This is a genomic window from Gluconobacter sp. Dm-44 (assembly GCF_018256175.1).
Lineage (GTDB): Bacteria > Pseudomonadota > Alphaproteobacteria > Acetobacterales > Acetobacteraceae > Gluconobacter > Gluconobacter cadivus.
Genome location: NZ_JAERLZ010000016.1, coordinates 1 through 43584, shown reverse-complemented (window position 1 = coordinate 43584; position 43584 = coordinate 1). Strand labels below are relative to the sequence as shown.

At 59.6% G+C, this 43584-nt stretch carries 44 protein-coding genes, 1 tRNA gene, 1 pseudogene and 1 riboswitch; of the genes and pseudogenes, 18 read left to right on the top strand and 28 right to left on the bottom strand.

What is annotated here, in order from left to right:
• A partial coding sequence (locus tag JK213_RS13980; RefSeq protein WP_211571756.1) for a hypothetical protein occupies nt 1-257 on the bottom strand: 257 nt, incomplete at its 3' end.
• 100 nt (nt 258-357) lie between these two features.
• Nucleotides 358-1737, bottom strand: a complete 1380-nt coding sequence (locus JK213_RS13975; RefSeq protein WP_194262950.1) for a calcium-binding protein — start codon at nt 1735-1737, stop codon at nt 358-360.
• A 383-nt stretch (nt 1738-2120) separates the two neighbouring features.
• On the opposite strand from JK213_RS13975, the gene JK213_RS13970 reads away from it, so the two are divergent.
• On the top strand, nt 2121-4988 hold the full coding sequence (locus tag JK213_RS13970) for a glycosyltransferase (RefSeq protein WP_322783059.1): 2868 nt from the start codon (nt 2121-2123) through the stop codon (nt 4986-4988).
• Nucleotides 4989-5101: 113 nt separating this feature from the next.
• Here the strand turns inward: JK213_RS13970 and JK213_RS13965 are convergent, their stop codons facing one another.
• Both JK213_RS13965 and JK213_RS13960 read right to left on the bottom strand, forming a co-directional pair.
• The gene (locus JK213_RS13965; protein ID WP_062107043.1) at nt 5102-6493 is read right to left on the bottom strand and encodes an NAD-dependent succinate-semialdehyde dehydrogenase; all 1392 of its coding nucleotides are present in this window, start codon (nt 6491-6493) and stop codon (nt 5102-5104) included.
• A 93-nt stretch (nt 6494-6586) separates the two neighbouring features.
• On the bottom strand, nt 6587-8620 hold the full coding sequence (locus JK213_RS13960; RefSeq protein ID WP_194262953.1) for an NAD(+) synthase: 2034 nt from the start codon (nt 8618-8620) through the stop codon (nt 6587-6589).
• A 165-nt stretch (nt 8621-8785) separates the two neighbouring features.
• On the opposite strand from JK213_RS13960, the gene JK213_RS13955 reads away from it, so the two are divergent.
• A complete protein-coding gene (locus JK213_RS13955) occupies nt 8786-8956 on the top strand; it encodes a DUF1328 domain-containing protein (protein ID WP_198945444.1) in 171 nt (56 codons plus the stop codon).
• A 9-nt stretch (nt 8957-8965) separates the two neighbouring features.
• On the opposite strand, the gene JK213_RS13950 is transcribed toward JK213_RS13955, so the two are convergent.
• The 6 genes from JK213_RS13950 to mlaD are packed head-to-tail and all read right to left on the bottom strand — an operon-like array spanning nt 8966 to nt 13021.
• Nucleotides 8966-9475 (bottom strand): disulfide bond formation protein B, encoded by a 510-nt coding sequence (locus JK213_RS13950; protein ID WP_194262954.1) that lies wholly within the window; start codon nt 9473-9475, stop codon nt 8966-8968.
• A complete protein-coding gene (locus JK213_RS13945) occupies nt 9472-10815 on the bottom strand; it encodes a trehalose-6-phosphate synthase (RefSeq protein WP_194262955.1) in 1344 nt (447 codons plus the stop codon). Before JK213_RS13945 ends, JK213_RS13950 begins: the two co-directional genes overlap by 4 nt.
• A complete protein-coding gene (otsB, locus tag JK213_RS13940) occupies nt 10803-11525 on the bottom strand; it encodes a trehalose-phosphatase (RefSeq protein WP_211571754.1) in 723 nt (240 codons plus the stop codon). The genes JK213_RS13945 and otsB overlap by 13 nt, the downstream gene beginning before the upstream one ends.
• Nucleotides 11526-11573: 48 nt before the next feature.
• On the bottom strand, nt 11574-12254 hold the full coding sequence (locus JK213_RS13935; RefSeq protein WP_194262957.1) for a DUF2155 domain-containing protein: 681 nt from the start codon (nt 12252-12254) through the stop codon (nt 11574-11576).
• Nucleotides 12251-12493, bottom strand: coding sequence for a hypothetical protein (locus JK213_RS13930; RefSeq protein ID WP_194262958.1), 243 nt, complete (start codon nt 12491-12493; stop codon nt 12251-12253). The genes JK213_RS13935 and JK213_RS13930 overlap by 4 nt, the downstream gene beginning before the upstream one ends.
• 3 nt (nt 12494-12496) lie before the next feature.
• The gene (gene mlaD, locus JK213_RS13925; protein WP_062030554.1) at nt 12497-13021 is read right to left on the bottom strand and encodes an outer membrane lipid asymmetry maintenance protein MlaD; all 525 of its coding nucleotides are present in this window, start codon (nt 13019-13021) and stop codon (nt 12497-12499) included.
• Nucleotides 13022-13218: 197 nt separating this feature from the next.
• On the opposite strand from mlaD, the gene JK213_RS13920 reads away from it, so the two are divergent.
• From JK213_RS13920 to JK213_RS13885, 8 genes are all read left to right on the top strand, one after another.
• Nucleotides 13219-14742, top strand: a complete 1524-nt coding sequence (locus JK213_RS13920; protein ID WP_194262959.1) for a vitamin B12-dependent ribonucleotide reductase — start codon at nt 13219-13221, stop codon at nt 14740-14742.
• 143 nt (nt 14743-14885) lie between these two features.
• Nucleotides 14886-15254 carry an AtpZ/AtpI family protein gene (locus JK213_RS13915; protein ID WP_194262960.1) on the top strand — a complete coding sequence of 123 codons (369 nt, stop codon included), beginning with the start codon at nt 14886-14888 and terminating at the stop codon, nt 15252-15254.
• Nucleotides 15232-15981 carry a F0F1 ATP synthase subunit A gene (locus tag JK213_RS13910; RefSeq protein ID WP_099287307.1) on the top strand — a complete coding sequence of 250 codons (750 nt, stop codon included), beginning with the start codon at nt 15232-15234 and terminating at the stop codon, nt 15979-15981. Before JK213_RS13915 ends, JK213_RS13910 begins: the two co-directional genes overlap by 23 nt.
• Before the next feature lie 82 nt (nt 15982-16063).
• A complete protein-coding gene (locus JK213_RS13905) occupies nt 16064-16291 on the top strand; it encodes an ATP synthase subunit C family protein (RefSeq protein WP_024717170.1) in 228 nt (75 codons plus the stop codon).
• A gap of 8 nt (nt 16292-16299) precedes the next feature.
• Entirely contained in the window at nt 16300-16860 is a 561-nt protein-coding gene (locus JK213_RS13900; RefSeq protein ID WP_194262961.1) for a hypothetical protein, read from the top strand.
• Nucleotides 16861-16870: 10 nt separating this feature from the next.
• Entirely contained in the window at nt 16871-17371 is a 501-nt protein-coding gene (locus JK213_RS13895; protein ID WP_194263005.1) for a F0F1 ATP synthase subunit B, read from the top strand.
• 4 nt (nt 17372-17375) lie between these two features.
• Complete coding sequence (locus tag JK213_RS13890) at nt 17376-18143, top strand: glycosyltransferase family 2 protein (protein ID WP_194262962.1); 768 nt, start codon at nt 17376-17378, stop codon at nt 18141-18143.
• Nucleotides 18144-18216: 73 nt separating this feature from the next.
• Complete coding sequence (locus tag JK213_RS13885; protein WP_194262963.1) at nt 18217-19869, top strand: glycosyltransferase family 39 protein; 1653 nt, start codon at nt 18217-18219, stop codon at nt 19867-19869.
• Between the two features lie 288 nt (nt 19870-20157).
• On the opposite strand, the gene JK213_RS15950 is transcribed toward JK213_RS13885, so the two are convergent.
• The gene (locus JK213_RS15950; RefSeq protein ID WP_249200656.1) at nt 20158-20346 is read right to left on the bottom strand and encodes a hypothetical protein; all 189 of its coding nucleotides are present in this window, start codon (nt 20344-20346) and stop codon (nt 20158-20160) included.
• Between the two features lie 102 nt (nt 20347-20448).
• Between JK213_RS15950 and JK213_RS13880 the strand changes: the two genes are divergently transcribed.
• Nucleotides 20449-22716 (top strand): glycosyltransferase family 2 protein, encoded by a 2268-nt coding sequence (locus JK213_RS13880; RefSeq protein WP_228125579.1) that lies wholly within the window; start codon nt 20449-20451, stop codon nt 22714-22716.
• 166 nt (nt 22717-22882) lie between these two features.
• Here JK213_RS13880 and JK213_RS13875 read toward each other — a convergent pair.
• Nucleotides 22883-22958: transfer RNA gene (locus JK213_RS13875), tRNA-Ala, on the bottom strand.
• Nucleotides 22959-23102: 144 nt separating this feature from the next.
• On the opposite strand from JK213_RS13875, the gene JK213_RS13870 reads away from it, so the two are divergent.
• The gene (locus JK213_RS13870; protein WP_194262964.1) at nt 23103-23408 is read left to right on the top strand and encodes a YggT family protein; all 306 of its coding nucleotides are present in this window, start codon (nt 23103-23105) and stop codon (nt 23406-23408) included.
• Between the two features lie 6 nt (nt 23409-23414).
• Here the strand turns inward: JK213_RS13870 and JK213_RS13865 are convergent, their stop codons facing one another.
• The 4 genes from JK213_RS13865 to JK213_RS13850 all read right to left on the bottom strand — a co-directional run bounded on the left by JK213_RS13865 (nt 23415) and on the right by JK213_RS13850 (nt 27032).
• A complete protein-coding gene (locus JK213_RS13865; RefSeq protein ID WP_194262965.1) occupies nt 23415-23624 on the bottom strand; it encodes a hypothetical protein in 210 nt (69 codons plus the stop codon).
• 39 nt (nt 23625-23663) lie between these two features.
• Nucleotides 23664-25127: a metalloprotease TldD gene (tldD, locus tag JK213_RS13860; RefSeq protein WP_099285890.1), complete on the bottom strand. Its 1464-nt coding sequence runs from the start codon at nt 25125-25127 to the stop codon at nt 23664-23666.
• 41 nt (nt 25128-25168) lie between these two features.
• Nucleotides 25169-26332 (bottom strand): aminotransferase, encoded by a 1164-nt coding sequence (locus JK213_RS13855; RefSeq protein ID WP_194262966.1) that lies wholly within the window; start codon nt 26330-26332, stop codon nt 25169-25171.
• A gap of 73 nt (nt 26333-26405) precedes the next feature.
• Complete coding sequence (locus JK213_RS13850; RefSeq protein ID WP_211571752.1) at nt 26406-27032, bottom strand: HAAS signaling domain-containing protein; 627 nt, start codon at nt 27030-27032, stop codon at nt 26406-26408.
• Nucleotides 27033-27375: 343 nt separating this feature from the next.
• On the opposite strand from JK213_RS13850, the gene glnA reads away from it, so the two are divergent.
• On the top strand, nt 27376-28758 hold the full coding sequence (glnA, locus tag JK213_RS13845) for a type I glutamate--ammonia ligase (RefSeq protein WP_194263006.1): 1383 nt from the start codon (nt 27376-27378) through the stop codon (nt 28756-28758).
• An 85-nt stretch (nt 28759-28843) separates the two neighbouring features.
• Nucleotides 28844-29473, top strand: coding sequence for a trimeric intracellular cation channel family protein (locus JK213_RS13840; RefSeq protein ID WP_194262969.1), 630 nt, complete (start codon nt 28844-28846; stop codon nt 29471-29473).
• A gap of 23 nt (nt 29474-29496) precedes the next feature.
• Here the strand turns inward: JK213_RS13840 and JK213_RS13835 are convergent, their stop codons facing one another.
• From JK213_RS13835 to gcvT, 5 genes are all read right to left on the bottom strand, one after another.
• A complete protein-coding gene (locus JK213_RS13835) occupies nt 29497-29709 on the bottom strand; it encodes a heavy-metal-associated domain-containing protein (protein ID WP_077803642.1) in 213 nt (70 codons plus the stop codon).
• An 88-nt stretch (nt 29710-29797) separates the two neighbouring features.
• Nucleotides 29798-30109: a putative quinol monooxygenase gene (locus JK213_RS13830; protein ID WP_194262970.1), complete on the bottom strand. Its 312-nt coding sequence runs from the start codon at nt 30107-30109 to the stop codon at nt 29798-29800.
• A 198-nt stretch (nt 30110-30307) separates the two neighbouring features.
• On the bottom strand, nt 30308-33163 hold the full coding sequence (gene gcvP, locus JK213_RS13825; protein WP_194262971.1) for an aminomethyl-transferring glycine dehydrogenase: 2856 nt from the start codon (nt 33161-33163) through the stop codon (nt 30308-30310).
• Between the two features lie 76 nt (nt 33164-33239).
• Complete coding sequence (gcvH, locus tag JK213_RS13820) at nt 33240-33599, bottom strand: glycine cleavage system protein GcvH (RefSeq protein ID WP_194262972.1); 360 nt, start codon at nt 33597-33599, stop codon at nt 33240-33242.
• A gap of 36 nt (nt 33600-33635) precedes the next feature.
• Nucleotides 33636-34781 (bottom strand): glycine cleavage system aminomethyltransferase GcvT, encoded by a 1146-nt coding sequence (gene gcvT / locus JK213_RS13815; protein ID WP_194262973.1) that lies wholly within the window; start codon nt 34779-34781, stop codon nt 33636-33638.
• Nucleotides 34782-34939: 158 nt separating this feature from the next.
• Nucleotides 34940-35029: riboswitch (glycine riboswitch) on the bottom strand.
• Between the two features lie 91 nt (nt 35030-35120).
• Between gcvT and JK213_RS13810 the strand changes: the two genes are divergently transcribed.
• The 3 genes from JK213_RS13810 (at nt 35121) to JK213_RS13800 (ending at nt 36236) form a co-directional block, all read left to right on the top strand.
• Complete coding sequence (locus tag JK213_RS13810; RefSeq protein ID WP_194262974.1) at nt 35121-35423, top strand: putative quinol monooxygenase; 303 nt, start codon at nt 35121-35123, stop codon at nt 35421-35423.
• Between the two features lie 3 nt (nt 35424-35426).
• Nucleotides 35427-35708 carry a DUF333 domain-containing protein gene (locus tag JK213_RS13805; RefSeq protein ID WP_194262975.1) on the top strand — a complete coding sequence of 94 codons (282 nt, stop codon included), beginning with the start codon at nt 35427-35429 and terminating at the stop codon, nt 35706-35708.
• Nucleotides 35709-35807: 99 nt separating this feature from the next.
• Entirely contained in the window at nt 35808-36236 is a 429-nt protein-coding gene (locus JK213_RS13800) for a MarR family winged helix-turn-helix transcriptional regulator (protein ID WP_228125581.1), read from the top strand.
• 35 nt (nt 36237-36271) lie between these two features.
• On the opposite strand, the gene speE is transcribed toward JK213_RS13800, so the two are convergent.
• The 6 genes from speE to miaA all read right to left on the bottom strand — a co-directional run bounded on the left by speE (nt 36272) and on the right by miaA (nt 42394).
• Nucleotides 36272-37144 (bottom strand): polyamine aminopropyltransferase, encoded by an 873-nt coding sequence (gene speE, locus JK213_RS13795; RefSeq protein WP_194262977.1) that lies wholly within the window; start codon nt 37142-37144, stop codon nt 36272-36274.
• 65 nt (nt 37145-37209) lie between these two features.
• Nucleotides 37210-37689, bottom strand: coding sequence for an adenosylmethionine decarboxylase (gene speD, locus JK213_RS13790; protein ID WP_086647928.1), 480 nt, complete (start codon nt 37687-37689; stop codon nt 37210-37212).
• Nucleotides 37690-38031: 342 nt separating this feature from the next.
• Nucleotides 38032-39051, bottom strand: coding sequence for a ketol-acid reductoisomerase (ilvC, locus tag JK213_RS13785; RefSeq protein ID WP_086647929.1), 1020 nt, complete (start codon nt 39049-39051; stop codon nt 38032-38034).
• Complete coding sequence (gene ilvN, locus JK213_RS13780) at nt 39051-39578, bottom strand: acetolactate synthase small subunit (RefSeq protein ID WP_099285904.1); 528 nt, start codon at nt 39576-39578, stop codon at nt 39051-39053. Before ilvN ends, ilvC begins: the two co-directional genes overlap by 1 nt.
• Nucleotides 39578-41371: a biosynthetic-type acetolactate synthase large subunit gene (ilvB, locus tag JK213_RS13775; RefSeq protein ID WP_194262978.1), complete on the bottom strand. Its 1794-nt coding sequence runs from the start codon at nt 41369-41371 to the stop codon at nt 39578-39580. Before ilvB ends, ilvN begins: the two co-directional genes overlap by 1 nt.
• A gap of 30 nt (nt 41372-41401) precedes the next feature.
• Complete coding sequence (miaA, locus tag JK213_RS13770) at nt 41402-42394, bottom strand: tRNA (adenosine(37)-N6)-dimethylallyltransferase MiaA (RefSeq protein WP_194262979.1); 993 nt, start codon at nt 42392-42394, stop codon at nt 41402-41404.
• Nucleotides 42395-42435: 41 nt separating this feature from the next.
• Here miaA and serB point away from each other — a divergent pair, with 41 nt between their 5' ends.
• A complete protein-coding gene (serB, locus tag JK213_RS13765; RefSeq protein ID WP_194262980.1) occupies nt 42436-43329 on the top strand; it encodes a phosphoserine phosphatase SerB in 894 nt (297 codons plus the stop codon).
• 64 nt (nt 43330-43393) lie between these two features.
• On the opposite strand, the pseudogene JK213_RS13760 reads toward serB, so the two are convergent.
• Nucleotides 43394-43584, bottom strand: a pseudogene (locus tag JK213_RS13760) (hypothetical protein); the annotation flags it as partial.

Below are 43584 nucleotides of genomic sequence, written 5' to 3'. Positions count from 1 at the left end.
CACCCATCCCGCCCCCACAGACGCACAAACCGTCCCGGCAAATCCCGCACAGGCCTACCAGACAGCGATTTTCCCAACATCAGCGCACGAACAGCACGCAGAGGAAGCGTCACACGCCAAGACAGGGAGGCCTGAATCAAAGAAATCTGTCGAAGAAGCTGTTGATTTTCTCTTTGCAGCTCTTCTGCTCTCAACCCGTTCAGACGGGCCGCACTTCGATAGCTTTCAGTCAGTGAGTCGCGCGCGTCATCGCGCATTCCGTCAGGCTTTCAAAAAGGGCAGAAACACGAAAGGCCGGACCCTCGCGGACCCGGCCTTCCCGAACATTACAGCTCTGTCAGATGACAGAGACCGTAATCAGCTCAGGGTGAAGTCCGAAGCTTTCAGATCACTGATGCCCACGAACGTGATCTTGGAGTTGTCGGACAGTGCGATCGTGGAGTTACCACCAGCAACCGTAGCATTCGACAGGACGTTCGCCAGACCGTTGTTGTTCTGAAGGCCATACTGGTACAGAGCCATCAGGTTGCCGGCAGCGCTACCAAAGTCGGTGATCGTGTAATCACCACCGGCAGCACCCTTGTTCAGGGCGAACAGGTTTGCAGCACCCGAACCACCCGTGAGGGTCGCCGCGCCCGAACCACCAACCAGTGTGTCGGAAGCAGAACCACCGATGATGGTCTCGTTACCCTTGCCAGCGAAGGCGTGCAGCGTGCCATTGGAAGACGCGGCCGACACGGTCTCGTTGCCGTCACCACCAACAAACAGGTTGGTCGAGCTTGCAGAACCGCCAACCAGCAGCAGGTCGAGACCCGAAGCACCGAACAGTGTGGACGCACCGGCAGAAACGGTCGTTGCACCCGTGCCGTTCAGGAACGTGAGCGAGCCCGAAGCCGTGATGGAATTGGACGTACCACGGATCTGCCAGATGTCAGCAGAAGCCGAAATCGTGTCGTTCAGACCACCCGAAACGGTGCTGATAGCGCCGGTCGAGAAGTAGGTGCTGGAGCTGCCACCCGTGATGAAGCTGTTGTTGCCACCCGAAACGGTGTTGTGCGACGTCGTATCGTAAACCGTTGCGTTGGCGCCCAGCGTCACTACAGAGCTACCGCCGAGCAGCGTAACCGTATCCGTACCGGTCACGCCGTCGATGGTGTCCTGACCTTCGGAACGAACGACATTCGTCCCGCTGCCCAGAACGATTTTGTTGTTGCCCAAACCAGCGCTGATGGTGTTATTGCCGCTGGTGCCCGTAATGGTGTCGTTACCGTCACCCGTTGCAACGGTCCAGTTACCCGAAGAGCTTCCGCCATCGAACGTGTTGTTTCCAACACCGCCAACGAACGTACCGTTCTGGTTACCAGCCTTGAACGTGACACCGGCATAATCGCCAGCAAGAACACTGATATTGCTAGCCGTGCTACCCGAAACATCCAGGCTCACGGCAGAATTCAGCGTGTCCTGACCGGACTCGGAATAACTGCCAATGGAGATATACTGGGTGGTGCCACCAGAGACGGAGTAATTACCGCCCTGGCTGATCAGGCCATGGCCCGGATTGGTCCCCGTAGCCGAGTTACTACCGGCGACCAGGTCATAAGAATCAAGCCCGCCACTGGTGTGGAGGGTGGAAAGAGCAGTCTGGTACTGCTGCGCCAGCAGCTGGGTCTGCCCACCATTGACCGTGACCGCGAAGGTCTGGCCGGAGGCGCCAACGACTGTAGTAATGGTACCCATTACTGTGCACTCCTAAAAAAGGTTGCCTCGCACCGGCGGCCCTCGGACCACCCAAATGATCGAGCGACGAGTCTTGCACATACCAGAGCCGGATTGTCAAAAGCAATCAACTTTGCGCACGATACAAGGATTCATGATCCGACATTTACAGATTCGAAAGGCAGCGCCGACAAAGAGTTCTCCGTTTCCATTATATGAACACGGAAAAGAGTGGATCACCCAACTCTTCAATCAAATCCTTTTATATCGAAAAAGTTCCGTCAATGTTAATTTCATAAGAAATAAATATTAAGACACACGCTTCAATCCTTAGAAAAATGGCATGTCTCTATTTTCAAGACATACCACCTTCCGCAGAAAAACCGATCCTCACAGGCCTGCTCGTGAATTTTCCCAAACCGTCTTCTCCACCCCCTTCAACGACCGACCATTTTCTGGCGCGTCTGGCGCTTCTGCTGACATCAGAAAAGACTGATGATCCAATCTCTTCCAATCGACAGGATCTGATTGATCACATTCACTTGATCACTTGGTTGGTGATCATTCTAACCGAGGAAAAGGGTATCTCAGCTGCCCGGATCGACTATTCGCCATGCCTCTTCAGCCTGACGCAACAGAGTCTTCCTCTGTTTCTGGCAACATCGCTTCCGGCCAGCGATATCCGGATCGTGTCCCACGCACTTCAGAATGAGGCCCTCTCACCTCCCGTCCTGCTTCAGGTTACAGGAGAAACAGCAGGGAGCTCTTCTTCAGTTCCTGTCCTGCATTTCGGAGACCAACATTCCGAAGGATTCTTTGCGTTTACTCCAGAAAACGTCCTCACTCACGCAGGCGACTCCCCCTTTCTGGGCTTTCTTCTTTCCGACACTTCGGAAAGCAGGGATTACCGTCATGCCATCCAGCAGCTTCTTCGTAACAATCGTAAGACGCGTCTCCTGCGCGCTAAAATACACAGCGTGCAGCAGGATTCTCTGGAGAAAACACACCTCATTCAGGACCTGCGTGTTTCACTCCGGATGCTGTCCAACAAAAAGGCCGTGGCCCTTTCAGACACCCACTCGGAGGAAAAGAGCACCCCCCACCTCCCCGCTCCTTCCATTGAACCTTCCCCCGTCCCGGTCCCTCCTTTCTGGCTTCGGGTCTGCCGTCGCCTGAAACGCTCTCTTCTTCCACGGCCTGCCCCCATCGAGACTCCGAGTCAGGATTCCACAGCCGATGAAGACGTCATCGTCTCTCCTCCCACGTCTTTTTCTGTCTCCCGCATCCTGTTCATTGCGGGCGAGCCAAACACTCCCGGCGTTCTCTACCGCTGCGACCGAAATGCAGCAGCCGCCCGGGATGCAGGCTTCGACGCCAGAGTCCTGCCCTGTGCTTCAGTTGGCTATGACGACATCCACTGGGCGGACGTCATGGTGTTCTGGCGGGTTGAATATAGTGGTCATGTCAGTACGATTTTCGATCTCGCCAGATCTGAAAATGTCGTCACCATCTTTGACGCCGACGATATCGTCTTCGTACCGCATTATGCGCGCGTGGACCTGATTGATGGCATCCGCTCAATCGGCGCTACAGAAGAACAGATCGAGCGCTGCTTCTCGGACATGCGTCGCACTTTCCTGCGCTGCGATCAGGGCTCAACCACGACCGCGGAGCTGGTCTTTGCCATGCACAGTCTGCGCCCCGTCGTTCACCTGTTGCCCAATATTTATGATATGGCCTCGCTGAAACGGGCCCGGATAGCCCTGCGCATGCGTGGAGAGCCAGGACGCGTCAATGCCGGAGACGGACTGGTCCGCATCGGCTACGCCGCAGGCTCGCGGACACATCAGCGGGATTTCGCACCCATCTGTCCGCCCATCGCAGATATCCTGCATCAACGCCCACAAGCCCGGCTTGTGCTGTTTCGCGAACCCGAAACGCATCGCCCCATTCTGCTCGTAGAAGAATTTCCCAGCCTGATCCCCGTGCAGGACCAGATCGAATGGCGCGACATGGTGCCACTTGCAGAACTTCAGGACGAATTTGCGCGGTTCGACATCTCCATCGCACCGCTGGAAACAGGGAATGTCTTCTGCGAAGCCAAGAGCGAGATCAAGTTCTTCGAAGCCGCGCTGTCCGGTGCAGCAACAGTCGCATCCCCTACAGGCCCATTCCGGCGCGTTATCCATCACGGAGAAACCGGCTTTCTCGCCGATAGCCCGTCCGAATGGCACGACGCCCTGCTAGAACTGATCGACAACCCTGAACGGCGCGTCCGGATGGCGCGGGATGCCTATCATTCCATTCTCTGGCCCTTCGGTCCGCAGGCTCAGGCCCAGCGAATGAAACTCGCACTCACCTCCCTGAACGGGGACGACGCAGCGGCCCGCTCTGCCGAGACACATCTGGCCAGAGATCGCCTTGCCCCGCCAGACCTGCCCGTCATCCCCGCCAGCCAGACCATTTTCCATCACGACGCCTTGGGAGAAGCCCCGGTCACGGTCGTCATCACCTCCTATAATTACGAGGCACATCTTCTGGACGCACTGGTGTCCGTCGCGGCCCAGACGCTGCCCGTGCTGGATCTGATTGTCGTGGACGACGGATCTTCCGACGGTTCGCTCGCTCTGGCCACAACATGGATGGAACGACACCGCGAACGCTTCAATCGCCTGATCCTGCGCCAGTCTCTCACGAATGCCGGACTGGGCGGCGCACGAAATATCGGCATGGATGCAGCCGAAACGGTCCATGTCATGCAACTCGATGCCGACAACACCCTGCGTCCCGAAGCCTGTGAAACACTTCTGGAGTCCATGAATAACGGCACCGCCTATGCCTATCCGCTTATCGCCTGTTTCAACGAAAACGGTCCGGTCCTGATGGACATGACTGCTGACACCCACCACCAGCCCGGCACCCCGGAACTTCTGGGAGACCTACCCTTCAACCCGCTCTCCCTCGTTTCCGGAAACCGCATCGACGCGATGGCCATGGTCACGAAATGGGCCTGGGCCGCTGTCGGCGGCTACTATGTTTCACGTGAAGCAATGGGCTGGGAGGACTTCGATCTGTGGTGCTCCATGGCAGAGCGCGGACTGCCCGGCCATCACGTCCCACAAATTCTGGCTGACTACCGCCAGCATGAGACATCCATGACAAATGCCTCGACTGAAAAAGACGCTCACAAAGCCCGCGTCGTGGCCTTCGTTCAGGCACGCCATCCGTGGATCCGCCTCAGCGCCGAACAGGCAAAACCCCGGAAAAACTGAGGCTCTTCCAGACCGGTTACAAAAAAACCCGCTCCTGGAAAGCTCCGGAAGCGGGTTTTTCATAACCTGAAAGCTCGAGCCGGGCTCCCAGAAAGAAGCTCGATACGCCCCAATCAGAACGGTGCGTCGATATCCACAACGTCGATCAGCTTGTGATTGACGAATTCCTTGATGCCCAGACCGATCAGCTCGCGGCCATAACCCGAACGGGCCACGCCACCGAACGGCAGATCTGCCTTCACCATCGTCGGATGGTTGATATAGACCATGCCCGTATAGATCTGCTCGGCAACCTTCACGCCGCGCGCGGTATCCTTCGTGAAGACCGAACCACCCAGACCAAACGGCGAGTCATTGGCAATGCGAATGGCGTCCGCATCGTCCTTGGCACGATAGAGCTGCGTAACCGGACCAAAGAACTCCCACAGGCGAGCTTCATTGTTCTCATGCAGATTGGTCATCAGCAGCGGCTGGAAGAACGCACCCTTTTCCGGAACGGACGGGCCAATCGCCTCAACAACAGCGCCATGCTTCTTGGCTTCCTCAACCTGCGCCTTCAGATCGTCCGCAGCCTTCTGCGACGACAGCGGTGCCAGCGTGGTGGACGCATCCATCGGATCGCCAGCCTTCAGCTTAAGAACTTCTGCTTTGTACAGCTCAAGGAAACGATCATAGACGGCATCCGCCACGATCAGACGCTTGGCGGACACACAGACCTGTCCGGCATTCCAGTGACGACCGAAAGCGGCCCATTTCGCGGTCTTCTCCAGATCCGCATCGTCCAGAACGACGAAAGCATCGGAACCGCCCAGCTCCATCGTGGACTTCTTCAGGGCCTGTGCTGCAATCCCGGCAACAATAGCGCCTGCGCCTTCGGACCCCGTAAGCGCCACGCCACAGACGCGCGGATCCTTGAGGATCGTCTCGGTGTGATGACGGGCAGCATACAGATTGCGGAAACCACCCTTCGGCAGCCCGGCTTCCTTCATCAGATCATCGAACGCAGCCGCGCACTGCGGAACGTTGGATGCGTGCTTGAGAATGACCGTGTTACCAGCAGAGAGCTGCGGCGCGATAATGCGGGCGATCTGGTAGAACGGGAAGTTCCATGGCTCGATCGCAAAAACAATGCCCTGCGGCTGATGGATCAGAACGGCGTCGCCCGAGTTCGGGTCCGCAACCGGCAGCTTCTCGGACTTGAGAAGCTCTTCGGCATGCTTGGCATAATATTCGAAGATTTCAGCCGACAGGATCGTCTCGGCCTTCGCTTCGGCGTAAATTTTGCCCATTTCCAGCGTCAGAAGACGGGAATACTTATCGATATCACGACGAAGGATATTGGCGGCGGCGGTCATGATCTTCGCACGCTCGGCGAAGGACGTGTGGCGCCAGCTCTTGAACGCATCATAGGCTTCGGTCAGCGCGGTCTGGACTTCCTGATCGGTGGCATCCGGGAAAGTCTTGAGCGTCTCACCGGTATAAGGGTTGATCGTAGCATAAGCCATGATGAGTCATATTCCTGTAAGGTGACGTGTTTGAGACATATTGGCACGAATGCCAAAAGACAAAACCCCCTAACAATCATTCCTCCCAAAAGTTCACAGAGCTGTGTTCATTTCGGGGAGATTATCCCATAACTCCTCAAGCCAGGCCGTTGCGGTCCCATCAGAGGGCGCGCGCCAGTCTCCCCGTGGCGAGAGAGACCCTCCCGCTACAAGCTTCGGACCATTGGGCATGGCCGACCGCTTGAATTGGCTCGTCCCGAAAAACCGCCGCAGAAAAACTTCCAGCCAGTGCCTGATTTCCGCCAGATCGTATGAGATTTTTCGGTCTTCGGGATAATGCGCGGGCCAGTCTCCTCGAGAAACATCACCCCAGGCGACCTCTGCCAGAAACGCGATCCGTGACGGACGGAACCCATAACGCAGGATGTAAAAGAGCGTAAAATCCTGAATCGGGTACGGCCCGATCGTCTGTTCCGTACTCTGCACACCCTGCCCGGTATCGGGAACCAGTTCGGGGGTGATCTCCGCACTGACGATCCGCTCCAGAACCGGCCCAACCCCTTCGCCCAGTTTTCCCTCACGCGCCAGCCAGCGGATGACATGCTGGATCAGCGTCTTCGGCATCCCGGCATTGACATTGTAATGAGACATCTGGTCCCCCACGCCGTAAGTACACCACCCCAGCGCCAATTCCGACAGATCGCCGGTCCCGATCACAATTCCATTGCGGTAATTGGCGATCCGGAACAGGAAATCGGTCCGCAACCCCGCCTGCACGTTCTCGAACGTGATGTCATGAACCGGCTTCCCTTCCGCAAAGGGATGGCCGATTCCCGCCAGCATGGTCTGCGCCGTGGGCCGGATATCCAGCTCGTTCACTTCAACACCGAGCGCCTTCATGAGCGCATGAGCCAGAGAGCGGCTTTCACTTCCCGTCGCAAATCCGGGCATCGTGTAGGCCAGAACATGCGTCCGCGGCCAGCCAAGCTCATCCGCCGCCCGCACCGCCACAAGCAGCGCAAGCGTACTGTCCAGTCCGCCTGACACCCCAATCACAGCCCGCTGCACGCCACTGGCCTGCAATCGCCGCCGCAACGCACTGACCTGAATGGTCCAGCCCTCGTAACAGTCCCGCGCCAACGTACGCGCATCGGACGGCACAAACGGAAACCGCACAACGTCCCGTTTGAGCCCCAGATCCGTCATCGGAGGCTGGAGCATGAACCCGACAGTCCGGAACTCCTGCCCCGCCTGTCCGAACTGCCCCGTCCGCATCCGCTCCTGCCGCAACAGATCCAGATCCACATCCGCCACAACCAGCCGCTCGCCCTGCGGAAAACGGTCCGACTGCGCCAGAAGCCGCCCGCCCTCATGAAGTGAAACCTGACCGTCCCACGCCAGATCCGTCGTGGATTCTCCCTCGCCTGCCGCCGCATAAGCATAGGCCGTCAGCGTCCGCATGGATTGCGCCTGACACAGCAAAGACCGGTCATCCGTCCGCCCGATCGTCACGGGAGAGGCGGACGGATTGAGAATGACCGTCGCGCCCGCTTCCGCCAGCTTTCCACTCGGCGGAGACGCCACCCACAGATCTTCACAGATTTCCACGCCGAGCGTCAGCCCACGAACATCCTCCGCCTGAAACAGCAGATCCGCACCGAACGGCACATCCTCCCCAAACAGGCGAATGCTCCCCGTAGTCCGAAGCCCGGACGTGAAGTGCCGGGGCTCGTAGAACTCCCTATAGCGCGGCAGATGCGATTTCGGCACCACACCCAGAACCCGCCCCCGGTGCACAACCGCCGCACAATTATAGAGCAGACCGTCCCGCACCAGCGGCACCCCCACCACCGCAACGGACAACAAATCCCGCGATCCCGCGACAACACGCCGAAGCGCCTCAAGCGTTCCGTCCAGAACCACGTCCTGAAACCGCAGATCATCCAGCGTGTAGCCCGTCAGCCCCAGTTCAGGGAAAACCACCGCCGCCACACCCTGCCGGTCACAGTCCCGCAAAACGCCCAACGTCCGCTCCGCGTTTTTCAGCGGATCAGCAAGCGTCACCGGCAGCGTACAGGCTGCGATCCGTGCAAACCCCTGATGATACAAAGAGCGGAACAGGGTCATGGCGATCCTCCGGTGGCGGCTTTACGAACAACAGGAGTCCAGCACCCGGCTCCCACACAAAACGGATGTTGCGAAAATGAACCCATTCATCCCGCCGCCGTTCACCTTTTCAAACCCCGCTTCTCCGTCGGAGGGCGCGACTGACAAAGGAGACATCTCATGGACCTGCTACGCTGGACCATTGCCTTCCTGATCCTGGCCCTGTTTGCTGCGGTGCTGGGCTTTGGCGGAATTTCGGCAGACTTTGCCTATATCGGCAAGATCCTTTTCTTCATTTTCCTGGTGCTGCTGGTCATCAGCCTCATCTTCGGCCGCGGACGCGGCACACGCCTCTGAGCACAGCTCTCAGCGTCGGGAGCGTCCCATACGGACGCTCCCGATCAGGGCAATAACAAAAACCGCGACAGCATACAGACCACCCAGCTCCGTCATGGAAACGGGCAGCCCGAACAGATAATCCGGCGAATCACATGGCTTGTTCGGCCGGGCGGGCATCGCCGCCATCCAGTCCTTGAAACTACCTCCGTGAAAAGACGGGGCACGGCATTCAGGCGCGGGACTTGGCCAGAACTTGTGTTCCACACCTGCATGCAGCACGGCCAGACCAATGCTGGTCATAAGGCATAAAAGCCCGGCAAAAACCATATATCGCGCATAACGCCTCGGAAGCAGAGCTGTGACAACGCCAATCCCGATCAGCACCCACCACGGACGCCGCTCCCACAGACAAAGCTCGCAGGGCGCGAGCTTCAGCCATTGTTCGGCAAACCAGACAACCCCAAGCGCCACCGCTCCGGCCAGAACATAAAAGCCACCCAACGCAGTCGTGGAAACGGGGCGGCGTGGTCTGTTCATGGGCACGAACGGATTTCCTCCAGACTATCAAGGAACTGCTTGGACCAGCTTCCTGCGGTATTGCGGGAAACTTCCTCATACATCGCCGACCATGCCGCATGACGAGCCTTGACGTCCATGGTCAGGCCAATATGTAGCGCATCCGCCATGCCTTCGGCATCCAGCGGATTGATCAGCAGCGCCTCAGGCATTTCCGGAGCCGCTCCCGCAAACCGCGACAACACCAGAACGCCGGGATCTTCCTCGTCCTGAGCCGCAATGAACTCCTTGGCCACCAGATTCATGCCATCGCGCAACGGCGTGACAAACCCCACATCCGCCATCCGGTACAGACCCGCTAGAATATCGCGCCCGATCGGCCAGGTCGTATAGCGGATCGGCACCCAGTCCGGCGTGCCATAAGCACCATTGATCGTCCCGACCAGCCCGTCCAGTTCTTCCTTGAGCAGCCGGTAACTTTCCACGCCACCCCGTGATACCGGCGTGACCTGAAGGAACGTCACCTGCCCGCGATGCTCGGGATAGTTTTTCAGAAGAGCCTCGAATCCCTTCATCCGCTCCGGCAAACCTTTGGAATAATCCAGCCGGTCCACCCCGATAATCAGCCGCGTCCCTTCCAGCGTATCGACGATCTTCACGACCTCGTCCGAGACCGCGCTTTCAATCGCCTGCTGGCGGAAACTCACAGGATCAATCCCGATCGGTACAGCCTTCACAGCAGCTTTCAGCCCATAGGCCTCGAAGCACCCTCTGAGATTGGCCTCGTCCTCGACCGTCTGAACACCAATCAGATCACAGGCCGCCAGACCGGTCAGCAGCATGTCGAGCTTGGGCAAAAGCCGCGCCACGCTCCAAGGCGGGAACGGAATATGCAGGAAAAATCCAATGCGTCCCGTCACCCCCCTGTCACGCAGCATCTGGCCCAGCGGGAACAGATGATAGTCATGGATCCAGATCGTATCACCCGGCTCCAGCAGTGCGATCAACCGATCCGCAAAAACCCGGTTCGCCTCGTAATAGACGTCGCAGTCCTCGCGCGTGTAGCGGATCAGATTGGTGCGGTAATGACACAAGGGCCAGAGCACACCATTGGAAAAATTCAGATAGAACCGGTCATGCTGCTTCTGCGTCAGGTCGAACGTCACATAATTGACATTCCCAACCTGCTCGCGCTGGACAGGACGATCAGCCGCATCCGCATGCTGATGACCCGACCATCCAACCCAGACAGTCTCACGCGTCTGGACAGCATCATACAGGCCAACCGTCAGCCCGCCCGCAGGCTGTGTCCGCTCCCCTGGAGCGGGTGTGCGGTTCGATACAATGATCAGGCGCCCCATCCGCGTCCCTCCGAAAGCTCGTGCAGCCAGCGCCGAAACGTGGCCGCATCTGGAAAATCATCAGGAATGAGCCAGCCCGCACCACCCATCTGGCGCGCAACCCTCACCCCATCCCGGTCTGTGACATCATCGCCGGCAAACAGCGGAAGACGCCCCCTGAAAGGCGGCTCCGCCATCAGTTCCTCAAGCGCCTTGCCCTTGTCGATTCCCAGAGGCCGAAGCTCGATGGCCATCTGCGCGTCCTGAAGATGAAACCCGTGGCTTTCCACGGGCCAGACCGACGTCAGATCCCGAAACGCCGATTCCGCCTCGGGAGCTTGGCGATAATGCAGCACCATTCCAGCTTTTTTGTGTTCAATGCTGGCCCCGGGATACCGAGCAGCAAGTTCCATGCTTTTCTCGGTCCAGTCAGACGGCACCAGAGGCAGCGCACGCTGGCGCACATCCTGATCCGGCGCCGGGCGCACCGCAACACCATGTTCCCCTGCCACAGCATAAGGAATCCCCGGAAGAAAATAATCAATCTGGGCAATGGGGCGTCCCGTGATGATCGCCAGCGCACCATCGAGCATCTCGCGCAGCCGCAGCAGATCGACCGTCAGCCCTTCTGGGACACGCACGCCTTCAGGAGTAGGAGCGATATCGACAAGGGTTCCGTCGAAATCAAGCAGCAGAGCCGCCCGGGACGGAGAAAAGGGAACCTGAATCATGAAGCTGTCATTTCTTCCTGTTTCTGGGTCATTCCGCCCCATCCAACCTTATTCGAGACCGGGATCGGCCTGAGGAGGCGGTAACGGCTGCCCCGACGATTGCGCTGGCGCAGCCGGAGCAAGAGACGGTACCGCACCGGAGGTCGGTGCGAGCGGAATGGGATTATGACTGTCCGGAGCAAGCGGTACAGGACCACCTGAGGGGGAGCCGGGCGGGGATGCCGGAGCATCGCCGCCTTCTTCCACCGGAACCTCCGCACCGGCGAGCACGGGAGCCTTCACCACAGGCAGAGGACCCGCCTGCGGTGCCGTCGGCACACCCGCACACGACACAACGCGCACATCGTACAAAGGGCTGCCATAAGTTGCGACAGAAGGTTCCTGCGCCAGCATCCACCCGTCAAAAGATGGCCGCTGAGGATCGCTGCTGTCCTTCAGATGCAGCAGAACACCAGCATCCGTCGCCAGCGTCTGCGGCCGGGTCACACAGGCCTCGACTGCAACAGCAAGACTGCGATAGGTCGCACTCCCGCCAACCGGAACCGTCAGAAGCTCCAGATGACCGTCCAGTCGATCCAGCACACGCAGAACCGCCTGTGACTGGCCTTGCCAGGTCGCAGCCGGATACATGGCCGGAGGCGCGACACCCACCGCAGCCTGCGCTGCACCGGACACCAAAAACCCTGCCGCGCCACACAGCAATGCGACACCCACATACCGCTTCATCATGACGGTTTTCCCCCGGAGCGCTCCTGCAAAGGATTTTTCAGATCCGACAGCATGGCCTGAAACGTCTGCAACATCGCCTGTGGCGCAACCCCCATCAGAACCCCGTCTTCAAAAGCATCCTGAAGAGCCTGACGCAGTTCCGCATCGTTCTCGCGCAGGATCTGCACTTTCTCCACGCAGGACACAGGGTTCCCCTCATGGTCGACCCACAGAAAAGCACCCTCACGCGCCTGCGTCATGGCTCAGGGCTCGTCCGACAGACTGCCCGCAGCCGGCTTGGACGCAGCAGCTTTCTGGCTCTTCTGCAAAGAATCCGTCACGGAGAAGATGAACTTGCTCAGAAGCTGCTCCAGACTGATGGAGCCCTGAGTTTCCGTCATGACACCGCCGGGCTTTACCAGCGAATCCGCCCCACCCGGAGACAGCGCGATATATTTGCCGCCCAACAGACTGTCAGACGTCACGATCGCAGCGGAATCCGTGGGCAGCTTCACATCGGGCGCCAGCGTGAACGTCACCTGCGCCTGAAACGTCTTCGGATCGACCGTCGTGCCGGTCACATGCCCGACGGTAATTCCGGCCAGACGCACATCCGACCCCACATTCAGCCCGTCAATCTGACTGAACGAGGCATGAACCGGATAGCCTCCGTCATTGCCCTGATGATGCCCGACCATCGCCGCCACCAGAAGTCCCGCAAGGCAGACAAGGACTGCGAACCCGGCCAGAAGCTCCAGCCGGTCATGGCGGACCGTAACAGCGGTCATGACAATACCCTCGTGAAAATCATCCTTCCTGCACTACCCGACTCCGCTTCCCACGTCCAATCCCCCCGCAGAAATCGTTCCGATCAGGCGTAGGAAAAATGTTATCCCCCATATCCCCATGTTCCCACCCATTAGCGCCCATCTAGAGGCCCTTTTCCGGCTTACGGGCCAACCGGCGCAGGGCGTAGATTTACGTCATGACAGCTCGCCTTCACTGGACCGGCGTTCGCATGAGGACGCTTCAGGTCATGACCGACCCCGACGACAGCGCCATGCGCTCCGTCACCCTTCCCGCTGCCTGGGATGACGAGGCCGCGCAGGCCCTTGCGCGCATCACCCTGAACGGCGGGCCGGTCAGACTGGCCGCGGAAGCCGCGCGCTGGGTGGACACGATCGACGCGTGCCCGCCTCTGCCCGGCACCCCGGCGAACACCCCCGCTCCGGGGCGTAGCCTGTCCTATCTTCTGCTGATGCAGCAGATGGCACCCAATACGGCGCTGTGGCAGTGCCAGCCGGACGAAGCGCCGGGTTTCACCATCCGCCTGTCCAGCTTCGTGCAGGATTCCGGATTCGCCACGGAACATTTCGTCGCCTGCCTGCGTCTGGCATGCGACGCCCTGCGCCGCCTTCATGCCGCGACACGGATTGAACGCACTGGCGAGCTGCCCTTGTTTGATCTGCCTGCGAAGCCTGAAGACGAAGCTGCAGGCCTGGTCCTGCTGACCGATCTGGACGCCTGCCTGGCGGCCCTCGGCCTCGACTATGACAGCGACGACGCCCGGAATGCGGCCCGCGCCCTGTCAGCACTCGCCACCACGGTTGCCCGCGCCGGAACGAAACTGCCGCCGCCCGCCATCCCGGAATCCCCGCTGACAGACCTGCGCGCCGCCGCCGCTTCGGCCTACAACACGGACGATGGTCGGCACTTCTGCCCGATCGAAACCGGCTTTTCTTCTCCCGGTCCGACCGAGGGCCTTCTGGGCGTGGAGACCTGCGGCCTCGCCCCGGCCTTCTCCCCTCTGCGCGAAGACGGACATCTGCGCGCCTCCACGCTGGCCCGACTAGCCTGCCGCGGCCTGACGCCCGAATCCGCACTGGCACTGGCGCTGGCGGGCGAAACCCCGCTGCCGTCCGTTCGCCCCGAAGCACAGGGCGCCATGCATGCGGCCCTCAAAAACGCCGTGGATTTCCTGCCCGCCGTTCCCGAACCTGATCTCGCCGACCTTCAGGCCAGACTGGCCCGCGGCGTGCGTCGTCCGCTTCCGATGCGCCAGACCGGCTTCACCCAGCGTGCCGCAGTGGGAGGGCACAGCCTCTTCATGCGCACCAGCGAGTTCGAAGACGGAACGCTCGGCGAAATCAGCATCACCCCGCCCCGCGAAAGCCCCATGGCCCGTGGCCTGATGGACTGCCTGGGTCATGCCGTCAGCATCGGCCTGCAATATGGCGCCCCATTGGAATCCTTCGTGGAGCGATTCGCTTATACGCGCTTCGGCCCCGCAGGCACCGTGGAAGGCGATCCCTCCACCGCCTATGCGACCTCAATGCTGGATTATGCCTTCCGCACACTGTCGGACGCCTATCTGGGTCAGCCCATGCCCGACGCCCCGCGCCTTGAACCCAGTTCGGAAGACCCCGCCCCCATGCTTCCGTTCGGACGCAGCTCCGGCGAAATTCCGGAATGGAAAGACCGGGGACGGCGGCTAAAACTGGTCAGCTAGGACAAAAACGGGTTTCAGAGGCTCGGGCGAGCAGAATACATTGACAGTCAACGGACTCGCCGGTAGCTAGCGCCTGCGCTGAGAAGGAATCCGGTTGAATGACCGGGTGAAAACGATGCGTACAGGGTAAGGGATCAGATCTCATGGGACACGCCCCTGCCGGTAACGACGGAAACTTCGACGAACGCCTCAAGCGCGCCCGTCAGAAGCTCGATCCCCGCTCAGGGGAATTCGCCGTAACCGATGCGGGCAATGATGAAAGTTCCATGTCATCCCTTGGACTGGCGATCCGCGTGGGAACCGACCTTGTGGCCGGGCTCGCGGTCGGTGTAGCCATAGGCTACGCCTTGGGTCACTGGTTCGGGTACAGGGCTTTGTTCCTGTCCGTCTTCGCCCTGGTGGGATGTGGTGCCGGCATGTTGAATGTCTGGCGGGTTTTGAAGGATTCGGACATGGTGTCCGGACCGAAAGATGACGGGAGAAGCCAGCGTGGCAGCCGGATCGACGATTGACGCGCTCGGACAGTTCGAGCTCCATCCGGTTCTCGGGCATCTGGGAGAAGCCCTGCGGTTCTCGCAGTCACCGCTGTTCATGCTGATCGCCGTCGCCATCGTTCTCGTCTTTCTGTATGTCGGAATGCGTCCTGCCGCCGTTGTGCCGGGTCGCCTTCAGGCCGCTGCCGAGATCAGCTACGACTTCGTGCATGACCTCGCCGTCAGCACGATCGGCGAAAACGGCGCAACGTTCTTCCCGTTCGTCTTCGCGATCTTCTTCTTCATTCTGGCCGGCAACTACCTCGGTCTGCTGCCCTTCGCCTTCACGTACACCAGCCATATCGCTGTGACCTTCGGTCTGGCCATCATGGTGTTCGTCATCTCGATCCTTGCTTCCATCCGTTTTCAGGGTGTCGGCTTCCTCAAGCACTTCCTGCCCGCTGGAACGCCTGTCTGGCTTGCTCCGCTGCTGGTGCCGATCGAGCTCATTTCTTTCCTTTCGCGTCCGGTCAGCCTGTCGATCCGACTTTTCGCCAACATGGTGGCGGGTCACGTGCTTCTGGAAGTGTTTGCCGGCTTCACGATCATGCTCGCCGGTCTGGGCGCATTCGGCCATGTTCTGGCCATCGCCCCGATCGCGATCAACATCGCGCTGACGGCCCTCGAACTGCTGGTGGGTGTGCTGCAGGCCTATGTGTTCGCCATCCTCACCTGCATCTATCTGCGTGAGGCCGTCGCTCACTGAGCCACACCAGCTTCGCACTAACCCTTTAATCGACCCAACAAGGAACCTGACAATGGACGTTCAAGCCGCTCACGAATTCGGCATCAGCATCGCCCAGGCCGCCCGTGACCTCGGTGCCGGTATTGCCGTTTTCGCCCTCGCCGGCGTCGGCATGGGTCTCGGCAACATCTTCTCCACGCTGATCAGCTCGGTTGCCCGCAACCCGGCTTCGCGTCCGCATGTCTTCGGCATCGGCATGCTGGGCTTCGCGCTGACGGAAGCCGTCGCGCTGTTCGCCCTGCTGATCGCGTTCCTGATCCTGTTCGCCTGAGGTCGAACATGTACCGTACGCCACGCCTCTTCCTGTTCGCCGCTCCGCTTGCGGCCGTGCCGGGCCGTGCCGTGGCTGCGGGCATGCCACAGCTGAACTTTCACGATCCGCTGCTGATCGGACAGGTCGTCTGGGGAGCCGTTATTTTCGGCGGCTTCTATCTCGGCCTGAGCCGCTTCGCACTGCCGCGTGTCGAACGGGTCCTGACCAACCGTCGGACCCGCATCCAGAGCGATCTGGATGTTGCCCGCAAGGCAAAAGCCGAGGCTGACCGCGCCAGCGCGGAACTCCTCAGCGCCCGTCATGAAGCAGCCGAGCAGGCCCGCGCCCATGTGGAGCGGATCCAGAGCGAAGCCCGCGCCAGCGCGGATGCTCACGCTGCGGAAACGGCCAAGCGTCTCGAAGCCGAGATCGCAAACGCCGAGACCCGAATCACCCAGTCCCGTGAACAGGCCCTGTCCAGCCTGTCCGAGATCGCTACCAGCACCACACAGGATCTGGTTGCGCGTCTGATCGGCACGCAGGACGAACAGACTGTCGCCAGCGCCGTCAAACGCGTCAGCGCCTAAGGAGACGATGATGTTCCACGATCCCCGGTTCTGGACCGCCCTCGCCTTCGTCCTGTTCTTCGTCATTTTCGGGCGCAAGCTCTGGATCGCCATCACCGGCCATCTGGACGCCCGCGCTGAAAGCGTACGCCACGACCTCGACGAAGCAGCCCGCCTGCGTCGCGAAGCCGAGCAGATGCTGGAAGATGCCACCCGCGAGCGTGAAAAGACCTTGGCCGAAACACAGGCCATGCTTGCACGCTCCGAGGCCGAAGCCGCCGGTCTGGCAGAACGCGCCCGCAAGGACGCCGAAGCCGCCGCAGCCCGCTACGAGAAAATGGCGCAGGATCGGATTCACGCAGCCGAACGCTCGGCCATCCGTGAAATTCAGGATCGCGCTGCCCAGATCGCAGTCGCCGCAGCCCGAGACGTCGTGTCGACCCGCCTGACGGAAAGCCCCGACATCGCATCAAGCCTGCTCGACCAGAGCATCAACAGCCTGCCGGAAGCCCTTCGGCGCTCCGCTGCCTGATCCGATGCCCACCTCCACGGTGCAAGGTTCCTTTCATGACGACGGACAGCCCACAAGGCTTTCCGTCGTCATGGCCGTTCTGAACGAGGCGGATAACATCCTCCCCGTCTGTCAGGAACTGGCCGAAACCTTCGGTGCCGACTCTTCAATAGAAATTCTGGCCATTGACGACGGCAGCACAGACGCCACCGTCAAAAAGCTTCTGGAAGCCCGGCAAACGCTGCTGCCCCGCCTACGCATCATCAGCCATCCGAAGCGCCTCGGAAAATCAGCCGCCCTCCGGACCGGCATTACTGCTGCCAACGGGCAGTGGATCGCCACCATTGACGGCGACGGGCAGGATGACCCTTCCGCCATTCTGACAATGCTGGAGCGTGCAACATCGACGCAAGGTGCACCGCCTCTGGTGGTGGGCGTCCGGCGCAAGCGCAATGACCGTCTGTCCCGCCGGATCGCCACGCGCTTCGCAAACGGGTTGCGCCGTCGCCTCCTGAACGACGGCTGCCCCGATACAGGCGCACCGCTCAAGCTCTTCCCGCGCGACCTCTTTCTAAAAATCCCACAGTTTGAAGGCGTCCACCGCTTCCTACCCGCCCTGCTGGGACATTACGGCGCGCCTCTGATCTGCATCGAAGTCCAGCATCGCGCCAGACTGCATGGCAGCTCGAAATATACCAATTTCAACCGGGCTCTCGTGGGAATCCGTGACCTTCTGGGCGTCATGTGGCTCCAGAACCGCACGCACCTGCCCGATCACCTGACCGAACACTGAAACCGTCACCGGGTCCCGCTGCCGCGGTTCCCTGCCGCACGTCCGGCCTGACAGAACGGCGCGGAGAGTGCCCATGACCCTGAAACTCCGGCATTATGCTTTTCTGGGGCTTCTGGCCTTTCTGCTCGCCCTACCAGGCCGCACGACACTTCCGCCGCTTGATCGGGACGAACCGCGCTACATGGAAGCATCGGAACAGATGCTCCTCTCGCACAACTTCATCGACGTCCGCTTTCAGGACAAGCCACGCTATCTGCAACCGGCCGGAATCTACTGGCTGGAAGCAGCCTCAACAGCAGCAGCAGAAAAAATCTTCGGTCCTTCCGTTCTACGCAAAACCTGGCCGTACCGGATTCCAAGCCTGCTCGCCGCAGCGACGATCATACCGTTAACAGCCTGGATCGGCGCGACCCTCTTCGGAGGTCCCACCGGCCTGATGGCCGCTGGCCTGTTAATGGTCTCTACCCTGTTCGTCGCCGAAAGCCATATGGCGACCATCGACACCGTCCTGCTGCTCGACATCCTCTGCATTCAGGCCGCGCTTTTATGCGCCTTTACAGATCGGCAGAAAAATCGCCCAACGCATCTCCGGGTGGCCATTGCCTACTGGCTCGCTCTGGGTGTGGGCCTCATGCTCAAGGGCCCCGTCGTCCTCATTCCGGGATTCGGTACCCCGCTGGCCCTGTGGCTGATGGAGCGCGACCGGTCATGGTGGTCTCGTCTTCGCCCCCGCTGGGGCTGGCTCATCATGCTTGCCGTCGTCGTTCCCTGGTGCGTCGCCATTGAAGTCATCAGCGGCGGAGACTTCTTTGCCCGCGCGGTCGGGCGTAACTTTCTTGGCAAGGTGGCTCATGGTCAGGAAGCCCACGGGCTTCCCCCCGGCTTTCACCTTCTGGTCTTCGGACTGGCCTTCTGGCCCGGATCGCTTTTCGCCGCCCTCGCCATCCCGTCCGTCTGGAAGAACAGAAAACTGCCACAGGTCCGCTTCCTGTTGAGCTGGATTCTTCCCCACTGGCTGGTGTTCGAACTGATCGCGACCAAACTCCCCCACTACGTCCTGCCAACCTATCCGGCGATTGCCATTCTCACCGCAGCCAGTCTGATGCTCTGGCCCATTCCCAAAACCCCGCGATGGGCCAAAGCCCTGCTTGGTGCTTACGGCGTCTTGTGGACGATTATCGGTCTCGCGTTCTGTTTCGCTGGGAGTGTCGCGCTCTATAGCCTTGAACATAAAGTCTCTCCCTCAGCCCTTATCGCGCTGGGTGGCGCCCTGCCATTGATGCTCGGCGCCGTCGTAATGCTGCTGAAACAGGAGCGCAAACAGGCCGCCTTCTGCGCCATGGGCGCCGCCGTCATCGCTCATGCAGGTCTCTTTCTGGGGGTTATCCCTAACCTACAGACTATCCGTCTCAGCCCCAGAATCGCTGACCTTTTCGAGAATGTTCGCCCTTGCACGAACAGCATCCTCGTGTCTTCATCTTATTCAGAACCAAGTCTTGTCTTTCTTGCGGGTCCCAACACCCAACTTATCGGGCCAGCAGCCGCCGCAGAGTATCTACACGACCATCCACAATGTAGTCTGGCGTTGATTGATCGCCGCGATGAGGCCGCGTTTAATAAAGCCTTAACCAAATATGGCCTCGATAGTGTTGAATATGGTCGCCTCCAAGGCGTCAATTATTCAAACGGGCACCATCTTGATTTAGGGCTTTTTGCGCCTCGATAAACCCGCACATTCTAAAATTCAGACGGCACTGGAGAAAATACGGGATCTTAATGGCACGTCTCGCGTATCATGGTACTGGAGCTTTTCATGCCTTACACTCCGATATTTGATGAGAAAAAATCATCTGGACTAAGTCTTTGAAGGCGACAGTTTTTATTCTAGGATTGAAATACTATTTCAGAATTAAAATATTAATAACTTGTCAGGGGAAAATTAATGATTATCTGCCAGATTGATGAGTTTTCTGTTCATGGCATCCGAGGATGGGCAACAGATACTGAAAATCCGTCACAGCCTGTATTCCTTCACGCGTTGGCAGATGGTCAGGAATTTCTTCAGTTCCATTGTACAGATCTGCGTGACGATGTTCACGCTTCCGGCATTCCATCCAAAAATACCGGCTTCCAGATACCAATGCCTCCCAGCCTTCTGGATGGCGAAAAACATAATATCACCTTCAAAAACCGCCTCAAACAAATTGAACTCTACTCACAAAATCAGAAGCTGGAGCATATCTCATTCTCTGGCAGGCTTCCGGTAGAAACACGTTCCTTTGTCGATGGTCTGAAACAAGGCGCCTTGAGCGGCTGGGTTGTCTGCGGCAACGACATTGAAGGATGGAAGGGAAACCAACAAATTCTCGTGACCTGCAATGGTCAGAAAATTGCCCAAATCGAAGCCAACAGATATCGTGGGGACGTCGGAAAAGCGCTGTCCTGCGATCCCTACTGCGGTTTCCAGTTTTCGCCGCCGGATCTGTATCGCAAACCCTACGAGCAAGAATTCCGTTTCTACGTCCTGCCCGACATGCTGGAAGTGACCAACAGCCCCTGCCTGACCAGTTTTGTTACGGACGCAAACGAATCTCTAATTATAGACGTGATTGATCAGATTGACGCTCTACATGTGGAATTGACCCGTCTGCGTCGCAAGGTCCGGGAAATTCTTCCCCAACCCGGATTTACCATTGCCGATTATCATTCCTGGGCAACGGCCTACTTCCCGGTTCTGCGAAAATATGTCGATCGCACCCGCGATAATGATCTTATCGCCGGAGACCCACTGGTCAGTATTGTCTGCCCGGTCTGGAATCCGGATCTTACGGATTTCACAGCAGCTATCGAAAGTGTCCGTGCCCAGACGTGGCAGAACTGGGAACTCATCCTTGTTGATGACTGTAGCAAAAATGCCGAGCTGCGCGCCGTCATCGAAGATTTTGCCAAGGCTGACCCTCGCATCAAGCCAATATTCCAAGAAAAGAATGGCGGCATCAGCATTGCGACCAATGCGGGCCTCGAAGCTGCTCAGGGTGAATGGGTCGCATTCTTCGATCATGATGATCTGCTTGCAGATGTCGCTGTCGAATACATGCTGCGGGAAGCGACGAGAAGCCGCGCCGATCTGATCTATTCAGACGAAGATAAAATTGACGCCAGCGGTTATTACCGGGAACCCGCCTTCAAGACCGACTGGAACTACCGGCTTCTTCTCGGCGTCAACTATGTCTGCCATTTCGTGATGATCCGTCATTCTGCCCTGCAGAAAGTCGGCGGCCTCAACAAGGACTATGACGGCGCACAGGACCACGATTTCCTGCTCCGCGCCTCCGAGCATATTCCCGCTGAGAAAATCCATCACGTCCCCGAAATTCTGTATCACTGGCGCATCACCGCCAATTCTACAGCCTCCGACATTGGCAATAAGCGTTACGCCATTGATGCGGGCATCAAGGCCGTGAACGATCACCTTGAACGTCGTAATCTGCCTGCCAATGTCGATTCCCAAATGGGAATGACACTCTACACAGTGGACTGGCAGTTCAATCAGTCTCCGTCGGTCACGATCATCATCCCTTACAAGGATGAAATTCCCACCACCGAGCGATGCCTGGATGCCATCCAGAAATATACCCGATATCCGAATTACAAGGTCATTCTGATCAACAACTGGTCGATCACGAAAGAGGCAGAGGCTTTTGCAAAAAAAGTCGACGAGATTCCCAATGTCGAGATTCTGACTGTCAAGGAGCCCTTCAACTATTCCCGCATCAACAATCTCGCGGCAAAAGACGAAGCGTCTGATTTTCTTCTATTCCTCAACAACGATGTCTTTGTTGAACAGGAAAACTGGCTCGAAATTCTGGTCAACGAAGCTCTCGCAGATCCGCAGGTCGCAATCGTTGGCGGTAAATTCGTTTATCCCAATCAGACCGTCCAGCACGCCGGAGTCCTTCTCGGGATCGGTGATGTCGCCGGCCATGCCCATGTCGGCATCCCGCGAAACGAAGGCGGTTATGCCGGTCGTGCCTACTTCCCACAGGAAATTTCGGCTGTAACCGCAGCCGGAATGCTGATCCGTCGTCCGGCCTTCGAACTGGTTGGAGGCTTTGATGAAGAACATCTCAAAGTCGCGTTCAACGATATCGATCTGTGCCTGAAAGTTCGCGACGCTGGTTACAAGGTCATCTGGACACCTGACTTCTGTGCAGAGCATCATGAAAGCCTGAGCCGCGGCAGCGACGATCGCCCTTCAACAGAGCGCCGCTTCTTCCACGAAACGCAGTTCATGATTGAAAAATGGGGCAAAACGCTCCGTACGGACCCATTTTACAACCCGCATTTCACCCTCGATCGACAGGTCTTTTATGATCTGACAATCCCGGGCGTGGACGAAACGCGTTATCCCCCTCTCGCGTCTTCCAGAAAGAAAATTCGCCCTCTCTGGGACGCCCCGATATTCACGGTTGAACCGAAAAAGGTGTCTCCTGCCACGGAAAAGCCCGCGACGAGAAAAACTCAGACTAAAACCCGAACCAAAAAGCCTGCCGCTGCCACATCGGCTGAATAACAACGATTTTCCCTGATCAATAAACCCGACAGGCCATATGTTGCGCAAACATCGTGCAGCATATGGCCTGTTTTATATTGAAAATCGAAGACGCATTTCCGGACGGGTCAGCGACAGGAAAAAGCAATTTTCGCACATTGCTTTATTTAAAGAAGAGAGAGAACCGTGGTGGAGCTGAGGGGAATCGAACCCCTGACCTCCTCATTGCGAACGAGGCGCTCTCCCATCTGAGCTACAGCCCCACGGTTGAACGATAGTTCTCCTCTTCCTTCACGCTGTCAAGCAGACCTGAGCGCAGGATGTTGTTCTGTGCTATTGCTATGGCTACAAGCGTTTTCCGACCGGCCTTTCGGCTGCCCTAACCGACATTCGACGAGGTTTTTTGCATGGTTGCCCTGCACACCATTATCCTGATGCTGATCCAGGCTTTCGTATGGATTCTTCTGGCGTATTGCATTTTGTCGATGCTGCTTGGTTTCGGCATCCTCGATATCCGCAACCGCTTTTTCTATTCCATTTTCAACACATTGGCCAAGATCGTCGAGCCTGTTATGGCGCCGATCCGCAGTATCCTGCCCAACACAGGTGGCGTGGATTTTGCGCCCATGGTGGTCCTGCTGTTGATCCAGTTTCTGGTCTATCCCGCCGTAAACCGGATCTTTTTCATGCTCGCAACCCAGAGCAGCTTCTAAGAGCTTTTATCTCAGGGCGCGCCACACCTCTTCCAGCGCCTCAATAAGGCTATCAGCGGTTTCCTGATGCAGCATCCCGTCCGGACGCTGCATCAGGACCGCCCATTTTTCTCCCCGCTGGCGCTCCATTTTGACGGTCCAGTCCTCAGGAAGGCGGGAGAAAACCCGTTCCATGCGGGCCTCAGCCGTTAACGGCTTTGCGTAATTATGTCCCATCGCTGATTGCTTTCGCCTCTCCGACCGAGATTTTCCGGATCAGCCCGTACCACCTACCGTCAGACCCGAAATTTTCAGGGTCGGCTGACCAACGCCCACCGGCACACCCTGACCAGCCTTACCGCAAGTTCCAATCCCCGGATCAAGCGCCACATCGGACCCAATCATGGAAATCTGGTTCATGGCATCCGCCCCATTTCCAATCAGGGTCGCCCCCTTGACCGGACGGATGATTTTCCCGTCTTCCACCAGATAGGCTTCCGAAGCCGCGAACACGAATTTCCCCGACGTGATATCAACCTGCCCACCACCAAAATTCACGGCATAGAGGCCCCGTTTGATCGAACGGATCATCTCGTCCGTCGTGGCACTCCCTTCCAGCATCAGCGTATTGGTCATGCGAGGCATCGGAGCATGAGCATAGGACTGACGGCGCCCGTTTCCGGTCGATTTCGTCCCCATCAGACGGCCATTCAGACGATCCTGAAGATAACCCGTGAGAATGCCATCCTCGATCAACACCGTCCGGGACGTCGGCGTACCTTCGTCATCAACACTGAGCGATCCCCGGCATTCGGGCAGTGTTCCGTCGTCAACCACTGTCACACCCGGAGAGGCCACACGTTTGCCGATCATTCCCGAAAAGGATGACGTCCCTTTACGGTTAAAATCTCCTTCCAACCCGTGGCCTACGGCTTCATGGAGCAGAATGCCCGGCCAGCCCGGACCAAGCACCACATCCATCTCACCCGCAGGTGCCGGCGCGGCATCCAGCGTGATCAGGGCCTGTTTCAGCGCTTGATCGACCGCATCCCGCCATGTTTCCGGAGCCAGCAGACGGTCCAGTTCGTACCGCCCACCCAAACCACAGCTTCCGCTCTCGCGCTGGCCATCCTTTTCCACAACGACCGACACGTTCATTCGCACCAAAGGCCGCAGATCCGCAACATCGCCCCCGGCATCCGCCCGACGCATGATCTGCACCGCCTGCCATTCGGAACTCAGCACGGCACTCACCTGCACCACACGGGAATCCAGCCCCCGCGCATAGGCATCAATTTCGCTCAGAACCGCAGCCCGGGCCGCAAAATCCGTTCCCTCAAGCGGACGGGAGTCTCCATAAAGCCGCTGGTTCGTCGCCTGCGGCCCCGGCGCCATCACACCACTCCGTCCCTGCCGAACAGCGCCGACCGTGCTGACGGCCCGCGCCAGAGCGTCGCGGCTGATATCGTCGGCATGGGCAAATGCCGTCTCCGTTCCCAGAACAGCCCGCAAACCGAAACCTGAAGACGTGTTGAAACTGGCCGAACGGATCGTCCCGTCATCCAGACTGATGCTCTCGTTTTCCCGATATTCCAGAAAAAGCTCACCGTCATCCACACCCTCAAGCCCCCGATTAACGAGCGCCTTGGCGTCATCGCGGGTCAGCTTTGAATCAGGCCGCCCGAAAAACAGGGCATCGGTCGTCGCAAGAGCGCCCAGAGCATCAGCAGCAACAGACATGAAAAATCTCCAGACAGAAAACGGGTGACGGAACTGAGCTTTTAAGAAAGGGCTTTTTGCAGCCGTTTCAAGGCTTCAGACAGGATCTCGGGCTTTTTGCAGAATGCGAACCGGATCAGGTTCTGCGGCGGCGCATCCCCTTCAGGATCATAGAAGGCTGAGACCGGGATCGTCGCAACGCCCGCATGCTCAACCAGCCAGCACGCGAAATCCACATCATTACGTCCGTCCGCATGACGCGAGATATCTGCCACGATGAAATAGCTCCCATCGGCGGGCAATGTCTCAAAGCCCAGACGATGCAGACCGTCCCGCAACAGATCCCGCTGCGTTTCCATCTGGGCGGACAGAGCCTGATAGTAACTCTCGTCCTTGTTTAGCCCATAAGCCACGGCCCGCTGAAGGTTCGGCGCGGTCGCGAACACCAGAACCTGATGCGCCTTGGCCACTACGGATGCCAGAGCGGCCGGCGCGGTCACATAGCCGACTTTCCATCCCGTCAGGGAGAAACTCTTGCCCGCACTCCCAATCCGCATGCACCGCTCCCGCATTCCCGGCAGCGTCATCAGGGGCATGTGTTTCACGTGAAACGTCAGGTGCTCATAAACCTCATCGCAGATCGCATACGCATCATGCTCCCGCACCAGATCCGCAATCAGTTCAAGCTCCTCGCGGACAAAAACCTTCCCGGACGGATTCATCGGCGAATTGAGCATGATCGCCTTGGTCTTCGGTCCAAACGCCGCCCGCAGTTCCGCTTCCGGCAAAGACCAGTGCGGCGGTTGAAGCCGCACACAGCGCGGAACGGCTCCCAAAAGCCTGAGCGCTGGCAGATAGGTGTCATAAAGCGGTTCGATCACCACCACCTCATCCCCCGGCTCCACCACCGCCATGAGGCAAGCCGCCAGCGCTTCGGTCGCCCCGGATGTCACAACCACTTCCGTCGCCGGATCAACCTCCAGCCCATAGAAACGCCGGTTGGAAGACGCCACAGCCTCGCGCAGCTCAGGCAGTCCCGTCAGCGGCGCATACTGGTTACGCCCGTCCTGGAGCGCCTCCGCAGCCACCTGAATAATATCCTGCGGCCCCTCCGTATCCGGGAACCCCTGCCCCAGATTGATCGCTCCGTGCTTCACGGCAAGCTGGGACATGATCGTGAAAATGGTCGTCGGAAGACCCGCAAGATACTGATTCGGAGTTTTCATTGATGAGGTCCAGAGCACACGAAAAACACAAAGTCCCTCACCATTGCAGGCCAACGCTGGGCTGAAAAGCCTTTCAGTCCTGCATCCGTGTTTTCCGACGCATATCACGTAGCAGGACCTGCCCCAGCCCTCGCATCAGAAGCATTGCCAGCACGATCAGAACAATCCCGACACCACAGGACACAATGGCCGCTTCCCATGAAAGTGGAATGGCATTTTTCGGTGCACCACCTGTCGTAACCGTGATCGTAAACAGGCCCTCATTCCTGACGAACACGTCCTGCGGAACAAAAAACCGCAACGCAGGCATCGCCGTGAGCAGAAGCCCCGTCAGACCGAACACAATGACAACAAGGCCACCTGTGAACGCCAAAAGGCTTCCCGCAGCCAGTCGCAGCAGCACCCAAAGCAGAGCAAACGGATTGGACTGCTGTACCCCAACAGAGAGTTCATGCCGGATCGTAAAGCGTGCGGCGAGCCTGTCCGGCTTTCCCAGCTTTTCCAAAAGCGCCTGTACGGCCCCATCGCCCAGCCGCGCCTGCGCTGCAACCTGCGCCCGCACTTCAGAAACAATCAGATCCCGCTCGCTCTCGGGCAGGCTCAGCAGGCCGCCCCTGAATTCATGCAGATAACGTTCAACCGGCAGGGACAGCAGATCACTGTCTTTCCAGCCATCCAGAGATTCGGCAGCACGGGTCATGAGGATATTTCCCAAAAAGAGTCTCGCTGCCCTCTTTGCATGCAAGTTCCGGACCAGACGTGGAAAGCTTTGATCCGCTTCCGCAAGATTCTACCTCAAATCCGCAGAATGGCGTAATTTCCCATACTCGACAGACGGGCATTTGTCGCTTAATCGTTTTGCAGCCGTTTACACGATGCAAGGCGACAGATCGATGGCCAAGAAAGCCCCCACTTCCTCTACCGTGAAACCGAAGGCCGCTCCGGCGCGCCGTCCCGCAAAGGCCGCAGCGCCCAAGGCTGCTCCGGCAGCGTCCGGCAAGCCGCCCGCTCCGAACCCGCTGGCCGTAGCCCGCGTCTTCGAGATGATCCAGGAGCACGCGGCGGAATTCGTCGATCTGCGCTTCACGGACCCCAAGGGCAAGTGGCACCACACGACCCAGACGGTCTCAACCATCGAAGACGATACCTTCGTCGAAGGCTTCATGTTCGACGGCTCGTCCATCCAGGGCTGGAAAGCCATCAACGAGTCCGACATGGTCCTGCTGCCGGACCCGGAAACGGCCGTCATGGACCCGTTCTCGGCCAAGCCGCAGCTGATCCTGTTCTGCGACATCATTGATCCGAAGACGGGCAATTTCTACAACCGGGATCCGCGCTCGACCGCAAAGCTCGCAGAAGCCTACCTTAAGTCGGCTGGCTTCGGTGATACGGCATTCTTCGGTCCGGAAGCCGAGTTCTTCATCTTCGACAACGTACAGTTCGGCACAGGCCCGAATTTCGGCACGTATCAGCTCGACAGCATCGAAGGCCCCGGCGCATCCCTGAAGGCATATCCGGAAGGCAACATGGGTCACCGCCCTGTCGTCAAGGGTGGCTACTTCCCGGTCCCGCCCGTGGACAGCGAGCATGACCTGCGCGCCGAAATGCTCTCGACGATGGGCGAAATGGGCCTGCCGATCGAAAAGCATCACCACGAAGTCGCACAGTCGCAGCACGAACTCGGCACGAAGTTCGACACGCTCGTGAAGTCCGCAGACTTCATGCAGATCTACAAGTACTGCGTGCACAACGTTGCCCACTCCTACGGCAAGACGGCCACGTTCATGCCGAAGCCAATTGCGGGCGACAACGGCTCGGGCATGCATGTCCACCAGTCCATCTGGAAGGACGGCAAGCCGACCTTCGCCGGTGACAAGTATGCAGATCTGTCCGAAGACGCGCTGTTCTACATCGGCGGCATCATCAAGCACGCAAAGGCCCTGAACGCCTTCACGAACCCGTCCACCAACTCCTACAAGCGCCTGATCCCGGGCTTCGAAGCCCCCGTGCTTCTGGCCTACTCCGCAGCGAACCGTTCGGCGTCGTGTCGTATCCCGCACGCGACCAACCCGAAGGCCAAGCGCGTCGAAGTCCGCTTCCCGGACCCGATGGCGAACCCGTATCTCGCCTTCGCCGCCATGCTGATGGCCGGCCTCGACGGCATCCGCAACAAGATCCATCCGGGCGATGCCATGGACAAGGATCTGTACGAACTGCCGAAGGAAGAACTGGCCCAGATCCCGACGGTCTGTGGTTCGCTCCGTGAAGCGCTCGAAGCCCTTCAGGAAGACCACGCATTCCTTCTCGAAGGCGGAGTCTTCACCAAGGACCAGATCGAGAGCTACATCGACATCAAGTGGCCGGAAGTCTACAAGTTCGAACACACGCCGCATCCGGTAGAGTTCGAGATGTACTACTCGGTCTGATCCGGGTCACAACATCGCTTTAACGGAAAGCCCGGCCTTCGCGCCGGGCTTTTCTGTTTTCAACACCCCACCCCAAGACGACCCGATGATCCCTCCTGCCCTTGAGGCATTTTCCTCGTCCGCCCTGCCAGTTCTCGACATCGCGGGCACGATCGTCTTCGCGATTTCCGGTGCGATCGAAGCCGCTCGCGCGCGCCTGACCATCGTAACGTTCATGTTCTTCGCGGCCATCACAGGCGTCGGTGGCGGAACGGTGCGGGACCTGCTGATCGGTGCCCCCGTTTTCTGGATGCACGCTTCCGTCCCCATTGCCGCCTGCCTGCTTTCAGCAATCGCCGTCTGGTTTACCCCGGCCCGCTTCTGGCCAGCCCTCGCGGTGGAATGGTTCGACGGCCTTGGAATCGCAGCCTATGGCGTCTTCGGCTCAGCCAAGGCGCTGGCCTACGGCATTCCGCTGATTCCGGCGGCCCTCATGGGAATCGTCAGCGCCTGCATGGGCGGTATTTTCCGGGATGTCCTGGCAGGCGTGCCGTCCATCATCATCCGACCGGAACTCTACGTCACAGCCGTCGCGCTGGCGTCAGGAAGCTATGTCTCCCTGACGGCGCTGGGCCTCAATACAAGCTTTGCGGCCGCAATTGCCGTCGTGGCTGGCTTCAGCCTGCGCGCCGTAGCCCTCATCAAAGGACTCGGCCTGCCGCATTACAAACGATAGGCGGCAGGCCCTTCAAACGCCTCTTAGGCGATAACGTCGAAACCAACATCTTCGACAACATGCTGCAACGCCACCGGCGTCACTTTCTGCTCATCGTACTGAATGGCAGCCTGCCCCGGATCGAGCGTTACTTCCGCCGACGACACACCCGGAACATTGGACAGGGCAGACTGCAACTTGCCCGAACATCCATTGCACGACATCCCGTCAACCTTGAACGTCACCATCGAAACCATCAGAGACTCTCCTGTCTTTAAAGGCTGCTCCGCAAAGCAGTCGATCCCCGAAATGGGGCATATTCCCACAGAAATGAAAAACGCTTTTTCAGACCGCGTCCGCAGCCTCATCCAGTGGCCGGACTTTCATGATGTCGAGCTGCGCATCCAGTTTTCCAAGTGCCTCACCCAGAGCCTTGAAATGCGGTGACGCCAGATGCGCCTCGAACCCGGTTTCCGAAGTCCAGACTTCGGAAACCACAAGCCGGCCAGTCTTTTCGATATCCCTGCTGACCACATACTGGCGGCAGGCTTCTTCCTTGCGCGAAGACACGATACAGGCCGCAAATGCGTGCTCTGCCGCTGCGGCATGGTCCGCCGCGACCGTGACAACAGCCGTGATGTGAACCGTCTGACTCATGGGGGAATTCCTCATCAACAATGGCAACTGCCCGGCCGCGACCTTTCCGAAGACGGGCAGTGTTTCACGTGAAACCATACCGCACACTTTTGTGAGAAAGAACCCATGCCGGGTATCACAGCAAAAGAGCCCGGACAGTAAAAAGGCGCCCTCCCGAAGGAAGACGCCTTTTCCTGAATACCAGACTGAGAAAGCTGTTCAGCCTTCAGCGTAGGTCGAAATATCCGGGCAGGAACAGACGAGGTTCCGGTCCCCCCAGGCATTGTCCAGACGCCCGACCGGCGACCAGTATTTCGACGTGTCCACACCGCCGGGGAAGCACCCGGCCTCGCGGCTGTACGACCGATCCCACGCGCCAGCCAGATCCGCCGTGGTATGCGGCGCAAAGCGCAGCGGGCTAGCCTCCATCGCCACACGCCCGGCTTCAACTTCGGCAATCTCCGCGCGAATGGCGATCATCGCATCGCAGAAGCGATCCAGCTCGCCCTTGCCTTCAGATTCCGTCGGCTCGATCATGAACGTCCCCGCTACCGGGAAGCTGACCGTCGGCGCATGGAACCCGTGGTCGATCAGACGCTTGGCGATATCGTCCACCGTTACACCGACCGTATCCTTCAGCGGCCGCAGATCCACGATGCATTCATGCGCCGTAAAGCCGTTGGTGCCGCGATACAGAACCGGATAATGCCCTTCCAGACGCGACGCGATGTAGTTCGCATTCAGGATCGCCATCGTCGTCGCCTGACGCAGACCCGCGTCGCCCATCATCATGATGTAAGCAGCGGAGATCGGCAGAATGGACGCGGAGCCGTAAGGTGCCGCGGACACCGCAATACCATGCTGTCCCGGCAGATACGGAGCGAGGTGCTTTCCCACACCAATCGGCCCCATGCCCGGCCCGCCACCGCCATGTGGAATGCAGAACGTCTTGTGCAGATTGAAGTGCGACACATCCGCGCCATACAGCCCCGGGCGCGCCAGACCAACCTGTGCATTAAGGTTCGCGCCATCCAGATAGACCTGTCCACCTGCTTCATGGACAAGCTCGCAGATCTCGACAATCCGTTCCTCGAACACGCCATGCGTGGACGGATACGTAATCATGATGGCCGCCACGCGCCCGTCATGCTGCGCGATCTTCGCCTTCAGATCCTCGACATCGACATTGCCGTTCTCATCGCAGGCCACAACAACAACCCGCATCCCGACCATCTGCGCCGAAGCCGGATTGGTCCCGTGCGCGGACGCCGGAATCAGGCAGACGTCCCGGTTCTCGTCCCCACGCGCGCGGTGATAGCCACGGATCGCCAGAAGCCCGGCATACTCCCCCTGCGCGCCGGAATTCGGCTGAAGCGACACGGCGTCATACCCCGAAATCGCACAGAGCGTGCGCTCCAGATACGTGAACAGCTCGGCATAACCCTGAACCTGATCGGCGGGCGCGAACGGATGAATCCGCGAAAATTCCGGCCAAGTGATGGGGATCATCTCCGCCGTCGCATTGAGCTTCATCGTGCACGAGCCCAGCGGGATCATCGTCCGGTCCAGCGCCAGATCCTTGTCCGCCAGCGCGCGCATGTAGCGCAGCAGATCCGTCTCGGAACGGTGCGCATGGAACACAGGATGCGTCAGCAACGGAGCCGTCCGCGACAGCCCCTCCGGCAGCGCATCCGTCACATTGAGCGCCTGCTCGACAGACGCCAGATCCGCACCCTCACCCGCAAACGCCGCCCAGACTGCGCGGATCGTTTCCGGCGTCGTGGTCTCGTCACAGGACACGCCAATCCGGCCATTCCCCGCATCACGCAGATTGATGCCGGACGCCACGGCCCGCGCCAGAACCTGTGGCGCAGCAGCACCCGCCTGAACGGTGATCGTGTCGAAGAACACGTCCGTCTCAACATTCGCGCCCAGAGCTTTCAGCCCGGCAGACAGGATCGACGCCATCCGGTGCGTGCGCGCCGCAATGGCCTTCAGACCTTCCGGACCATGATACACCGCATACATGGATGCGATGATCGCCAGCAGCGCCTGCGCCGTGCAGATGTTGGATGTGGCCTTCTCGCGGCGGATATGCTGTTCGCGCGTTTGAAGCGCCAGACGATAGGCGGGCTTGCCCGCACTGTCGCGCGACACGCCAACCAGACGCCCCGGCATGTGTCGCTTGAACGCATCGCGCGTCGCCATGAACCCCGCATGTGGGCCACCAGCCCCCATCGGCACGCCATAACGCTGCATCGAGCCGATCGCGATATCCGCGCCCAGAGCGCCCGGACTTTCCAGCACGACGAGCGCCAGCGGATCACAGGCCAGAGCCGCAATCGCACCCTTCTCATGCAGCGCCGCAATCACGCCGCGTAGATCCCGCACCTGCCCCGAAGACCCCGGATAGGACAGCAGCGCACCAAACACGGAGGACGCATCCAGATCCTTCTCCGGATCACCCACCACAATATCCCAGCCCAGCGGCTCGGCCCGCGTGCGGATCACGGCAACCGTCTGCGGGTGCGTGTCGGCATCCACGAAGAACGCCGTCGCCTTGGACTTGCCCACACGCTGCGCCAGCGCCATGGCTTCCGCACAGGCCGTGCCCTCGTCCAGAAGGGACGCATTGGCGATGTCGAGCCCCGTCAGATCCGCCACCAGCGTCTGGAAATTCAGCAGCGCCTCAAGACGGCCCTGACTGATTTCGGGCTGATACGGCGTATAGGCCGTGTACCAGGCCGGATTTTCGAGAATATTCCGCTGGATGACCGGCGGCAGAACCGTATCGTAATAACCCTGCCCGATCATGGACGTCAGAACCTGATTGCGCGACGCAATCTGACGCAGACGCGCGAGCGCATCCTGCTCGGTCAGGGCCGCACCGATCCCGTGATCCCCTCGATCGAGAATGGCGGCCGGAATGGTCCGGTCGATCAGGTCATCGAGACTGGACGCGCCAACGACCCGCAGCATCTCCCCGATTTCGGAAGGGCGCGGGCCGATATGGCGGGAGCTGAAATCTTCGGTCTGGGCAGGCCACAAGGTCGTCACAGGCAGGTTCTCTGGCATTTCATGAAAAGCGGAAGCAGGAATTTGGGGCAGGCTGAAAGAAAAACGGGGCCTGCCAGCGCAGACCCCGCAAGCCTCAGAGGCTCTTGTACTGCTCGGCCGTCAGCAGGCTCTTGAGGTCGTCCGGGTTGGAAACCGTCATGCGGAAGATCCAGCCCTCGCCTTCCGCATCGCGGCCCACCAGCGTCGGATCATCGGACAGCGCCTCGTTGAAGCCTGCCAGCGTGCCCGCCACCGGCGCATAGATGTCGGACGCCGCCTTCACGGACTCAACGACAGCCGCCGCATCACCGGCAGCAACTTCCGTGCCTTCGTCTTTGGCTTCAACGAACACCAGCTCGCCCAGCTCTTCAGAGGCATGCGTCGTGATGCCGACAGTCGCCTGCTCGCCATCGACGCGGATCCATTCATGGGACTTCGTGTAATAGGTCGTCATTGCTGCTTTTTCCTGATCTGAAAGTCTACTGTAAGTTCAGCGCTTGAAGCCGGGTGCCACGAACGGCATCGCCCGCACATGCAGCGGCACATACTTGCCCCGCAGTTCCGCAAAGACGGGTGTGTCCAGCGCCGCATGATCCGACGCGACATAGCCCATCGCAACAGGAGCCTTCACGCTCGGGCCAAACGCCCCGGACGTAACCACCCCGATTTCCTTCTGCCCCTCGGCATCGGCAAAGAGCTTCGCCCCTGCCCGCACCGGAGCCCGACCTTCCGCCAGCAGCCCCACGCGCTTACGCGACACGCCATCGCGCGTCTGCTTCAGCACAACTTCCGCACCCGGATAGCCACCAGCGCGAGAACCACCCTCACGGCGCGCCTTCTGGATCGCCCAGCCCAGCGAGGCCTCGACCGGCGTGGTCATGACGTCAATGTCATTGCCATACAAACACAGTCCGGCCTCAAGACGCAGCGAGTCCCGCGCGCCCAGACCAATCGGCAACACATCTGGCTGCGCCAGGATTGCGCGTGCGACCTTCTCGGAATCCGCGCCCGCACAGCCAATCTCGAACCCGTCCTCGCCCGTATAGCCGGACCGCGACACCGTCACCTTCACGGGCCCAGTCGCAGTGGCCAGCTCGGTCTCGATCACATCCATGAAGCGCATGTCCTTCACGGCCGGGCAAAGCGGTGCCAGAGCCGCTTCCGCAGCGGGGCCCTGAAGCGCCATGAGCCCCCGATCAAACTGGCGCGTCACAACACAGCGCTCAGACAGCGCCGCCTCGATCCGGTCCGCATCCTGAACCTTGCAACCCGCATTCACGACCACCAGCAGATCATGGCCCATATTCGCGACCATCAGATCGTCCAGAATGCCACCCTCGTCATTGGTCAGCAGTCCATAACGCTGACGTCCGGCGGCAAGCCCGACATAATCGGCAGGAACCAGCGTCTCCAGAGCCGCAGCGGCGTCCTTCACATCGCCGCTTTTCGCGGCAATGCGGATCTGCCCCATATGAGACACGTCAAACAGACCGGCCTTCTCGCGCGTATGGAGATGCTCCGCCATCAGCCCCGCAGGGAACTGGATCGGCATCTCAAAGCCTGCGAACGGCACCATCTTCGCGCCAAGTTCCAGATTCAGATCGTAAAGGGGAGTACGCTGGAGGGAATCGCTCATACGAAAAAGCCCGGTCCATTCTCTCTAAAGACGTGAAGATGCAGACGCCCCCGGCACTCCGCAGAACGCGGCCGGAAAAACGTCGCCCCTTCTGTCCTTTCGCCTGAGATCGCTATCCCGTCGGCGGATGCGTCAAGCGCACCTCTCTCCAGAATGTCCTGACCGCCTCGGTCCTTTGGCCTGAGAGTTTCCGGGGCGGTTGCTCCTTCGGCGCCAGCCTCTCGGCCGGTCTCTCCCGTGTCGGTCGCCCCAATCCTGCCAGTTTCCGAAAAACTCCGCAATCGTTACGATCGCTCCTGCGTTGTGTCCCGAGACCTTAAATGCACAAAGGAGACCTCCATGGCTGGCGAACTGACGGTCATTGCCGAATTCGAGACCACACCGGCAACCTATGACAGATTTCTTAAGGTCTGCGCCTATGATAGCGAACGCTCCGTCGCCGACGAATCCGGTTGCCACAGCTTCACGGTCCTCTCTCCCGAAACGGAAGCCGACACCGTCATCCTGGTGGAAGTCTATACCGACCGCGCCGCCTTCGAAGAGCACCTCAAGACCCCGCATTTCGAGGTCTTCGCAAACGCTGTAAAAGAACTGGACATCAAGGAACGCAGCGTCCGCTTCCTGAAGAAAAGGGCTCCCTGAACAATGCATCTTTCAAACACGAAACGCCTCCTCGCCATCACCCTCCTGTGCGGCACGGTGTCCGCCTGCGCGTCCCATCCGCAGCATAATCCGCGCACGCGCCTGATCGGCATCCCCAACCCCGCCAGCGTCTATTGCACGCAGCAGGGCGGGCGACATGGCGACGTGCGGACTGCGGGCGGCGAAACCGGCACCTGCACCTTCCCGCCCAACCAGATCTGCGACGAATGGACGCTCTATCGCGAGCACCGCTGCGTCGCGCCTCTGGCCAAAATGAAGCCCTGATTTTCCAGCCCGGTCAGGCCCGAACGGGGCCGCCGGGTTTTTCATTTTCTAAATACATAACACGTTATGTATTTCATCCACATGATCCCCGGAATCCGCATGACCGCCCCGTCTCCCCTGAGCGCCCTGACCACACGCACCACCAGACTCTTCACGCTCCTGCTGGAACGCGCCCTCAAAAAGACGGGCCTGCGAATCGGTCAACTCCCCGTGCTGCAAGCCCTGCAGGACGGGAAGGCGCTCAATCAGAAAGCCCTCGCGGATTTTGCGGATATCGAACAGCCGGGCATGACGACACTTCTCGCCCGGATGGAGCGCGACGGCCTGATCCAGCGCGAACCAGACCCAACAGACCGCCGCAGTACACTGGTCACACTGACGCCGGACGGCCAGCGGAAAAGCCGGAATATCGTTCCCATAATGGAACATTTAACCAGTACAGCACTCAAGGGGTTTACACCCCTTGAACGCGATATTCTCGTAACACTTCTGGAACGGATCAACAGCAGCCTGAAGAGCCAACTGTAACCGCCTGCCCCTTTAACGAAGAGGCAGGCGCGAGATCATTTTCCGGTCTTCGGAAGATGCTCGGCAATATAAGGCGGCAGATTGAATGCCCCGACATGGATCTCCGGCGTCCAGTAGCGCGTCGTGCCCACGATCTTCGCAGCGTCCGCACGGGTCCGGATCTGCTCAACCGTCTGCGTGTTCGGCGCCTGCCCCTTGGAGGCCACACCCAGCGTCATGAACCCGCCGACATAGGTCGGGACAGCCGCGACATACGCACCGACATGCGGGAAGAACTTCGCACGACGCAGGCTCGTCTCATGCAGTTCGTCCGCCTGCATGAACGGAACGCCACACTGGTTCACGATCAGCCCTTCGTCCGAAAGGATGCGCGCGCAGTTGCTGTAGAACTCGTCCGTGAACAGCACTTCGCCCACACCGATCGGATCGGTGCTGTCGACGATGATCACGTCGAACGACCCATCAGCCGCCTTCAGAACATAGTCGATGCCGTCGCCGACAATGACCTCGGCCCGCGGGTCGTTCCACGCATCTCCGGCAATGTTCGGCAGATACTGCTTGGACAGCTCGATCACCGCACCGTCAATCTCGACCATGACAGCCTTCTCGACCGTCTCATGCTGCAACACGCGACGCAGAACGCCACCGTCACCCGCACCGATGATCAGAACGCGCTTCGCACAGGGATGCGCCAGCAGAGGCACATGCGTCAGCATTTCCTGATAAACGAACTCGTCCCGCTCAGTGATCTGGATAACGCCATCCAGAACCAGCACGCGACCGTGGCTGGAGCTTTCGAATACTACCACGTCCTGAAAATCGGATTTTACCCGTGCGAGTTCGCGCGTAACGAGAAAACGCTGTCCCCAGTCCGGGTACAGTGTCTCGTTGAGCCATGTTTCAGCCATGGATCATCGTTTCCTTGTCGGAGTATATTGAAAAAGGGCCGGTTTCACCCGGCCCTTTCATCAGTTCAGACCGCCTTTGCGGCCTTGTCCTGCACGCGGCCCCGCCGAACGGCATCGACCTCGATCCGGCCGGCCTGGAACAGGCGCTGCATCACCGGAATCGACAGGTTCGGATCACACACGCCGCACATGAACACGTCCACAGCGGCATAATTCCGTTCCGGCCACGTATGGATCGAAATATGGCTTTCTGCCAGCACGATCACGCCCGACACGCCGCCATTGGGCGTGAAGTGGTGAAAATGGCTGTGCAGAATCGTCGCGCCAGCTGCAACCGCAGCTTCACACAGCGTTTCATCGATCCGCATCGGATCATCGAGATTCCGGGCGTCCCAGAAATCGATCAGCAGGTGATTGCCAGCAAAACGCTCGCCATCACGCTCAATGAAGTAATCTTTGCGCTCATCCTCGACGAAGTGAGCGGCGCTGTTCTGGATATCTCTCGGGAGTTCCGATACCATCCCCAGTTGAGCAAGTGCGTTCATCACGTACCCCCAAACCAGTAGACAGCCTGTTGGGCAAAAAATGCCCCCTTGGGCCAGGAAGCGCGCTAGTTACCGGCCCCTCCCCCCTGATGCAAGCACTTTATGGGGCGATTCCCCAATATGTCACATATCTTTTTCGCCCCATGTCCCTGTTGCATGAGAAAGAGGTTTTCCCTTTCCTGCACACAGGGCTGAGACCAAAAATTTCACAAATCCCCGAGCCCCGAAAACAGTTCGGGCGCCGGATCTGCGGGAAGCGAATCCCCCCAAATCCCGACGCCCGACAGACGCTGATACGTCCCGATCCAGAGAGGCCGAATCCGGCCCTCCAGACCCGCCTGATCAGTTCTTGGTCTTGTCGACCAGCTTGCCCTTGGCAATCCACGGCATCATCGCACGCAGCTTCTCACCGGTCTTCTCGATCTGGTGCGCGTCGTTGCGGGCGCGGATGGCCTTGAAGCCAACGCCACCGGACTGGTTCTCAAGGATGAAGTTACGAACGAAAGTGCCGTCCTGAATGTCCGTCAGAACGCGCTTCATCTCAGCCTTGGTTTCCGGCGTGATGATCCGCGGACCCGTCACGTACTCACCATACTCCGCAGTGTTGGAGATGGAGTAGTTCATGTTGGAGATGCCACCTTCGTAGATCAGATCCACGATCAGCTTCATCTCGTGCAGGCATTCGAAATAAGCCATTTCCGGCGCATATCCACCTTCAACCAGCGTCTCGAAACCAGCGCGGATCAGGTCGACCACGCCACCACACAGGACAGCCTGCTCGCCGAACAGATCGGTTTCGACTTCTTCCTTGAAGGTCGTCTCGATGATGCCTGCACGGCCGCCACCATTGGCGCTGGCATAGGACAGGGCGATTTCGAGCGCATTGCCCGAAGCGTTCTGCGCCACAGCCACGAGGGACGGCACGCCACCGCCACGCTGGTATTCGGAACGAACCGTGTGGCCCGGGCCCTTCGGCGCGATCAGGAACACGTCCAGATCCGGACGGGCTTCGATGATGCGGAAATGGATGGACAGACCATGCGCGAAGGCAAGGGCTGCACCCTGCTTCAGGTTCTTCTCAAGGCTGTCCTTGTACAGGGCGCCCTGGCCTTCATCCGGCGTCAGAACCATGACCACATCGGCCCACGCGGCTGCGTCTTCCGGAGACATAACCTTGAAACCAGCCTCTTCAGCCTTCTTGACGGCAGAAGACGTCGGACGCAGGCCGATGACGATATCCGTCAGGCCGCTGTCCTTGAGGTTGTTGGCGTGAGCGTGACCCTGGCTGCCATAGCCGATGATCGCGACTTTCTTGCTCTTGATCAGATTCAGATCGGCATCGCGATCATAATATACCCGCATCAGACAGGCTCCTTGTTAAGGTGAAAGACTGAAGGACCGCGCCCAATGGCGGCAATCCCGGTGCGCGAAACCTCGGCCAGACCAAGGGAGCGCATCAACTCGATGAACGCGTCGATCTTTTCGGGCGATCCCGTCAGTTCAAACACGAAACTCGTGGCCGTCGTATCCACTGGGCGTGCGCGGAACGAATCCGCAATGCGCAGGGCCTCCGTCCGGCGCTCGCCGGACGAGACAACCTTCACCAGCGCAAGCTCACGCCCCACATACGGGCCTTCTTCCGTCAGGTCGCAGACATCATGCACCGGAATCAGGCGCTTGAGCTGTGCCTTGATCTGCTGGATCACCATCGGCGTGCCCGACGTCAGCACCGTGATGCGCGAGAGCTTCTGCTCCGCATCCACCAGCGCCACCGTCAGGCTCTCGATGTTATAGCCCCGGCCGGAAAACAGGCCCACCACGCGGGCCAGCGCGCCACTTTCGTCCTCGATCAGGACGGAAATGACCGAATTCTGGATTGTCTCCGTCATCAGACCAGCATCTTCCCTTCTTCGGTCAGTCCCGCCGCTTCGGAATCCTGATCCGGACCCAGCAGCATCTGGTTATGCGCCGCACCCGATGGGATCATCGGATAGCAGTTCTCGCCTTCCGCCACACAGATATCGGCCACGACCGGCCCATCATGCGCCAGCATCCGGCGAATCACGTCATCCAGTTCGCCCACATGCGTCGCCCGCATCCCGGTCGCATGGAACGCTTCGGCCAGCTTCACGAAATCCGGCAGTGCTTCACTGTAGGACTGCGAATAGCGCGAGCCATGAAGCAGTTCCTGCCACTGACGGACCATGCCCATATAGTGGTTGTTCAGGATGAAGATCTTCACCGGCAGGCGATATTGCGCGATCGTCCCCAGTTCCTGGATGTTCATGAGCGTGGACGCCTCACCGGCGATGTCGATCACCAGCGCATCCGGATGCGCCACCTGCGCGCCCACGGCGGCTGGCAGACCATAGCCCATCGTCCCCAGACCACCGGACGTCAGCCAGCGGTTCGGCTTGTCGAACTGGAAGTGCTGGGCCGCCCACATCTGGTGCTGCCCGACTTCCGTGGAGACAAACGTATCGCGGCCCGTTTCCTTCGCCAGCTCATACAGACGGCGAACCGCGTGCTGCGGACGGATGATGGCGGACGGCGTCATGTCCTGCGTGAAGCCGAACCCGTCCACACTCCGCCAGGACGCAATCTGGTTCCACCAGGCCGACAGATCCGGCGCAGGCGTCTCACCCCAGCCTTCAAGCAGCGCTTCAAGCGTATCGCGCACATCGCCTTCGATCCGCACATCCACCGGCACGATCTTGTCGATCTGGCTCGGGTCGATATCGGCATGAACCTTGAACGAATTGGGCGAGAATGCATCCACACGCCCCGTCACGCGGTCATCAAAACGCGATCCCAGAGCGATCAGCAGATCACAGCCATGCGTGGCCATGTTCGCCTCAACCGAACCGTGCATGCCCAGCATGCCCAGGAACTGCGGATCGGGAGACGGAAACGCCCCCAGCCCCATCAGCGTGGACGTCACCGGAAAGCCGGTCTTGCGCGCCAGACGACGCAGCAGGTCCGACGCTTCCGGCCCGGAATTGATGATGCCGCCACCCGTGTAAAAGAGCGGACGTTTCGCCGTCTTCATGGCTTCGAGGGTCCGGGCGATTGCGCTCGCATCCGGTCCACCCTGATGACGCAGCCGCTGGAGGCGCGACAGTGCAGGCTTCGTCAGCGGCGCCTTGCCGACCGTGATGTCCTTGGGCAGATCGACCAGAACCGGCCCCGGACGTCCCGAACGCGCAACCTCGAACGCCTCACGCACGATCTGTGCCAGCGTTCCGGGCTCCCGGACGAGATAATTGTGCTTGGTCGCAGGGCGCGTGATGCCCGTCGTGTCGGCTTCCTGAAACGCATCATTGCCGATCAGCTTCGTCGGCACCTGTCCCGCCAGACAGACGAGCGGAATGGAATCCATCAGCGCGTCCACAAGCCCGGTCACGGCATTGGTCGCCCCCGGACCCGACGTCACCAGAACCACGCCAACCTTGCCCGTCGAGCGCGCATAAGCTTCTGCCGCATGAACGGCGGCCTGCTCGTGACGCACAAGAATGTGGCGAATCCGGTCCTGCTTGAAAAGAGCATCGTAAATCGGAAGGACAGCCCCACCCGGATATCCGAATATGACCTCCACACCCTCTTCATCGAGAACGCGCAGAAGCACTTCCGCGCCATTCAGCGCCTCGTTGCCTGTTCCTGCGTCTCTTTCAGCAGCCGTCACCGTTTCCTCCCAAGGTATGAGCCGCCGGATTTAGGACGACAACGCGGCGGCGTCAACTCGTTCCGATATAAAGTTCTCTATTTTTTCATACTCACTTTCCGAATCTTGCGCAAAATGGGTATATCTAAGCAACGAAATCATCGCGTCACCCTCTTTCCCCAACGCATGATGTCGGAACCACGTCGCCTGCCGCCGCGTATAGCGGCCGATGGCAAGGACCGCGGATTTCCGCGCGTCCTCAAGCGTTTCTTCCCCCCGCAGCACGGAGATCAGTTCAGGCACGCCATGAGCACGCATGGCAGGTAGAACCGGATCAAGCCCCCTCTCCAGCAGACGGGACACCTCCTCCAGAGCCCCCGCCTCCAGCATCTGCCCGAATCTGAAGTCGATCGCCCGGCGCAACCCCTCCCGCTCCGGATCAAGTTGCACGGACACAAACCGGCACGGCGCAGGCGCCAGACCCGGCTGTAACCGCCACCAGGCCAGCCCATGCCCCGTCCCCGCCCAGACCTCCCAGGCCCGCGAAATCCGCTGCGTATCGTTCGGGCGCAGACCAGACGCCGTTTCAGGATCAACCTGCATCAGACGCGCATGCAGCGCCTCCGGCCCGATCTCTTCGGCCAGCCCCCGCGCTTCGGTCCGCGCAGCGTCTCCGGGGTCCGGCACCTCCACCAGACCATCCGTCAGCGCCCGCAGATACATCCCCGTCCCACCACACAGGATCGGCATGCGCCCCACAGCCCACGCCTCGTCCATTTCCCGCAAGGCTTCTGACCGCCACCAGGCCACACTTCCCGGCACAGCGGCATCCAGAACGCCGTAAAGCCGGTGCGGCACGAGCGCCTCATCCGCGTCGTCAGGCCGGGCCGTCAGAATCCGTAGATCGCGGTAAACCTGCATGGAATCCGCATTGATAACCGTACCGTCAAAGCGTCGCGCAAGGTCGATCGCCAGTGCTGACTTGCCGGAGCACGTCGGTCCGGCCACAATGATCGCAGTTTTTGTTGTCTTCGGGGCGTTCATTCTCCCCTCCTGCCACACGTGCCGGACCGTTACGAGATCTCATGTCCCTTCCTGCCGTCCTGACCCTCATCGCAGACCGGAAATCCGGTCCCCTCAAACCCGAGGCCATCGACATGGCCCGCGCGCTCGTCAAGGGCAACGCGCCCATCGTCCTGTCTCCGGGCGAAGCGGTCGACATTCCCTGCCCGCCGCCGCGCCCCGGTTCGGCCAACATCACCACGATCCGCGCAACGCTCGCGCCCTATCGTGTCGACGCCCTGCTTCTCAAAACGCGCGGTCGCCGCCGGGCCGTCCTCGTCGCGGACATGGACAGCACCATTGTCACGGGCGAAACGCTGGACGAACTGGCGGACCTTCTGGGCTGCGGGGAAGACGTCGCGGCCATCACCCGCGCCTCCATGAACGGCGAGTTGGATTTCGAAACCGCACTCGAACATCGCGTGGCCCTTCTGGCCGGAAAGCCCGCTTCGGTTCTCGAACAGGTCTGGGAATCCGTCACCCTGACGGAAGGGGCCCGGGAACTCGTGCAGACCATGCGCAAGCATAATGGCCGGACGGCTCTCGTCTCTGGCGGCTTCACATGGTTCACCCAACGCGTGGCCGAGCTTTGCGGATTCGACGAGAATTACGGCAATGAACTGGAAATCGAAGACGGCAAAATCACCGGCCGTCTCGCGGCCCCGATCCTCGGCCCGGATGCCAAGCGCGACCACCTCGAACGCCTGACTTCAGAGCGCGGCGTGCAGCTTCGCGCAGCCCTGACAACCGGCGACGGCGCCAACGACATTCCCATGCTCGCCAGCGCGGGCCTTGGTCTGGCCTTCCACGCCAAACCCAATGTCCGCCGCATCATTCCCACACAGATCAACTTCGCCAGCCTGCGCGCGCATCTCTTCGCACAGGGCTATCATGCGAAAGATTTCGTCACGGACTGAGCGGACCTCAAACCCGCAAAAACGAAAAAGCCGCCGGAGACCCTCTCCAGCGGCTTTTTTTCGATCAGTACCCCCAGGTGTAAGGCGGTACACCCGAATAGGACGGCGCGGCGTAATAGCCAGGGGCATAACTCGGCGCATATCCGTATCCGCCGTACCCGCCCCCATAGCTATAAGGCGAAGCCTCGATCGCCATGCCGGTCGCAACGCCAAGTCCGACACCAAGGCCCCAGCCGCCAAAGCGCGGCCCACCCC

Excerpts from the sequence above, each read along its gene's own strand:
- JK213_RS13850 (WP_211571752.1), bottom strand. The coding sequence starts at position 27,032 with ATGACCCGTGCTGCCGAATCTCTGGATGGCTGGAAAGACAGTGATCTG.
- JK213_RS13810 (WP_194262974.1), top strand. The coding sequence starts at position 35,121 with ATGGCTGGCGAACTGACGGTCATTGCCGAATTCGAGACCACACCGGCA.
- JK213_RS13945 (WP_194262955.1), bottom strand. The coding sequence starts at position 10,815 with ATGGGGCGCCTGATCATTGTATCGAACCGCACACCCGCTCCAGGGGAG.
- JK213_RS13950 (WP_194262954.1), bottom strand. The coding sequence starts at position 9,475 with ATGAACAGACCACGCCGCCCCGTTTCCACGACTGCGTTGGGTGGCTTT.
- JK213_RS13915 (WP_194262960.1), top strand. The coding sequence starts at position 14,886 with ATGGGACACGCCCCTGCCGGTAACGACGGAAACTTCGACGAACGCCTC.
- serB (WP_194262980.1), top strand. The coding sequence starts at position 42,436 with ATGTCCCTTCCTGCCGTCCTGACCCTCATCGCAGACCGGAAATCCGGT.
- JK213_RS13870 (WP_194262964.1), top strand. The coding sequence starts at position 23,103 with ATGGTTGCCCTGCACACCATTATCCTGATGCTGATCCAGGCTTTCGTA.
- JK213_RS13890 (WP_194262962.1), top strand. The coding sequence starts at position 17,376 with ATGCCCACCTCCACGGTGCAAGGTTCCTTTCATGACGACGGACAGCCC.
- gcvT (WP_194262973.1), bottom strand. The coding sequence starts at position 34,781 with ATGAGCGATTCCCTCCAGCGTACTCCCCTTTACGATCTGAATCTGGAA.
- JK213_RS13830 (WP_194262970.1), bottom strand. The coding sequence starts at position 30,109 with ATGAGTCAGACGGTTCACATCACGGCTGTTGTCACGGTCGCGGCGGAC.
- JK213_RS13885 (WP_194262963.1), top strand. The coding sequence starts at position 18,217 with ATGACCCTGAAACTCCGGCATTATGCTTTTCTGGGGCTTCTGGCCTTT.
- JK213_RS13800 (WP_228125581.1), top strand. The coding sequence starts at position 35,808 with ATGACCGCCCCGTCTCCCCTGAGCGCCCTGACCACACGCACCACCAGA.
- JK213_RS13960 (WP_194262953.1), bottom strand. The coding sequence starts at position 8,620 with ATGACCCTGTTCCGCTCTTTGTATCATCAGGGGTTTGCACGGATCGCA.
- JK213_RS13930 (WP_194262958.1), bottom strand. The coding sequence starts at position 12,493 with ATGACGCAGGCGCGTGAGGGTGCTTTTCTGTGGGTCGACCATGAGGGG.
- speE (WP_194262977.1), bottom strand. The coding sequence starts at position 37,144 with ATGGCTGAAACATGGCTCAACGAGACACTGTACCCGGACTGGGGACAG.
- JK213_RS13895 (WP_194263005.1), top strand. The coding sequence starts at position 16,871 with ATGTTCCACGATCCCCGGTTCTGGACCGCCCTCGCCTTCGTCCTGTTC.
- JK213_RS13920 (WP_194262959.1), top strand. The coding sequence starts at position 13,219 with ATGACAGCTCGCCTTCACTGGACCGGCGTTCGCATGAGGACGCTTCAG.
- otsB (WP_211571754.1), bottom strand. The coding sequence starts at position 11,525 with ATGATTCAGGTTCCCTTTTCTCCGTCCCGGGCGGCTCTGCTGCTTGAT.
- speD (WP_086647928.1), bottom strand. The coding sequence starts at position 37,689 with ATGAACGCACTTGCTCAACTGGGGATGGTATCGGAACTCCCGAGAGAT.
- ilvN (WP_099285904.1), bottom strand. The coding sequence starts at position 39,578 with ATGACGGAGACAATCCAGAATTCGGTCATTTCCGTCCTGATCGAGGAC.
- ilvC (WP_086647929.1), bottom strand. The coding sequence starts at position 39,051 with ATGCGGGTATATTATGATCGCGATGCCGATCTGAATCTGATCAAGAGC.
- gcvH (WP_194262972.1), bottom strand. The coding sequence starts at position 33,599 with ATGACGACCTATTACACGAAGTCCCATGAATGGATCCGCGTCGATGGC.
- JK213_RS13855 (WP_194262966.1), bottom strand. The coding sequence starts at position 26,332 with ATGAAAACTCCGAATCAGTATCTTGCGGGTCTTCCGACGACCATTTTC.
- miaA (WP_194262979.1), bottom strand. The coding sequence starts at position 42,394 with ATGAACGCCCCGAAGACAACAAAAACTGCGATCATTGTGGCCGGACCG.
- JK213_RS13865 (WP_194262965.1), bottom strand. The coding sequence starts at position 23,624 with ATGGGACATAATTACGCAAAGCCGTTAACGGCTGAGGCCCGCATGGAA.
- glnA (WP_194263006.1), top strand. The coding sequence starts at position 27,376 with ATGATCCAGGAGCACGCGGCGGAATTCGTCGATCTGCGCTTCACGGAC.
- mlaD (WP_062030554.1), bottom strand. The coding sequence starts at position 13,021 with ATGACCGCTGTTACGGTCCGCCATGACCGGCTGGAGCTTCTGGCCGGG.
- JK213_RS13975 (WP_194262950.1), bottom strand. The coding sequence starts at position 1,737 with ATGGGTACCATTACTACAGTCGTTGGCGCCTCCGGCCAGACCTTCGCG.
- JK213_RS13965 (WP_062107043.1), bottom strand. The coding sequence starts at position 6,493 with ATGGCTTATGCTACGATCAACCCTTATACCGGTGAGACGCTCAAGACT.
- JK213_RS13900 (WP_194262961.1), top strand. The coding sequence starts at position 16,300 with ATGTACCGTACGCCACGCCTCTTCCTGTTCGCCGCTCCGCTTGCGGCC.
- tldD (WP_099285890.1), bottom strand. The coding sequence starts at position 25,127 with ATGTCTGTTGCTGCTGATGCTCTGGGCGCTCTTGCGACGACCGATGCC.
- gcvP (WP_194262971.1), bottom strand. The coding sequence starts at position 33,163 with ATGCCAGAGAACCTGCCTGTGACGACCTTGTGGCCTGCCCAGACCGAA.
- JK213_RS13805 (WP_194262975.1), top strand. The coding sequence starts at position 35,427 with ATGCATCTTTCAAACACGAAACGCCTCCTCGCCATCACCCTCCTGTGC.
- JK213_RS13840 (WP_194262969.1), top strand. The coding sequence starts at position 28,844 with ATGATCCCTCCTGCCCTTGAGGCATTTTCCTCGTCCGCCCTGCCAGTT.
- JK213_RS13835 (WP_077803642.1), bottom strand. The coding sequence starts at position 29,709 with ATGGTTTCGATGGTGACGTTCAAGGTTGACGGGATGTCGTGCAATGGA.
- JK213_RS13935 (WP_194262957.1), bottom strand. The coding sequence starts at position 12,254 with ATGATGAAGCGGTATGTGGGTGTCGCATTGCTGTGTGGCGCGGCAGGG.